The following is a 57,309-nucleotide window of genomic DNA, read 5'->3' as shown; positions in this document are numbered from 1 at the left end:
TACAGCGAGTCGACCACCACCAACAAGTGGACGAGCATGGTGGAGCAGACCAACAAGTACGAGGTCCCCGACGGCGTGAACGGCTGGGTCGAGGGGCGCGCCAACGGCGGTAGGTACAGGGGCCGGGCCGACGAGAAAGCGGCTCGCCCCGCTCTGGCTGCGTGATGGGCTTTTGCGCAGCCTGTGAGCGCCTTCTGTTACGAATCCGCCGAACTGCCGAGATCCAGCGCACATAGCTTCATCCACACCTTGACCGTCAAGAGCGGGCAAGGCGCGTCAATCGGACAAGTGCAAAGGACTCCTCCAGTGGCCATCCTTCACCGACGTAACCTCGCACGTACCACCGCGACGGCGGCCCTTCTCGGCTCCGCGCTGCTCCTGCCCACGGCGGCTGCCTTCGCCGACAGCCCGGTCGCGCCGGTGACCGGCTCGTCCGATGCCCCCTCTTACCCGGCGGACAAGCCCGCTCCGAGCGTGCCGGACAAGCCCGAGTCGGGTGCGCCCTCTTACCCGGCGGACAAGCCCGCTCCGAGCGTGCCGGACAAGCCCGAGTCGGGTGCGCCCTCTTACCCGGCGGACAAGCCCGTCGAGAAGCCGGCACCGTCGGTGTCGCCGCAGAAGCCGGAGAAGAAGCCCGGCAAGCCTGCGGAGGCCCTGAAGATCATGAAGAAGGAGGCCGGCAACGGCAGCATCACCTACACGCTGAGCTCCGGCGACAAGGCCATACTGTCCTGGGTCAACGGCTCCCCCAGCGCCAAGCTGACGGGCGGCGGGGCCGAAGGCCACCTCAGCTTCCCCAACGGCGAGAAGGAGCTGGTCTCGAAGACCGGCGTGACGTTCTCCCTGTTCATCCCCGCCACCGGCAAGGAGCAGCCGCGAGTGGAGGCCAAGAAGGGCAAGGACACGGTCTCGCTGGCGTTCCCGGCCGAGTCCGCCTCCGGCAAGGCTGACAAGGGCAAGGGCGCCGGCAGCAAGGGCCAGGGCAAGACCGTCCCGAAGGGCGGGGTCAAGGCCGGTGCCGAGGGCGTTCAGCAGGGTGACGGCACCCTGCTGATGGCAGGTGGTGGCGCTGCCGCCGCGACTGCCGCGGGGCTGGGCTTCGCCGCGCTGCGCCGCCGCACGGCCGACTCCCGCATCTGACCGGTCTGACCCAGCGTCAATGGTCTGACCAGCGTCAGGCGTTTCCGGTGCCGGGGCCGAGCCGGGTCTCCGCTCGACCGCGGCTGCCCCGGCACCGGAACGTCCTGCTACCCGCTGCGTCACCTCTCCTTTTCTTCCAGCCAACTTCTTCTCTTTCCAGGCAACTTCTTCTTCCAGGCATCCCCTTCACGTCTCTCCCAGGCGCCCCTTCTACGTCGTTGGAGTCCTCGTGCGTCCCTCCGCCCCACCTCGTCTCGGCCGCCTCGCTGCCGCCGGCTCCCTCGCGCTCGCTCTCAGCGGTGGCCTGGCGGCCTGCAGCAGCGGTGATCAGCCCGCCCCCGATGTGAAGGTCGCCAACAGCGCCGCGCCGGGCCCGGACCGGGCGGGAACGCCGATGAAGCCCTCCAAGCCCACCCGCCTCCAGATCCCCTCCGCAGGCGTCGACGCCGGTCCGGTGCTGCCGCTGAACGTGGACAGCACGGGCGAACTGGGCGTCCCCCCGGTCGACAAGGCGGACCAGGCCGGCTGGTACGCCGGGGGTGTCACACCAGGCGAGAAGGGCCCGGCGGTGCTGGTCGCCCACTACGACACCGCCAAGGGCCCGGCCCTGATGAAAAACATCAAGAACGTCAAGGTCGGCGACACCATCAAGGTCGGCCGCGCGGACGGCACCACCGCCACCTTCAAGATCCGCGAGATCCAGCAGGTCGACAAGAAGAAGTTCCCCACCGGCAAGGTGTACGGCGACACAGGCGGTCCCGAGCTGCGCCTGCTCACCTGCGGCGGCCCGATCGTGAACGGCCACCGCGCCGACAACATCATCCTCTACGCCAATCTCGCCCAGTAGCCTCGGCAGCCTCGGCCCACAGCCGGCCCGAGCCCCGCAGCACCGCTCGGCCGAAGGCTACCGACGGGTCACTTTGTGCTTGTTAGGCTCCTTATTGGCGCGCTCACGCCTCAGCCCTCCCGTACCGCTCCCGTGCCCCTTCCCCTTCCGCTTCCCTTTCGACGTTGTTCGACGTTGCACGAGCGTTACGGAACGTCCGGCCAGCTGTGACGTGAGAGCGGCCCCAGTGCCGAGTGGGGGAACGAAGGTAAAGGCCGTCCCATTCGCGCAGAACACGGCAAGGAATCACCGCATGCGCCTCTCAAAGCTCTCCGTGGCGGTCGGGGCAGCACTCGCTGCTGCTGTCCTGGCCGGGTGCGGGGACACCACCTCGGTGGTGGATGCCGGAGCGACCGCCGGCGCACCGCCGCTGCCGGTGACGCTGTGGGACGTGACCCCCAAGCCGCCCGCCTCCCCACCGCCCTCGGTTGCTCCGTACCGGCCCGACCCCCTGCCGGGTCTCATGCTGCCGCCAGGCGGCGACCTGCGGAGCGTGAGTGCGCGGGACGTGATCGCGAAGGACCCGAGCGTGGGCCGGGAGATGAAGCAGTCCGTGGAGCGCTGCAAGCCGGGCTCCGGGTGCGGACTGCGCCACCCCGAACTGCGGGACCTCACCGGGGACGGCAGACCGGAACTCCTCGTGCTCATCGACCCCGACCCACGCCTCCAGCCGACCGACGGGATCAGCCCGGAGCTCACCACCGATCTCTACGTCTACTGGTCGGACGGAAGCCGCGTCTATCCGATCCTCGCGCTGGGCATGCAGGGGAAGAACCAAGTGGATCTCCAGGAGCGGGACCTCGTCATCCGCCAGACCCGCGACCCGGACTGGCCCGGCGGCCTCCGGCAGGTCACCACCGACCGCTACCGCTGGAACCCCGAACTGCGCCAGCTGGAGCTGCACTCCACAGTGACCACCCCCATGTCCAGCACGCCACCCCCGAAGAAACCCTCGCCCTCGCCCTCGTCCGCAAAGCAGCCGTCACCGAAGCAGCCGTCCTCCCACACCGTGAAAGCAGCGCCCGACACGCCATGAGCACACCCCCGGCACACCCCCCGGAATCCGCCCCGCGCGTCCTGGTCGTCGAGGACGACGACGTGATCCGCGAGGCCACCACGGTCTCCCTCAACCGCCTCGGCTTCGACGTCACCTCCGTCGCCGACGGCGCCTCGGCCCTGGCCCGTTTCAAAGCCGAGGCACCGGACGCGGTGGTCACCGATGTGATGCTGCCGGAGCTGGACGGGGTGAGCCTGACCCGCTCGATCCGCGAGCAGAGCACCGTCCCGGTGCTGATGATCTCGGCGCGGGGCGACGACATCGACGTCATCGCGGGCCTTGAGGCCGGTGCCGATGACTACGTCACCAAGCCGTTCCGTGCCAATGTGCTCGCGGCCCGGCTGCGCGCGCTGATGCGGCGGGCCGCCCTGCCTCCGTCCGCGGACGCAGGACGGGCCCCGGAACCGGTGGCGCCCGCCCCGCCACGCGACATCCGCCGCGTCGGCGACCTGGAGCTGGACGCCGAGACGATGGAGGTGCGGGTCGCCGGGGAACTGCTGCCGATCACCCCGACGGAGCTGCGCGTACTCCTTGAGCTGACCTCGGCCCCGGGCAGGGTGCTCAGCCGGGAGACCCTCCTGAAGGAGGTCTGGGACTACGCCTGGGGTGGCGACACCCGGGTGGTCGACGTCCACATCCAGCGGCTCCGCGCCAAGATCGGGCACGAGCGCATCGTGACGGTCCGGGGCTTCGGCTACAAGATCGTCGGCTGACCCGGTATGCCTGGCAGCCTGCCCCGTCCCGGCGTGCCCGCCGGCTCCACCGGTGCGACGAGCCGCCGCCGCGAGAAGCCCGGCGGCAGGAAAGCCGGCGACGGCGCGAAGTCCGACGGCGGTGTGAAGTCCGGCGGCAGCCTCCACTGGCGGGTCGCCGCCCTCATCGCCGCCGTGGCCTGCGTGCTGGCCGCCGCACTGGGCGCGCTCACCACCGTGACCGCCTCCGACCAGCGCCTGGACCTCAACCGCAGCATCGTTCTCGGCCGTCTGGAACAGGCACTCAACACCTACGCGCAGACCTCCGCCGTCACCGGCGACAACGTCGCACTCGACGCCCCGGGACTGCCACCCGAACTCGCCCGGCGCGTCTCCGACGGCCGTCTGGCCACCCAACTCGTCAACGGTCCCAACGGTCCCGTCCTGTGGGCGGCAGCGGGCATCGGCTCGCGCACCCTGTCCGTACGCAGCGACTACAGCCTGGAACGCAACGCCGACGACCGCTTCGCCCGCACCACCATCGCGCTGGCCGCCGGCAGCGCCACCGTCATCTCCCTCGTCGGCCTCCTGCTCGCCAAACCGCTCAGCGCCCGGGTACGCAGGGTCTCGGCGACCGCCCGCACGATCGCCGACGGCCGCCTCGACGCCCGTATCGGACGCATCCGCGGCTCCCGCGAACTCACCGAACTCGCCACATCCGTCGACCAGATGGCCGCCGCCCTCCAGGACCGGCTCCGCGCCGAGCAGCGGTTCGCCGCCGACGTCACCCACGAACTGCGCACCCCCGCTGCCGGCCTGCTCGCCGCCGCCGAGATCCTGCCCGACTCCCACGAGGCCGACCTCGTACGCGACCGGGCCGAGGCGCTGTGCGGCCTGATCGAGGACCTGCTCGAAGTCTCCCGGCTCGACGCAGACGTCGACACCGCCCACCTCGAACCCCACCACCTCACCGAAGTACTCCAGCGGGCCATCGCCTCCACCGCCCTCCCCGCCCGCCTCGACGTGGTGGACGACACCGCCGTACTGACCGAGCCGCGCCGCCTGGAACGCATCGTCGCCAACCTCCTTGCCAACGCCCACCGGCACGGACACCCCCCGGTCACCGTCACCCTCCAACGGGGCACGGTCACCGTCCGGGACCACGGCCCCGGCTACCCGCCCGGCCTGCTCGCCGAAGGGCCCCGCCCCTTTCGTACCGGCGCCCCCGAACGCGGCAAGGGCAGCGGCCTCGGCCTCACCATCGCCCTGGGCCACGCCCACCTCATCAAAGCCCGGCTGACCTTCACCAACGCCCCCGACGGCGGAGCCCAGGCCGTCCTCACACTCCCGCTCGACGCCGAGGGTTGACGGGACCGTCTCCCCGCGCGGTCGCCCCTGCCGAGTCGCTGACCGTGCAACAGCCCCGGCCTGCGCAGACGCGTTGGGCGTTCCGGGATCACCCGCGACGTCGTATCGCCGAACCGGCTGCGACAGTCCGCCTCTTCCCGCTCTCTGAGGTCATCGAAATCCTCGACCTGCTGCGCGCCCTCGGCGTCAGCGAGCGGATGGTGCGCGTCGAACGCACTCCTGGACCAGACTGGTGGCCCTGATATCGAAATCGGTGCAGGAATGGGAAGCGGGCAAGGGAATAGCGCTCGCCGACCCGGAGTTCGGGCGTCTCGCGATTCGAGGTGACGGACGATCAGGCTACCCGGCCGTGACTTGCGAGCGCCCAACTCGGCGCATTAATCGGTCCGTTGTGGCACTCGAATGGCACGCGACCCCAAAAGGGCGAGGCAGCAAACGAACAAGGCCCAGAGTGTCGATCTGGCCTTTGCTCTGGAGCGGGTGACGGGAATCGAACCCGCACTCTGAGCTTGGGAATCAGGGGGCCTTCCGCCGCCCAATGACTTCCTGACCTGAGAAGACGCCCCCTTGCTCCATCTGGGACGAGAGTGGCGCGGCGGCCGGATTTGCCACCGAACAGGCTTGCGCTGCAGCTGAGGGCTCTGCTCGGCGGGTGCGTGCAAGGACGGTTCGAAGTCGGCATTGCTGCCGCAAGTGGTGTGTTGTCCTGCAAGGCTGGGCGGCGTGACGTACGCAGCGACAGTGGATACACAGATCGCGAGCGGCGCTCCGGAGATGGACAAGCTGCAGCGGGTCGGTGCCGGGGCGCTTCTGGAGCAGGGTGTCGACTCGGTCGAGTCGATCGACGGTCCGGACGGTGTGGAAGTGGAGATCGCCGACACGTGGGTGGGCGTCCATCCCGGCGGTGTATCAGTGAAGGTGTTCGTGGACGCGCCGGCGCTGAAGTTCGCCGAGGAGGCGGTCCATGCCCTGGTGGAGGAGCTGCTGGAACGCTCGGAGCTGCTCGCCGACTGGACGGTCGAGCGGTGCGAGGTCGAGCTGCACCCCGACCTCGCGAAGGAGAGCCTGGAGGCGGCCGACGGCCCGGATACCCCGCCGGACCAGATCCTTCGGCCCTGCCTGTGCCGGCGTGGCTCGCTTTTCGGTATGCATGGCAATTGCTGGAGCGCAGGAAAGCGGTCGCGTGTGGCCGACCGTCTACTGCTGCGGCAGTGGCGCGGGGCGGGGGTACCGGAGTCCGGCACCCCCGCCCCGCGGTTCAGCCGGCGGCTGTGCGTCGGTCTGCGCGCAGTGCGCGGCGCCGCACGGCCTGGAGCTGTCGCTGGTGTTCCTCGGCGGTGACCGGTCGCAGCTCGGGTACGGGCCGGGGTGCGCCGTGCTCGTCGATGGCGACGAACGTCAGGTGGGCGGTGGCTACTTCGGCGGTGGGCCCGGAGGCGTTCCACCGCTCGGCGGTGGCGCGCACGCCGACGTCCATGGAGGTGCGTCCCGCGTATTCGACGCTTGCGTGGACGCTCAGCAGGTCGCCTGCATGGACGGGAGTGAGGAAGGTCATCCGGTCGACGGAGACGGTCACGGCGGGTGCGCCGGCGTGCCGTCCGGCGGCGGCCGCGGCGGCGTCGTCGATGAGTTTCATGATGACGCCGCCGTGGATGGTGCCGTACAGGTTGGTGTCGTGCTCGCTCATGATGTGGGCGAGGGTCACCTGTGAGTCGGCCGGGGCCTTGTGGGCCGGGCCGGTGGTGATGCGGTCCATGGTTCGACGGCTTTCAGTTCTTGGTGGAGAGCTGGTGGGGGACGTGCCGGGCTGCCGCGGTCATCCGTTCCATGGCCGGGCGGACCTCGGCCCAGGAGCGGCTCTTCAGACCGCAGTCCGGATTGATCCACAGCCGGTCGCCGGTCGGTCCCTCGCCCGCACCGGCCTCGGCGGGCTGCTGGCAGTTGGTGCTGCGCGGCACGGGCGCGGTCCGATGGAGTTCGGCGGCGCCGACGCGGTCCTGCCAGTAGCCCTCGATCGCGTTCCTCAACTCCCGGCGCGGGCCCTGGCGGGGGTAGCCGTACACGGTGGCGCGTGTCGCCGCGGCCGCGGACTTGGCTGTCACAAGACTCTCCTGCGCGAGCTCTTGGTGGAGCGACCCCGGGACGTGACGAAGGCGCGAAGGACGGCAGGCCGGGCGGGGCACGCCGCCTGTGCCACCGCACACGCTGGTGCCCGCCTGACGACTACGCCGACCCGCCCTCGAAGGTCACCGGGATCTCCGCGTACGCATGGGCGCACGCGGGCAGCGGGCAGGTCTTCGGACTCGCGGGCACGTCCGCCGGTCTCCCGGCGGGCACCTACTGGCCGTCGCTTCCCGGACCCCGTACCTCGGGTCCAGTGCGTATGACGGCGGTCGTTCCCACTCACCGCTGCGGGGCAGTTCCGGATTCCCACCGGGTTCCCTCTTACGACGCGCCTGCCTGGCGGGCAGGGCGCACCAGCTGCACTCGCCACCTTATGGCGAGGTATGACCCGGTTACCACCTTCGGCGTCACGGAGGGCAAATCCCGTTCTGCTGAGGCCACTTGTACGAGGCGCGGGACGACTCCAACCGTCGCCCCGCGCCTCGTCCCACCGCAGCGCGGGTCCTTTGGCCCGGGCGGCACCCCGGGGTCCCTCAACCCCGGTCGTAGGTGTGGAACCCCCGGCCGGTCTTCCGGCCGAGCAGCCCGGCCTCGACCATCCGCTGCAGCAGCGGCGGCGGGGCGTACAGGGGTTCCTTGAACTCTTCGTACAGCGAGCGGGCGATGGAGGCCACGGTGTCCAGTCCGATCAGATCGGCGAGCCGGAGCGGTCCCATCGGGTGGGCGCAGCCCAGCTCCATGCCCTTGTCCACGTCGGCGGCGGTGGCGAAGCCGGACTCCGCCATCCGGACGGCGGACAGGAGGTAGGGGACGAGGAGGGCGTTGACGACGAAGCCGGCCCGGTCCTGAGAGCGGATCACGGTCTTGCCGAGCGCGTCGCGGGCGAACGTCTCCGCCGTCGTGGCCGCTTCGGTGCTGGTGTGCAGCGAGGTGACGATCTCCACCAGTGGCATGACCGGCACGGGGTTGAAGAAGTGCAGGCCGAGGACGCGGTCGGCCCGGCCGGTGGCCATGCCCAGACGCATCACCGGGAGGGAGGAGGTGTTGGTGGCCAGGATGGCCCCCGGGTCTTCGACGATCTTGTCGAGGGCGGTGAAGATCTCTGTCTTGACGTCCGGGTTCTCCACGACGGCTTCGACGACCAGGTGCCGGTCGGCGAGGTCGTCGAGGCTTGTGGTGAACACGAGCCGGGCCAGGGCGTCTTCGGCGGCCTCCCGGTCCGTCTTGCCGCGATGGACGGCGCGTCCCAGCGAGGCGGCGATGCGCTCGCGAGCTTTTCGAGCGGCGGCGGTGTCGACCTCGCACACGACGGTGTCGAGCCCGGCGCGGGCGCAGACCTCGGCGATGCCGGCGCCCATCTGACCGCCGCCGATGACGCCGACGCGCTGGATGCCCGTGGTCATGACTGCTCCGTTCCGTGCCGCACGAGGTGGCGGGTGTAGGCGTCGGTGGTGAAGAAGCCGGGCAGCTCTTGGCCGAGGGCGGTGCGGACGAAGATGTCGCGGGCCTCGTCCGCGTACGCCGCCGGCTTCTCCTTGGCCAGGGCGGCCGTCTCGTCGTCGAGCAGTCGCAGCACCGTGGCGCGGTCGAGGACGCGGTGCCGCAGCCACTGCCAGACCTGGGTCCGGGCGATCTCCGCGGTGGCGGCGTCTTCCATCAGCCCGTGCAGTGCGACCGCGCCGTGGCCGTGCAGCCAGGCGTCGAAGTAGCGCAGTGCGACCGCGATGTTGGTGCGGACGCCGTCCGGGGTGGGCGATCCGCTGATGCGGCGCACGGACAGCAGGTCGGTCGGGGTGACCTCCACGTCGTCACGGGTGCGCTCGATCTGGTGCGGCCGGTCGCCGAGGACACCGTCGAAGACCTCGCGGCAGAGGGGGACAAGTCCGGGGTGGGCAACCCAGGAGCCGTCGAAGCCGTCCTCGGCCTCGCGCTCCTTGTCCAGCCGGACCTTCGCAAGGGCTGCCTCGTTGGCCGCCGTGTCCCGGCTCGGGACATGGGCGGCCATGCCGCCGACGGCGTGGGCACCGCGCTTGTGGCAGGTGTGCACCAGCAGTTCGGTGTAGGCGCGCAGGAACGTGGCGGTCATGGTGACCTTGGCGCGGTCCGGCAGGAGGAAGTCGGTCCGGTGCCCGAAGGTCTTGATCAGGCTGAAGAGGTAGTCCCAGCGGCCCGCGTTGAGTCCGGCGCTGTGCTCGCGGAGTTCGTAGAGGATCTCCTCCATCTCGAAGGCGGCGGTGATCGTCTCGATGAGCACGGTGGCGCGGACGGTGCCGCGAGGGATGCCGAGGAGTTCCTGGGCGAGGACGAAGACGTCGTTCCACAGGCGGGCTTCGTACCGGTTCTCCAGCTTGGGCAGGTAGAAGTACGGGCCCGAGCCTGCGTCGATCTGCCGTTGGGCGCAGTGGAAGAAGTACAGGCCGAAGTCGACCAGGGAGGCCGGGGCCGGCCGGCCGTCGAGGTAGAGGTGTTCCTCGGTGAGGTGCCATCCGCGGGGCCGGACGACGATGGTCGCCAGGTCGCCGCCGAGCCGGTACCGCTTGCCCTCCGGTGTGGTGAAGTCGATCCTGCGCTCGACTGCATCGAGCAGGTTGAGCTGGCCGTCGATGACGTTGTCCCATGTGGGGGAGGTGGCGTCCTCGAAGTCGGCCATCCAGATCCTGGCACCGGAGTTGAGGGCGTTGACCGTCATCCGGCGGTCCGGAGGGCCGGTGATCTCCACCCGTCTGTCCGTCAGTCCCGGCGCAGGCGGTGCGACCCGCCAGTCGGGGTCGGTGCGGACAGCGGAGGTGACGAGGGGGAAGTCGAGCGGGGATCCGGAGGCCAGCCGGGCGGCCTGACGCCTGCGCTCCCTGAGGAGATCCAGACGGCGATCCGCGAAGGCGGCGACGAGCCGGCCGACGAACTCCAGGGCCTCCGGTGTGAGGATCTCCTGATGACGGTCCCGTGGTGCTGCCGCGCGGACCTGGACGCGGTGCGTCGGTGCATGGGTGGGCATAGGGGTCTCCTCGGTGGGAGCGGAGGGAGCGGTGGGAGCGGTGGGGGCCGGGCGAAGCGGAGTCGGCCGGCCCCCAAGCCTGTCTGTGGACTGCCTGGCACACGGAGGGCACGCAGGCGGCCAGAAGCGCTCTAGTGGAACTGCTCTTCCTCGGTGGAGCCGGTCAGCGCGGTGGTCGAGGAGGCGGGATTGACGGCGGTGGAGACCAGGTCGAAGTAGCCGGTGCCGACCTCGCGCTGGTGCTTCACCGCGGTGAAGCCGTGCTGCTGGGCGGCGAACTCGCGCTCCTGCAGGTCGACATAGGCGGTCATGCCGTGATCGGCGTAGCCGCGGGCAAGGTCGAACATGCCGTGGTTGAGGGAGTGGAAGCCGGCCAGGGTGATGAACTGGAAGCGGTAGCCCATCGCGCCCAACTCACGCTGGAACTTGGCGATCTGGTCGTCGTCCAGCGCGGCCTTCCAGTTGAAGGACGGCGAACAGTTGTAGGCCAGCAGCTGGTCCGGGTACTCGGCGTGGACGGCCTCGGCGAACTCCCGTGCCTGGGCGAGATCCGGGGTGCCGGTCTCCATCCACAGCAGGTCGGCGTACGGGGCGTAAGCGAGTCCGCGGGCGATGACCGGGGCCATGCCGTGGTGCACCCGGTAGAAGCCCTCCGCGGTGCGCTCGCCGGTGCAGAAGCGGGCGTCTCGCTCGTCGACGTCGCTGGTCAGCAGGTTCGCGGCCAGCGCGTCCGTACGGGCGACGATGACGGTCGGGACGTCGGCGATGTCCGCGGCGAGGCGGGCCGCGTTGAGAGTGCGGATGTGCTGCGCGGTGGGGACGAGGACCTTGCCGCCCAGGTGACCGCACTTCTTCTCCGAGGCCAGCTGGTCCTCGTAGTGGATGCCGGCCGCACCCGCCGCGATCATCGCCTTCGTCAGCTCGAAGGCGTTGAGCGGGCCGCCGAATCCCGCCTCCGCGTCCGCGACGATCGGGGCGAGCCAGTCGGTGGTGTCGCCGTCGTCCTCGGCGGTGGCGATCTGGTCGGCGCGCAGCAGCGCGTTGTTGATCCGGCGCACCACCTGCGGTACGGAGTTGGCCGGGTACAGGCTCTGGTCGGGGTAGGTGTGCCCGGCCTGGTTGGCGTCGGCGGCGACCTGCCAGCCGGAGAGGTAGATCGCCTGCAGCCCGGCCTTCACCTGCTGCACGGCCTGACCGCCGGTGAGCGCGCCCAGGGCGTGGACGTAGTCGCGCTCGTGCAGCTGCCGCCACAGCCGCTCGGCGCCGCGCCGGGCCAGCGTGTGCTCTTCGCGGACGCTGCCGGAGAGCCGCACCACGTCCTCGGCGCGGTAGGTGCGCTCCACGCCCTTCCAGCGCGGATCATCGGCCCACCGCCGCGCAAGCTCCCCCGCCGCCGTCGTCTGTGCCTGCGTCATGACCGTCTCCCGGTTCGCATGTCTGTCAAGGATGTGAAAGGCGACGTTCCCGCCTCTGGGATGCGGCCCGCCGTGCCCTCACTCGTGCGCGAGCAATGCGATACGTGGACGGAAGACCGACCGGAACTGCCGGGATCTCCGACATCAGGGCGTGAATCGTGCCCGGTCACCGGTCCGGTCGCCGTGGACTCCGGCGGGCCGCACAACGACTCTCGCAGTGGCACCGAGTGCCATCAACCGTGGCCTCGTGCCAACTTCTGCCAATCTTCGACGGCGCGATTGCCAAGGTTGCGAAGATCCACAGGCCCCTGCCGTCTCCTAGGATGCGGATGGCGGCGGAAGGAGGCCAGAGGTGAGCAAGACCTACGCAGGGGCGCGGCTGCGGCGGCTGCGCGAGGACCGGCGGATGAGTCAGGCTCAGCTGGCCCGCGTCCTGGCGATCTCCCCCAGTTACCTCAACCAGATGGAACACGACTCCAGGCCGCTGACCGTGCCCGTGCTGCTGCGGCTGACCGAGGCGTTCGGCGTCGATCCCGGCTTCTTCTCCGAGCGGGACACCAGCCGCCTCGTGGCCGACCTGCGCGAGGCCCTGGCCGACGAGGTCACCGACGCCCGCCTCTCCGCCTCCGACCTTTCCGAACTCGCCCACCGGCTGCCCGGCGTCGGCGAGGTGCTGCTCCGGCTGAGCCGCCGCAACCAGGAGCTGAGCGAGCAGCTCGCCCAGGCCGCCGACGGCCGCGGCGCGGGCACCGGCCCGGCCGCCGCCCGCACGCCGCACGAGGAGATCCGCGAGTTCTTCTACCGTCGTCGGAACTACCTGCACGACGCGGACACCTCCGCCGAGGAGCTGGCCCAGCGCATCGGCATCCGGCCCGGCGAAGTCCGCCAGGCACTCGCCGCCCGCCTCGCCGACCGGCATGGCGTACGCATCGCAATCGACGGAGACCGGCCGCACCACTACGACCCACAGACCCGCACACTGCACCTCTCACCCCGGCTGCGCCCCGGCCAGCAAGCCTTCCGCATGGCCACCCAACTGGCCCTGCTCGCCTACGGCGACGAACTCTCCCGGCAGGCCGGAGAGGACTTCGACGAGACCTCCCCGACCTGGAAACTGGCGCGGATCGGAGTCGCCAACTACTTCGCCGCCGCGCTGGTCCTCCCGTACCGCGACTTCCACGCCACCGCCGAGGAAGCGCGCTACGACATCGAGCGCCTCACCGACCGGTTCGGCCTCGGCCACGAGACCGTCTGCCACCGCCTCAGCACCCTCCAACGCCCCCGCCTGCGCGGTGTGCCGTTCTCCTTCGTCCGCGTCGACCGCGCCGGCAACATGTCCAAACGGCAGTCCGCCACCGGCTTCCACTTCTCCCGCGCCGGCGGCACCTGCCCGCTGTGGAACATCTACGAGGCGTTCGCCGCACCCGGCCGCATCCACGTCCAGATCGCCGCCATGCCCGACGGACAGCGATACCTGTGGACCGCCCGCACGGTCACCCGCAGCCGCGGCGGCTGGGGCGAACCCGGCAAGACATTCGCCATCGGCCTGGGCTGCGAGATCCGCCACGCTCACCGGCTCGTCTACTCCGACGGACTCGACCTGGCCAACGCCTCCGCCGCCACCCCGATCGGCATGGGCTGCCGGATCTGCGAACGCCTGGACTGCCCCCAGCGCGCCGTCCCTCCACTCGGACAGTCGCTCGCCGTCGACGAGAACACCAGCACCTTCATCCCGTACCCGGTGTCCGAAGCCGCGCCCCGCTGACCCGGCCTCCTGCCGGCCGGCGGAGCCCTCGACTTGCAGGACGCCTCGTCCCTTGCCGAAGCCTGGCGGGGGCACGCGCGGCCAGAAGGCGCGGCAACGGAGCGGGGTTCTGTCGCGGTCACCTCGTCCAGCGTCCGGCCTCGCCACTTCCCCACGTCCAGGTCCCGCGGGTCGGCTGCCGGGAGCGCGTCCAGCCCGAGAGCGGAAGCCGTTTCGCGGCAGCGCGGGGCCGGGGCGCACAGATACCGGTCGGCCATCGGCGGCGAGTTCACCGCGGCGCGTGCCTGCCGCAGTCCGCTGGAGTCCAGGGAACCCCCCTCGTCGAACCGCGGTTGCCTTACGGCCGGGTTCATCGCCGCGCTACGAGCATCACGCGCACCGTCATGGTCTTCTCGCCCTTCGGGCCCGTCGGCCGGTGTGCCGCGGGACCATACTGTTCAGGGCAGGGGGCGTGCGGGGTATGCCGTGCGCCGTAGTCACACCGGTCGGTTTGCGCTACGGTCGCGTGGACATGACGACGAGGGGCGGAAGCCGGTGAGAATCCGGCACGGTCGCGCCACTGTATATCCGGCCACTCCACGCCAACGCGCGGTGCGAGCACGGAAGTCAGACCCGCCCCGCGTCGTCCAGAACCCGAGGACCGGGACGCGTGTTTCCCCAGGAGGTTTCGCCATGGCGCAGTCCGCTGCCCCCGCAACCAGCTCTTCCGCCGTACCGGCAATCACCCCGATCTCCCTGAAGACCATTGCCCCCTGGGCAGTGTTCTTCGGCGTCCTGATGCTGGTCCTGCTCTACTTCGTCGGCGCCGAGCAGGGCGCCACCTCCCTCCTGTCCGGCTCGGGCGTACACGAGTGGGTCCACGACGGACGCCATCTGCTCGGCTTCCCCTGCCACTGACGACGGCGGGGAGAGACGTCTCGTGAATCCCGCTTCCGTACGGGCGTTGCTCGTACGCGGCATGCTCGCCGGCCTGGCCGCGGGGTTCCTCGCCCTGGCGGTGGCGTATCTGGTGGGCGAGCCCCACGTGGATGCGGCCATCGCCTTCGAGGAGGCCCACACCCACGAGCACGGCATGGAAGTGGTCAGCCGCACCCTGCAGTCCACCGCCGGGCTCGCAACCGGTGTTCTCGTCTACGGCGTGGCGCTGGGCGGCATCGTCGCCCTGGCGTTCTGCGTGGCGCTGGGCCGGATCGGCCGGTTCGGTCCCCGGGCCACCGCCGCCCTGGTGTCCACGGGCGCCCTGGTGGCCGTCTACGTCGTACCGTTCCTCAAGTACCCGGCCAACCCGCCGTCCGTCGGAGAGCCCGACACCATCGGCAAGCGGACCACGCTCTACTTCCTGATGATCGCGCTCAGCGTGCTGCTGAGCGTCGCCGCGATCATCCTCGGGAGGAGACTGGCCCCGCGCCTGGGCAACTGGTACGCAACCGTCGTGACTTCGGCCGCCTTCGTCCTCGCGGTGGGTCTGGCGTACGCGTTCCTGCCCGCGATCAACGAGGTGCCGCAGGACTTCCCGGCCACCGTGCTGTGGCAGTTCCGACTCGGGGCGCTCGCCATCCAGTGCAGCCTCTGGGCAGGCTTCGGCCTGCTCTTCGGCCATCTCGCCGAGCGGCTTCTGCTGCCCGGGGCAGATACGGAGCGGCCATCCGACGCCGGAGTCCAGGCCGCTCCGGCGAGTTGATCCGGCAAACGCCATGGCCCGTCGGTACGACGACCGGTGGGCCATGGCATCAGACGGCGCCTGGCCGCCAGTTCGTGGGTGCATGTTCGCCCCAGGACGAACAGGACGTTGCGGCTCAGGGCGCTTCCGCGACCGGTCGAGTGGACTACAGGTCGCCATCCTGATCACCTCTATGGGCCGTTGCCCGGGGAGCGCTCAAGACGCTTCCCATTGGACGGATCGCCCGCCGCAACCTGCGCCCGTCGGCTCAGGCGACAGGGGCACGAACGCGTTCTCTCTTGCTCGCCGGTCGGCCGTAGTTGTGCGGACGGGAGCGGCCGGAGCCGTACCAGACGTGGTTGGCCCGGCCGGTGGTGATCTCGCGGGCGCTGGGCGGGACGCGGCCGGATCCGCCTGTCCGGGGCAAGTTCCTGGCAAAGGCCCGCCGCGAAGCGGTTCCTGCGCTCCATGTTCTCGTACGGCTCGGCCTTCTCGACGGACCACTGCGGCACTACGAATATCGGCGGATCGCAGCTTTCGGTGTCTTCCACCCTTGCTCCCTCACTTCCGGAGGTCCGCCGCCCTCCGGGGAAGTCCATCGAGGGAACCTGGCCACGGACAGCGGCACGCAAGTGACCAACTCCGTATGAATCTTGCCCGGACGATGCTCACGTAAGGCGAATCTCAATTGACTCGACGTCACCCTAATGTGCTGGAGCCAATCCCACGCGGAAGTTTCGACCACATCGGGGAGTGGGGAGTTGAGAACGCGAACGCCCCGCTTGGCTCCGGCTGTTCACCCGTGCGTCTTCGTTCGGTTTCTCGACTTCACGGCCCACGGCGATCGTCTCGACGTGCTTCTCAGGCACTCGCAGGTCCCCTTTTCGAACTGCGGGAACTTCCCTGCGCGGCTGGCCACTTGTCGCTGTGGGTATGGCGGCGGTGCGGCTCTTGCGAAGCGGCGTGACAAGTGCAGCGTGAGGGCGTCGGCTCCCTCCTCGGAAGGGGGCTGGACTCGGTTGAGGTGATCCAGGGGCACGACGGCACGGAAGTCGAGCTGCTCGTTCCGCCATTGCCGTCTATCCGGGAGGCGCTCTGCTGGAGATCTTCGTGGACGCTCCTGCCTTGGAGTTCGCAGAGGACGCCGTCCGCGAGGTCATCGGCGAGCTACTGGAGCGCTCCGAACTCCTCGCCGAGTGGCGGGGGGAAAAGTGCGAGGTCGAACTCCATCCTCAGCTGACGCAGCAGAGCTTCGACGCCGCTGAGGGCCCGGATGCCCCACCCGCTGACCCCATGGAACGCACGGCCCGGCACGCCGAGGCGGCGTCAGCGACTGTGTCTGCCGGCCTCAGTGGAGCCGAGGTGGAGAAAAGGCGGTTCCAGATACGGCCACTGGCGCCTGGCTCGAAGCATTCGGGCTCGAATCCTTCGGCTACTGCGTTGATGACGAAGAAGGGCCCTAAGCTGAGCTGTGTCGCGGAGGAACTCGTCCTCAGGCTGCTCTTGGCCGAGGCCGAAGTGGCACTCGATACGTACGGACTCCTGGACGATGGGGTCAAGGCCGCTTGGGAGGCTTTCGTCCACGAGGTTTATGAGGATTCCGACCACGAATGGCAGTAGCAGCCGGCCCCCGACGGCATCGACGAGGATCCCGACCACGCCCACCTCGGTATCGCGCCCATGGGCGTCCAAGAGTGGTTCTCCTCCTTCAGCGAGCACGGGTACGTCCATCCGTATGCAGAGGTCCACCCGTATGCAGAGGAGGGTAGGGGTTTGCGGAGTGAGGACAGTGCGTAACCAACGTCTGCCCAATGGGCTGTGCCTGTTCCGCTGCGGCCTGCCAGTCCACGGAGTTGACGATGTGCGGCCGGGCGGTGGACCGGCGGCGACCGGCCTGCCACGTGCTGATCAGCCGTCTTGGGAGGATGCCCTCCTCAGGGTGTCAACGCCGGTTCGGCGTGGGCGTGTTATGGCAAGCAGGAGCAGGGCGGCGGCCTGTACGGCGGCGGTGACGGTGATCAGGGCGGGGATGGAGACCTCGTACAGTGTGCCGGCTAGTGCTCCGCCGGCTGCGGCTGCGGCGCCCATGATGGCGGCGAACAGGCCGTAGGCGGTGGCGCGTCGTCCGGGGGCGACCAGGTCGGCGACGGTGGCGCGGAGAGTGGATTCCTGTACGCCGGTGGCGGCGCCCCAGGCCAGGGCGCCGAGGACCGTCAGGGTGAGGGTGTTGGTGAAGGCCAGGGCGGGCACGGCGGCGGCCAGCAGCGGTAGCGCGATGAGCACTTTCGTGCCGTCGTGGTCGTAGGCCCAGCCGGTGGCCAGCGCGGCGAGTGCGGCGGCGGCCATTGCGGCGGCGTAGACCAGCGGTACGGCGGCCGGGGTCAGCAGGTGCCGTGTGACCAGGTGGAAGGAGAGTACGCCGAAGGTGGCGAAGCCGGTGAGGGTGGCGGCGGTGAACGTCGCGTAGATCCAGTACGCCCTCGGCAGGCGGGCGCGGCGTGCCTTCGGGACGTGAGCGGCAGTGGGTGGCTCCGGGGTGGGGGTGCCGAGCGGGGTGGTCTCGTAGGCGGTGGGGTCGGGCACCCGCCACCGCAGCCATACCACCAGGCCCAGGACGAGGACGCCGGGCGCCGCGAGCACGCCGAGTGCCGGGCCGTAGTGGTTGCCGGTGGTCGCGAGCACGGCGGCCACGACGAGTGGACCGATCACCGCGCCGATCTGGTCCATGGCCTCGTGGGCGGCGAACCCTCGGCCGCGTCCGGTGGCGGCGGTGACGTGGGAGAGCAGGCTGTCCTTGGCCGGCGAACGCACCGCCTTGCCCACCCGTTCGGCCAGCACCAGGGCGCAGGCCACCCACAGCACCGACGCCAGGCCCAGTACCGGTACGGCCGTCACGGTCAGGGCGTATCCGGCGATCGTCCAGGCCCAGAACCGGCGGGTGCGGTCGGCCAGTGGGCCGGAGGCCAGCCGCAGGACCAAGGCGGCGGCTTCGCCGATGCCGGTGATCACCCCGATGACGGTGGCGGTCGCGCCGAGGTGGGCGAGCAGCGGGCCGGTGATGGAGCGGGCGCCTTCGTAGACGAAGTCCGCCAGCAGGCTGACGGTTCCGAAAGCCAACACGAACCGCCACGGCCGCATCCCGGGCGCCGTCACAGCGTTCCCGGCGGGCCGGGCGGCACCTCGGGGTGTTCTGCTGGTCGTCATCGCGGCCCTTCTTCCTGCCTGGGTGCGTGTCGGTGCCGGTAGTAGGTGTTGTTGGGCGCGCTTGCCTTCGGTGCCGCCGGCTGGCTGCGGCGCCGGGCCGGAGAACCACCCGGCGCCCCAGGTCTCTGCCCCGCGCCGTCCGTTCAAGGATGTGCGCGGGAACGTATCGGTGTTCGCTCGGTGTCCGCGAGGAGCGGCGCAAGTCCGTTGCCGGTTGGGGCGCAGCCCCACAGTGTCTGGGCGAAGGCCCCGCCGATGAAAGCCGCTCCCAGTCCGGCGACCACGCTGGCCGCGGCGAAGAAGCCGGCGCCGGCCTCGGCGAGGCGCAGGGTCTCGTAGGAGAAGGTCGAGTAGGTGGTCAGGGCACCGCACATGCCGGTGCCGACCAGCAGTTGGGTGTGCGGGGAGGCGGCGCCGGCAGTGGCCGCGCCGGTGAGCAGCCCGAGGATCAGGCTGCCGACGACGTTAACGGTGAAGGTGCCCCAGGGGAAGACGGTGTCGTGCCGGGACTGTACGGCGCGGTCGGTGAGGTAGCGCAGCGGGGCGCCGGCCATGGCGCCGGCCATGACGAGCAGCCAGTTCACTGTGCTTCCTTGCCCTTGCTCTTGTCCTTGTGCTTGCCCTTGTCCTTGTTGCGTCCGACGTAGCGGATGACTTCGCAGTCGTCGAGGATGACCAGCCCCTCGTGGACTATCTCGTCGAGTTGGGGGAGGAAGGCGCGGATGCGTTCTTCGGTGTCGACGATGGTGATCGCCACGGGCAGGTCTTCGCTGAGGGAGAGGAGCCGGGCGGTGTGAGTGAGGGAGGAGGCGCCGTAGCGATGAAGTTGGTCAGGTGTAGTGCGGTGCCGGTCAGTCTCATCGCTGACTCCGCTTCCGCCACCGGCGCGTCCTCCGGCTTCATCTCGGCCAGCACCTCGGCGACCGTCTCCCGTGCGATCCGTCACCTCACCGCTCCAGACTGCCCCGGGCGTGATCCAGGCGGCCGTTCAACTCGGCTAGCTCGGCCTCAAGTTCCTCCACCCGCCCGCACCCGGGCAGTCGCCTCGTGGGCCTCCAGTTCCTCGAACAACGAGCCCATCCGACACCTCTTCTCCACTGCCGCGGTAAAGACGAGCCGCCCCGATCAGAGCGCCCTTCAGGTAAGGCCGCCGCCTGCGATACTCCGGAATTTTCCCGTCAAGGGTGACGTCGACTGACGGCCTGTCATCTCATCTGTCAGCGCAGGGCGACCGCCGCGCCCGTTCGTTCGGTGGCGATCCTGACGGCGAAGCCCGCCAGCGCGGTGCCCATCACATAGCGGTGCAGGCGCTGCCAGAGCGGGTGTCGGGCGAAGAACCCGGCGACGGAGCCGGCCGTCACGATGAAGAACGCGTTGCCGGCGACCCCCACCGCGATCTGGGTCAGCCCCAACAGCAGCCCCTGCAGCCCGACATGGCCGCGCGCCGGGTCGACGAACTGCGGCAGCAGCGAGATGTAGAGGATGGCCACCTTGGGATTGAGCAGGCAGGTGAGGAAGCCCGTCAGGAAGAGCTTGCGGGCTCCGTCCGGCGTCAGCTCCTGGGGCGCAACAACGGATCGGCCGTCCGGCCGGACGGCCTTCCAGGCCAGCCAGAGCAGGTAGCCCGCTCCGGCCAGTTTGATCGTCAGGTAGATCTCCGGCACCAGCGCAAAGACGGTGGCGATTCCGGCGGACGCCGCGCAGAGGTAGACCAGGAAGCCGAGGAAGACCCCGGCCAGCGAGATCAGCCCCGCACGGCGCCCCTGGGTGATCGAGCGGGAGACCAGGTAGATCATGTTCGGCCCCGGCGTCAGCACCATGCCGAGCTCCACCAGCGCGATCCCCGCTATTGCTCCCGGCCCGATCACAGCACAACCTCCGTACGCACGTTCGCCCAGACGCAACCTAGCAGCCCACGGTCATGTGCGGCTCAGTGTGCCGAGCCGAGACAGTTGCCCCTCACACAGTGGACAGTGGAAGACATAGCCATGGGAACGCCGGCTGCGAGCAGGAGGTGCCCATGTCCGTTTGTTCCGCGGCTTGTTGAGGAGGCCGTGGGGATGGGACCGTCGTGGCTTGTGTCGGACGTTGTGTGGGGCTGGGGTGTGGGGCTGGGGTATGGGGTATGGGGACCGGTTGTACCAGGTGCTGCGAATCGATTCGCAACGTGCCCGGGAACTGGAATGGTCGCGGGTGGTCAGCGGCGGCTCGCACCGCCAGGCTCGTCACGGCGGCTCCGGGGGCGGCCGCACCACCGGCCCCCGCAGCTGTTCGTGACTGCGGCTACGACTTCGACAAGTACCACTGCGTGCTGGGGAAGCGGGGCATCAAGCCGGTGATCTGATCACCTACCGACGCGCGCGTCCGAACGTTGCGTCAGCTCCTCTGAACCGTCCGAGGCTCGGAACGGTCTTCGCGCTCAATCGCCGCCGCAGCCCCCTCCACAGCCGTGTCCCCCGCAGCCATGCCCGTGCCCTCCGCAGCTATGACTGCTTCCGCTTCCGCAGCCGTCCCCGCCACTGCCCCCGCCGCCAAAGCTGTCGGGCCTGCCGTCGCGCTGCCCTGGCTTCCAGGCGTTCGACTTGCCGTGCGTCCTCGGGCCGCCCGGGCGCCGTGCTGTTCGCCGCGCCTGGTCGGCACGTTGCTGCTGGCGTAGGCGCGCTTCCCACTGCTTGTCCCGCTCGCGTTTTTCCTGCTCCTCCTTGCGGATCCTTTCGCGCCGGGCGGCGTCCCGGGCCGCACCGTCGGCCGGCTGCCACGGGCCGAGGCCGTGGCGGCGTCGCGGCAGCAGCGGGGCGACCGTGACGCCGGCATAGGTGCGTTCCGATGCTTGGTACGCGTTGCGCTTGATGACGGCGTACTCCAGGGCGACCTCGGCGCCTTCCCAGGGCGCGCCGTACAGGACCGCCTCGAAGGGTTCGCTGCGGGGGTCAATGTCGTAGTGCCCTTCGTCAGGCCGGTAGGTGGAGCTGGTGCCCACAAGGCGCGCCGTGCGGTCGGTGTCCCGGTCCTTGGGGAAGTACGCGATCAGGGGCCGCCCCGAGGTGGTGCGGGCGTCCGGATACAGCCAGTGGTAACCGTCCGGCGCGATCCGTACGCCCACCATCAGAGCCGGCTGGGGCTCCTCGTGCAGGCGGCGCGCCGCCCGGAAGGCGACGTGGCCACGCCCGTACACGGTGGTGCCGGGGACGAGGAACAGCAGGGCGGCGATCTGCTGCCCGACGGCGTCGTATGGTGCGCGGTCCGGTGCCGTCAGGCCCTCGACGAGGCCGTCAATGAGGATGGCGCCCGCGATGAGGCAGAGGGCGAGCCCGAAGTAGACCTGTCGGTACCCGCGGTAGTCGTCCGTCTCGGGCGCCCCGTCCGGGAGTTCGTGGCGGCGCCGACCGGCCGCGGCGAGCGCCAGCGCCCGCTGCCTGCGACGAGCCCGAAGGCGCAGGCACGCACCGGTCAATGCCCAGGCGGAGACAGCCAGGGCCAGGATGTATCCGCTTGTGGCCAGGCGGTTGTCGGTCTCGGGTGAGGCCAGTGACACGGCCGCGTCCACCGCGACCACAACCGCGGCCGGCACGGTCGGGATCGGCAGATAGCGATACCACCACGGCAGTGCGGGCAGCAGGACCGCCGCGGGATATCCGAGCCAGTCGGTGCCGCCGGGCGCGGGCCCGCCACCGCTCCACCGCGAGGCCGAGAACCCACAGGTCAGGACGTACGACACGGCGACCAGGACGAGCAGGACCCAACTGCCTGCGACTGGGGCGAAGACCGCCGGGAGGCGAGCTTTCCACCAGCGCTCGGCATCGGCGCCAGACCAGGACCTAACGCCACCCTCAGGCAGTGCCCCGGGGGGCAGACGCTTGACGTAGTCACTCACAACGCACTCGCACTCCTTCCGCAGCACGCCGGACAGTTGAGGTTGCGCACTGCTGCCTCGCCGACTTCGGACGGAGCATGGTCTTGGGCTGAGGGCGGTCATCACCAGACCTCCAGGCAAGTGCCGTCCCGGCGCAGCAACGTCCCAACGCCGGTGAAGGAGAGCCGCGGCCTGGTCGAGCAGCTCCCCCGAAGGGCGTGCCCGCCCGAGGATCCATAGGTTAGGAGCAGCCGATGAAATCGCCGTGAAGCAGCGAAGAGCCTGACTGGCGCGATGATGCCTTGGCCGGCAGTGGGGTTCGTATGGTTCCCGGCATGGATTCGTTGCTCACGGCCCTCCGCGAGCATCTGCCTGGGCGCGAATGACCGGTACTCGTACCCATACGCGGCACGCCACCGCTTCGCGAGAAGCTTGCCAGCCCATTGGCCGGCCAAGGCAAAGGGAGGCCAGCCAAAGGCAAAGGCAAGGAGAGCGCTCTCCTTGCCACTCTCAACGTATAGCGCACTGGGGGGCTTGCCGCAAGGCCCGGGGCATGGCGCAGAATCGTCGGCCGATGCCACAACAGGCGGGGATGGGGGCACGACGTGCGTGTGTTGTTGTCGACGTATGGGGGACGTGGTGACGTCGAACCAGTGGTGGGACTGGCAGTGCGGTTGCGGGGGCTCGGAGCGGAGGTGTGGGGGCGCGCCGACCGGGAGAGCGGAGCGGCCGGCCGACTCGTCGATGGAAAGGCAGCCGGAGATGCAGCCGGAGATGAGGACGTGCCCGACGAGAGATTCGGCAGATCTGAAGGCGCTGGTGATTCGATCTGCCACCGCAGTGCAACGGCGGAGAACAGCTGCAGTGCAGCGGCGGAGCACGGCTGCGTCGGAGGGATCGTGATGACTGGGATGGATGACTGAGATGATTGAGCAGTACGTCTTGGATCTTCGAGAGATCGACGAGATGCAGGTCGCGGTCGTTGGCGGCAAGGGCGCACACCTGGGCGAGCTGTCGCGGATCGAAGGCATCCGCGTGCCACGGGGCTTTTGCGTGACGACGGGCGCCTTCCGGCGGATCATGACGGAAGCGCCGGCGATCGACGATCAGCTCGATCAGTTGTCGCGCCTGACTCGCTGTGACACAGAGGGGGACGACCGGGAGGCGATCCGCACGCTCAGCGCGCGCATTCGCCGGATCATCGAAGGGATTGCCATCCCGGGCGATCTCGCGTCGGCGATCACCCGCGCGGTCGTCCAACTCGGCGAGCACACCGCCTATGCCGTCCGATCCAGCGCGACGGCGGAGGACCTGCCGACGGCCTCCTTCGCCGGCCAGCAGGACACGTACCTGAACGTCGTGGGGCCGGCGGCGATCCTCCATCACGTCCGCCGGTGCTGGGCCTCGCTGTTCACCGAACGGGCCGTGACCTACCGTCAGCGGAACGGCATCGACCACCGTACGGTCCACATGGCCGTGGCCGTGCAGCAGATGGTCTTCCCGCACGCGTCCGGCATCCTCTTCACGGCCGACCCCGTCACGGGCAACCGGAAGGTCGCCACCGTGGACGCCGGCTTCGGCCTCGGCGAGGCCCTGGTCTCCGGCCTGGTGAACCCGGATGTCTTCAAGGTGCGAGACGGCGAAGTCATCGCCAGGACAGTCGCCGCAAAACAGCGTGCCGTTCTTGCCTCGCCGGCCGGGGGTACGCAGGAAGTGACCATCGACCCGCAGCGGCAGCAGCAGCCGGCGCTGACGGACGCACAGGTCGTGCGACTCGTGCAGCTCGGGCGGCGGATCGAAGCCCACTTCGGCCGCCCGCAGGACATCGAATGGTGTCTGGACGATGAGGACTTCCAGATCGTTCAGAGCCGGCCGATCACCACGCTGTTCCCCATCCCCGAGGCCGGGGACCAGGAGAATCACGTCTACCTCTCCGTCGGCCACCAGCAGATGATGACCGACCCCATGAAGCCCCTGGGGATCTCCGTCTGGCAGCTGACGGCCATGGTGCCGATGCACGAGGCCGGCGGAAGGCTGTTTGTCGACGTCACCCGACGCCTGGCCTCGCCCGAGAGCCGAGCCGCCCTCCTGGACGTCGTGGGGAGAGGCGACCCGCTGATCAGGGACGCTCTGGAGACCGTTCTCGACCGCGACGACTTCGTCCCGTCGCTCCCGAACACCGGCCCCGCCGGACCGCTGGTCACCGGCGCGTCCGCCCCGATCGAGACCGATCCGGCCCTCGTCGCCGAACTGATCGAGCGCAGCCGGGCGTCCATCGCCGCCCTGGAGCGCGACATCCGGACGAAGACCGGACCGGCGCTCTTCGACTTCCTGCTGGAGGCCTTCGAGGAGCACAAGCGAGTCCTCAGTGATCCGCTGAGCCTGCAGGCGATCATGGCGGGGATCGAGGCCACGTGGTGGCTCAACGACAAGCTGCAGGAGTGGCTGGGCGAGAAGAACGCGGCGGACACGCTCACGCTGTCCGCCCCGGACAATGTCACGTCGGAGATGGGACTGGCGCTGCTCGACGTCGCGGACGTGATCCGCCCGCGGTCGGAGGTGGTGGCCTTCCTGCAGGGCGTCGATGGCATCGAGGACGCAGCCTTCCTGGACGAGCTGGCGAAGCTCGCGGGCGGGACCGAAGCGCGCGCCGCCATCGAGACCTACCTCGACCGCTACGGCATGCGCTGCGTCGGCGAGATCGACATCACGAGACCGCGTTGGCGCGAGCGCCCCACCACGCTCGTGCCCGTGATCCTCGACAACGTCCGGAACTTCGAACCGGGCGCCGCCGAGCGGCGCTTCGAGCAAGGGCGGCGGAAGGCGCAGCAGAAGGAACAGGACGTGCTAGCACGCTTGCGGGCCCTGCCGGACGGGGAGCAGAAGGCCGACGAGGCCAAGCGGATGATCGACCGGGTCCGAACCTTCATCGGGTACCGGGAATACCCGAAGTACGGCATCATCAGCCGCTACTTCGTCTACAAGCAGGCGCTGTTGGAGGAGGCCGAGCGCCTCGTACAGGCAGGCGTGCTTGCCGAGAAGGAGGACATCTACTACCTCACATTCCAGGAACTCCACGACGTCGTGCGCTCGAACCAAGTGGACGACCAACTCATCCAGCAGCGCAAGGACGCCTTCCAGTCGCACCAGGCGCTCACGCCGCCCCGGGTGCTCACCTCGGATGGCGAGGCCGTCACCGGGACGTACCGGCGCGACGGCGTGCCGGCCGACGCCCTGGTCGGCCTGCCGGTTTCCACCGGGACCATCGAGGGAAGGGCCCGCGTCATCCTCGACATGGCCGATGCCGACCTCGAAGCGGGCGACATCCTGGTCACGACCTTCACCGACCCCAGCTGGTCGCCGCTGTTCGTCGGCATCGCGGGTCTGGTGACGGAGGTGGGCGGCCTGATGACCCATGGCGCAGTGATCGCCCGGGAGTACGGCTTGCCGGCCGTCGTGGGCGTCGAGCAGGCCACCCGACTGATCCAGGACGGGCAGCGGATCCGCGTCCACGGAACCGACGGGTATGTCAAGATCCTGCCCTGACCGACCGCGCCGAGAAGCCTCATCAAAGCCCCATCGCCCCCACCCGATCCGGGTGACACCGGTCGCGCAGGACAGAACGTAGGCGGCGGATCTGCACCTCGTCGAATGAGTCTGGCGGATCTGGTCATCTTGGAGCATAAGGCGTGGTCAGCGGCCTGGAGGGGGCGGGCAGCCGGGTGCCTGGTGCCGTAATATCCCGTGGGAACGACCATGCATATGACAGGACGCGAACGCGGCTGGCGCCTGGTGCCTGGTGCCTGGCCGATGAGCCGGTACGCGCCGGCCGAGGTGTTCGCGCGGCAGGGGGACCCCGGTGAGTGATGTACAGGTAGATACGGCGAAGGTGCGCGGCACCGGCGAGGACATGAAGGCGCTGTCGAGCGACACCCAGCGGCGGATGCGGCACGCGCTGGACAGTACTGACGATGTCTACCGCGACCACATGTTCTGGGAGTGCGGAAACCACCTGTTGGTGTGCCGGGACACCTGGGTGGACCACATGGTCGGACTTGCCAAGAAGATGGGGGACTTGGGGGAACGATTGCAGGACTCCGCCGACAGTTATGACGCCGCCGACCAGGAAGCGGTCTCACGGCTGAGGGCCGCCATGACGGACCTGGGGAGGCACTGACCGTGGTCACGTACGCGGAACTGATCAGTGCCCACCCCCAGAAGTGGAAGGACGCCGCGGACGACTGGGCGGCGCTGGCCAAGTACGCCTTGAATGCCGCACACGATGTGCGCGAGCAGGGCGCCAAGCCCCTCGCCGACAACTGGGCCGACGAAGTCGGCGCGGCGGCGGCCGACGACTTCGTGGAGCTGGCGAACCAGTTGGAGTCGGCGTACGACCTGCTGCTCAGCGTCAAGATGGTCATGGAGGGCATGCACACCAGCCTGGAACTGGCGATGAGCACCGCCCGCCAGCTCACCGACATCGCCCGCCTCCACGACCTCCCGCTCGACGACGACGGGGTACCGCTGGAATGTCCCGGCCCGAACGCGGGCGAGGACAAGCAGCAGGCATACTCCGAAGTCGTCGCCCTGCGCGAGCAAGCCCTTCGGCAGGCGACCGAGGCGGACCAGCGGACGAAGGGCGAGTTGTCGCGTCTGACGGCTGCGGTCGGGATCGATGACCCGGAGAAGGCGCTCAAGGAGCAGAACGCCGCGTCTCATGTCGAGATGGACATGCTCGCCGCGGACATCCCTCCGCAGGACACCAACCCGGCAGCCGTACGTGCCTGGTGGGACGGGCTGAGTGAGAAGCAGCAGTACGACCTGATGCGGGCCGAGCCGGTGAGACTCGCGCAGCTCGACGGAATTCCGGAGAACACCAAACGCGAGATGCGCGGCACGGACGGTAAATTCGACCGGGTCAAGATGGTGGAATACGCGCTGGACAACTGGAACAAGGAGGACCCGGTCCAGTTCGACAACAACTGCACCAACTTCGTCTCCCAGGCGCTAGATCACGCCGGTATGCAGAAGAAGCTCGATCCGTGGGAGGGTGCCCGCGGCGACGACACCTGGGGGCATGAGAGCGGCATCGGCATCGACTGGTGGGACACCAGCATGTACTACTCCAAGTCCTGGGCCGGCGCCGAGAACCAACAGAACTTCATGCTCAAGCACGGCGGGGAGGAAGTCCCGCCTTCCCAGGCACGGCCCGGCGACATCATCTACTACGAGCAACAGGGCCCCAACGACCATATCGAGCACGGCAATACGCATCACGCCGCCGTGGTCACGGCCGTCATGCCGGACGGCGAAATCAAGTACACCCAGCACCAGGACTCATACCAGAACGTAAGCCTGCAGGGCCGACTGCCGGCAACGGAAAAGGCCGAGGGCCAGCAGCACATCCGCATCGTCCGCCCGCACCCGGATTGGTACTGACAGGCAGATGACCGAAACCGTGACACAGCCCGGCGCGGGGCCGCACCGACCCGCGCGGTCCTGGCGGGTCCGAGCGCTCGCGGTACCGCTGCTCTCGCTGGCTGCCATCGGCTGTCTGATCACCACAGTTGCGCTGTCCACCGCCCACGTCCACCACCAGTCGGCTGCCTGTCGCTACATGGCGGTGCCGTGGACGCACTTCGCGTCCGCCTACGCAGCCCTGCTCGCAGCCGCCTCGGCACTCCTCGTACACCTCGTGCTCTCCCGCGCCGCGCGACGCGACGGGCTCCAGCCCACCTCCGGCTGGCAGAGCTGGCTCCCCACACTCTTCGTCGTCATCGCCGGCTTGATGCTTCCCCTGACGGCCGTGATCATCGCCCTGACCCACAAAGACGCGGCAGAAACAGCCAGACACCTCGGACAGCCACTGTGTGAAGGGTAGGGCCTGTGAGGACATCAGACGAACGAAGTCCCAGCGCCCATCGCCGCGAAGGCAGCATCCACTCTGTCGATCGTGCGGAGACCACCGTCGCACATTGATCCGAAACGGTTGGTGTTCTGACTTGCCGTCAGGGTGAGTGTGCCCTGCCTCGGTGGCCGCCGCTCTTTACGTTGCGGTCTTGGTCGGGGCGGGGGCGCTGCTTACCGGGGAGGGCGCGGTGGGTTTGCTGCGGACCGCAAGTCGCGACAGGAACGCTGCTGCGAATCCGACAGCACCCAGCATGAGGGTGATCACCATGAAGCCGTGCATCGCTGCCGCGTGTCCGCCGTTCGGAGCAAGGTCCAGATACACGGTGCCGAAGAGCGCGACGCCCAGTACGCCGCCCACTTGAAGGGTCGTGTTGAACAGCCCGCTCATGTCTGGCGCGTGCTTGTCCTCCACCGTGCTGGTCAGATGGGTGAGGGTGCTGCTGAACGCGGCTCCGTACCCCAGTCCGCCGAGGCCGAGGAGGGTCGTCAGGAGTACGCCGCTGGTCGTGCCGGCCCACGCCCCCGTGCCGATGCCGGCGAGGGCGAGAGCGAGCAGCAGGGTGCCGAGGGGGGCCACCCGGTGCTTGATGGCGGCGGGCATGCGGTCGAGCAGCGGGCCTGAGACGCCGAAGGCAGCCACCCAGGACACCAGGACAAGGCCCAAGTAGGTGGCGCTCTTGTGGAGTCCTGCTTGCAGGTACTGCGCCAGCACGAAAAGCAGAGCGAAGTACGTGGCTCGGGTGGTGGCCTGAGAGATCAGGGCGTACACCACCGGCTTGCGTGTGAGAAGAGACAGGGTGATCAGTGGTTGCCCGCCTCGTCGGCCCACACGGCGCTCAATCCCGACGAACCATGCGAAGGCGAGCAGGCTCGCGGCGAAGCACACCCACGTCCACGCGGGCCATCCCGCATCACGGCCCAGCACCATGGGGAGTACGAGCAGCAGCAGCGCCGCGGACAGGACGGCCACACCCGCCAGATCCATACGCTGCGTGCCGCGCTGTCCGTCTGCCGGAAGGAAGCGCCGGCCGACGACGATCAGGCAGAGTCCAATGGGAACGTTGATCAGGAAGATCGGACGCCAGGCGGTCCCGAACAGATCCGCCGATATCAGAACACCGCCGATGACCTGGCCGAACACCGCACTGCCCGACAGCACCGCCGTGTACAACCCCAGGACCCGACTGCGTGCAGGTCCCTGGAAGTTGAGCTGGATGCCGGTCAGCACCTGCGAAGTGAGCAGCGCGGCACCGGCGCCCTGCACTACCCGGGCGACCACCAGGAGGACAGGCGTAGGCGCCAGGCCACACGCCAGCGATGCGAGGGTGAAGATCGCGAGACCGAGCTGGAACATCCGCCGGTAGCCTCGCGCACCGCCCAGCCGCGCGCTGGTGATGAGCAGCACGGCGTAAGTGAGGGTGTAGCCGGAGACGATCAGCTCCAGTTCGGCGCCGGAGGCGTGCAGATGGAGCTGGATCGAGGGGGTGGCGATGTTGACGATGGCGATGTCCACGTTGCCTAGGAACATTCCGTGGCGGCGGTAGAAGACCATCTCCCGGCGATGCCCCTCCACCAGCGCGGCCACCGCTGGGATCCGCAACACCATCAATATGAGTACTTCTACCCATGGCCAGCGACGACAGCGATGGCAGGATGACTTCGTGACTGAGCAGGAACACAATCCCCAAGTCCCTACACGAGCCGCCCCCGCCCGTCGGGCCGTAGAGAGTGTGATGAAGGCCGTCCTACTCGTAGCAGCCGTTGCCGGAGGGCTCCTGCTGCTCTACATGGCCCTCATGATCGGCCCCTACGTCCTGTCCAATTGATCCAGGCACCAGCCGCCTCCGCACCCGCCTTGGGGGGGGGCGGACGGCACGGTGGGTGATTCGGGCCGGTTCTGGCGCGGGGTTCCAGCGTCTAGGCCCCGGCCGATAACGCAATCTTCGTGCGGAAAGCGTGTAAGTGGTGGTGTAGGTGGGAGTCAGCACCATCGCTGCAAACATAGTGCGCTACGGGGAGCTGCGATCATAGTTCGCTATGGGGATCGGACTCGCGCTCGCGTACATAGCCGTTGGCATCGTCGTGCTCACCGACTGCGGAGGCTTCATCCGGCGCCGGTGCGCCCAGGTACAGCGCAAGGCGGCTGAGCGACACCGCGACATGCTGTGGCGAAACGGCCGTATGGAAACACCGTATGTGCCGACACCCAGCGCCCGGCCGGGTTGCCTGCGCGCCATGGGAGCACCGCTCGTGGTTCTGGGCTGCCTGCTGCTGGTGTTGAAACTTGCGTAAGCCAGAGATGTCGCTGGGTGCTGCCCTACGCGTCGCCCACCGCCGGCTTCCCCGGCGGTCGCGCCGGCCCCGGTAACCTCTCGCAGGAGGCCGGGGCTGGGCATCTGGGTACCTCGCTATCCCCCAGCGAGCGGCCGAGACAGCCGCCGGGATTCTTGCGCTGAGCATCAACTGACCGACAGCGAGGCGCTGGAGATGCTGGCGGATTCAGTCGTCGCAGTGGCGTTCCCTGTCTGCAGGCCCGACTTGGGCCTGCGCAAGCAGTGAGCGTCCAAGGAGCAGCCGGTCGGGCGATCACGGGTGAGACGAAGAGCGCTTGTCACGGCCGAGGCCGACGATCCGTGTATCCCCGCTGTCGAGCTCGAGCTCAACCGGACGGCGTGACCGAGGACCACACGCCCTTCCATTGTTCGGCACCCCATGCCTCGAACCGCTCTACCTCGGTGAACCCCAGCTTCGCCGCGAGGCGCATCGAGCGGTCGTTGGCGGTCTGGGTGCAGAGCACCACCGGCTCGCCGGGAAGCGCGTCGGCGAACCAGTCGAGCGCCGCCGCGCACGCCTCGGCGGCGTACCCGCGTCCCCACGCCTCCGGCAGGAACAAGTAGCCGAGTTCGGCCTCCGCGGCATCCGGACGGACACGGCTCCGACGCTCCGCGTCGCGCCGGTTGAGCTCGACGGTGCCGATCATCTCTCCGTCGAGCTCGATGACGAAAAGGCCGGGGCGCCTCTCGGGTGTCTCAGGCAACGCACGCTCGCACTCATCACGCGGTCGAGGGCCGCCTATGTAAGCGCCCACCTCCGGCGAGGTGAACAACTCGATGAACGCCGCACGGTCCCGGGCCTCGGACTCGCGGAGCACGAGCCGCTCGGTCCTGATCGGGGCAGGTGGCCAGGCAACGGGCCCAAGCTGAGTCATGGCGGGCAACCTATCGCACGCCGATCGGGCAGGAGCCTCGGACGACCGACAGCGGTAGCAGCTTCTGATCCGTTGGCCAGATTGGGTGCTGTGACCGCGTAGGTTCGCCGGGTTGGCGGTCGTGGCGGTCGTGGCAGTTGGATGTGCGGTGACGTCCGATCCGACTGCTACAGGCACGGTGGCCGAGCCTGTCCGTCTGTGCAGACAGCATCGGCCGTGAGGCGTTACGCGGTCTGCTCGCCCGCCGCGGTGTCACCTTCCAGCGCACCAAGATATGACGTACCACCGCGCCCCCGGGGTGCGCTACTTTCACGGCTGCTAATCGGTCGGCGACGACCGCCTGTGGGGTGTCAGCCGCCGAAAAGGGTGCCGGTCCGGTGCCGCGAACACCCTGGCTGCGCTGAGGTCGATCCGCGCTGCCCGGCCCGATGGCGAACCCGAACCCGATCGAGGCTCACTTCGGGTGGCTGAGGCAGTTCACCATCGCCAACTCCAACCAGCCCAACCAACCCGTATAGACCCGGGGTTGCACGCCTGCCTGCGCTGGCGCAATGCCCACGCCCGCCACCGCGAGGTCCTGGCCGCGCCGAGCGCACGGAACGCGCCGCCCGCATCCGCAGCGAGAAAGGCATCCGCTGGGACGGACGCCCCCTCAAAGTCGTCGCCTGACTACCAGCCCGACGAACCCATGCCGCCACAGCACCAGCACCAGCACCAGTCGGCAGTCGGCAGTCGGCAGTCGGCAGTCGGCAGTCGGCAGTGATGAAAGTGCCGGACGTGTGATCGGTCCCGGTGCCGGATGGAGCCTCAACGCCGGGCGTGGCGGATCTTCAATCGTCCGAATCCCATGGTCCCAGAGATTCGGATCGTAGGCCCGCCGGGGCGGGAACGCCGAGGGGCCTGGTAGCGCAGGTCCTTCCACCCAGCGAGCAAACCCTCGACGTCAACGACCGCGTCCCGAGGCACCGTGATTCTGGCCCCGCCGGTTCCGAGTTGCAGCTCGATGTCGACGACCGGATGCTCGATGATCGCCCGGGACAGATCCAGGCGCACCCTTCCGTATGCGGACCCGACCTTGAGAATCCGAGGTACCCGCCATGCGCCGCGCCGCTGGATCCGTCCGCCGGCGACGGCGATCGTTGACGTGGTGCCCGGGTGCTCCTCAGGGAGTGAGGACAGAGCCGACACGAGCTCACTGTGCGCCTTGGCGGTGAACACCTGGTGGAGGCGTTCGTCCAACTCCTCGTGCGAGATGAGCCCTTCGGTGTACGCCTCTTGCAGGCGCTGCACGGCCGCATCGCGGTCGTCTTCGCCGATCAACGGCGGCGAGTCTTCCGGTAAGGGGGTCACTGTTTCACCCTACTGCCGTGCTGGCGATGCGAACGCGCCATGGTCCGCAGCGGGCAAGGCATCCGATGGAAAGGGCGACCGCTCGTCATCATGGCCTTGATCATCCAACCCGGTGCTCTCCTATGCGGTCAAAGCACAACATGTCGGTGTCCGTCAGCTGGACCATCGACTTCGGCGACCGCCCCGGCCCGACGTCGCACACAGCACAACCAGGAGTTTCAAGCAAGTACCAATGCGCTCTCCCAACTCACGGACAAAACCAGGCTGTCCGCCGTTCAGGCTGTCCCCCCGTTCGCCGCCGCTCGGATGCCGGCGTGGCCGCTGCTGCGGAGGTTGGCGGACGCCGCCACTCTGATGCAGAAACCGGCGCACATGGTGTATCGGCCCCCCGAGCGGCCGCGCGATCGAGCTGAACGACTGCCCCTCGCGCCAGCGTCGCCGAATCTCGGCCTGCTGCGCCGGCGAAAACCCGTAATCACGCACCTGTGCCACGCGGCGCTCCGTGCCAGCGCCACTCCTTCCGGCGAGGACGCGCGGGTGTTTCGAGGCGTCCGGTAGCCCACAAGAGCGTGGCCGAGGCGCTCTCCGTGAGGGGTACGTCTGGAAAGAGTCGGGTGAGAACGCGCTTGCTCAAGTCCTCCGGTGGGGCTCCGTCGCGCTGGAGTCCCCGAGCGATGTCGTAGGTGTGGACGAGGGTTTCGACCACGCCCATGGCCGCGAACCCTTCCGGATCGGAGGCACCGAAGACATGCGGGGCGAGTACGGTCGGAGCGGTGCTGTCCACGACAGCAGCGAGCAGTCCGCCGCACGCCTCCACGACGGTCAACAGGCCCTCCGGTCCCGCCGCCTTGTCGCCGAAGATGACGTTGGCCGGCCCTTGGGGTCGATCGGTGGAGATGCGCAGAGGTACACGTGGGACGCCGCTGGGGTGCGCGAGCCCGAAGCGGAGGGCATAGGTGAGCAGGTCGTCCGCGAGGTGTTCCAGGGTCTCCCAGCATGTCCACTCCAGTTGGCCGGCGGCTGCGTGCCATGGGGCGGAGGCAGCACCGCCAAGGGTGGCGACGCAGTGCGCAACGGCCTCGCGAACATGCTTGCCGCTTACCAAGATCTGCGGGTACGTGTGTGCGGAATGCGTCATCCAGGCAGGTTACTGGTGGCCGGCACATGCCTGGCCGGTCAGACGGCCGAGCAGCAACCGATCGACGACGGGCCAGGCGGCAGCCCGCAGCGGTGCCGCGGCAGCTGGGCCGAAGCCGCTCGGCGCCGGAACTCAGGGTGGCACGGCGTCCCGCACGCTGGTGTAGACGATGACGAGGAAGGACACGCCATCATTCGTTTCGCGCCTTCCTGCGTACCGTTCCGGCCAGGTACTGGCCGATGACCGCGCGAACGGCTACCAATGCGCGCGCCGCCCGTTGCACTTCTTGTCATGGGTCGTACCGAGCCCCTGGGCAGCCGGCGTGCTCGGTACGACAGCCGTAGCGATACGGCCCCAGCCCCGCAGAGAGGAACCCGCGCACTGATGACTCACCACCCCACCAGCCGCAGAATCACCCGGGCCGCACTGGCAACCGCCCTCGCCGCCGCGCTCGGGACGGGCGCAGTGCAGACCGCCACCGCGGCCCCGGCCGCCCCATCCCGTGCCGCCGCGCCCACCCCGTCCGTGCCGACCCACTCCCCCGCCCCCGGCGGCGGCTGGAGTCAGGACGGGCTGCACCTGAACGCCGATGACAACAAGAAAGTCGACGCCTACCTGGCCCGGGCACGGCGCGCGGAGCGGTCCATCAGTCCACAGGTCCGCACCGCTGCACTGCTCAGCCACGCGCAGCTCGTCGGCTTCGACCAGCGGCTGAAGTCACCGGACTCGCTCAAGCGGAAGATCGCCACCAAGATGAAGGAGACCCCCGGGCAGAGCGTGGAGATCTCACTCGCCAAGCTCAACGACGCTGTCCGCTACACGCTCCAGTGGCCCACCGGGCAGTACACGCATGGCGTCACCGTAGCCGCCGGGCTGCTCGCCTCCTGGGGCAACGACACCGCCCGCTGGTCCAACACCTGGGGCCACTCCAAGGGTTACAAGGCCGTCAACTCGGCCTGGCGCGCACCCCGTTCGGGCCAGCTCTTCGAGGTCCAGTTCCACACCCCGGAAAGCAAGGCCGCCCAGCTGGAGACCCACAAGATCTACGAGGAGCAGCGGCTGCCGAGCACCCCGCCCGAGCGTCGCCGCGAACTCCAGGCACAGCAGGACGCGATCTTCGCTGCCGTACCGGTGCCGGCCGGCGCCATGCATCTGACCGCCCCGAGCCGCCGGAACCCCGAACCGCTCCCCAGTCACGTGGCAACCACATGACGGGCTTCGCGTCTAACGTCGCAGGTCGCTCGACCTGCTGAGACCTGCAGGAATCGGCTGCACGTGACACGGCCGTTCTTCACGCTTCGAGATGTCGAGTAACGAAGCACGAAAGAACGGCCGCTGCCTGTGAGTCTCCCTGTCGACGCGCTCGGAGGCGAGGCATTGAGGGTGTTGCCCCGCTTTCAGCCGACGCGGTTGCGCCGCGGACGTTACCGGCGGCGGCCAGCACGTCGCGTGGTTTGCAGTGTCCAGGTCGGCTCCGCTTGATCCCGCAGTGACCGGTGTCGCGAGGGCGAAGAGTTGGAAGACGTAACGGTGCGGGCCATGCCCCTTGATCGGTGCCGGCCCGAGGTAGCCACGTCCCATGCCCGAACGCAATATGCGCACGCCCTTGGAAGGTTCGTCGGCGCCGAGCGCTCCTTGGGCAAGGCTGATCAGTGAGGGGTCGAGCACGGCGACGCAGTGGATGAACGGCGCTGAGGTCGGTGTGTCGGCGGCAAGGCCAACGGCTGGCGCGGCGTCAAGTTCCTGGTATCGACAGTACCAGGATCCGCCTGCCCCCGGTAGCCCAAGACCTGGTTAGGGACTCCAGCTTCAGCAGAATGGACACCAGCACAACGCTTCAACTGAGGGGAAACTTTCGTGCACAGCACAACGCTCGGACGTACCGGCATCACGGTCAGTCGCCTGGCTCTGGGGACGATGATGCTCGGCGCCTGGGGCAATCGTGATCACGAGGACGCGGCGCGGTTGATCCACACGGCGCTGGACGCAGGCATCAACTTCATCGACACGGCCGACATGTACTCCGCCGGTGAGTCCGAGGAGATCGTGGGCAAGGCGCTGAAGGGGCGCCGCGATGATGTCGTCCTCGCGACCAAGGTTCACTTCCCGATGGGTTCCGACCCGAACCGCCGTGGAAATTCCCGGCGTTGGATCCGACAGGCGGTCGAAGGCAGCCTGCGCAGGCTGGACACCGACCGCATCGACCTCTACCAGATCCACCGCCCCGACCCCACCACGGACATCGACGAGACGCTCTCGGTCCTTTCCGACCTGGTACGCGAGGGCAAGGTCATGGCAATCGGCTCCTCCGACTTCCCGGCAGAGGAGATCGTTGAAGCCCGCTGGACAGCCGAGCGCCGCGGTCATATCCCCTTCCGCACCGAGCAGCCGCCCTACTCCATATTCATGAGGGGCATCGAGCGCAGCGTGCTGCCGACGGCCCAGCGTTACGGCATGGGCGTGCTGACCTGGAGCCCTCTGGCCAGCGGCTGGCTGACCGGCAAGTACCGCAAGAGCAACCCGCTGGAGCTGAACGACTTCCGACGAGACTGGATCTCGCACAAATTCGACCAGTCCGAGCCGGGCAACGTCCGTAAGCTCCAGGTGGTCGAGGAGCTCATCAAACTCGCCGACGAGGCGCAGCTGCCCCTCTCGCACCTCGCCGTGGCTTTCGTGCTCAGTCATCCAGCGGTGAGCAGCGCCATCATCGGTCCACGGACGCTTGAGCAGCTCCAGGACCTGCTGCGGGCCGCGGACGTCGTCCTGGACAACGCGGTACTGGACCGCATCGACGAACTCGTTCCCCCGGGGACCGACCTCAACCCGGCGGACGCCGACTACACCCCGAATCACCTCGCCGACCCGCGCCTCCGGCGACGCCAGGGCTGACGACCAGACGGTCGCAGACATAGCCTGACAACCAGCACGGTCGCAGACACCTCGTGACCGCAGGATGTGCTCGTTGCCCTCATCGGACCACCCTGCGGTCGCCTCATCTCCTCATCCCCCGGGCCCGGACCACGGCCCCGAGACAGGCTCGGTCCGCACATTCCTGCGGATCAGGCCGGGACCGCGTCGAGCACGCGTCACATGGCGCCATCCGGGCCGGTGGCGCGATCTGGGCCGGGCTCACTCCGAGGGTTCACGCAGGCGCACTGCGAGGGCGGCGATGTCGTCGTCCAGGCGGCCTCTGCTGTAGGCGAGCAGTTCGTGGTGAAGAGCCGTCAGCAGCTCGTGGGGCGGCATCGGGGGCTGCCGGCGCATCCAGGCCGCCAGTGGGAAGAACTCGCCATCGCGGGCGCGGGCCTCGGCGATCCCATCGGTATAGAGAAGAAGCAGGTCACCGGGGGCGAAGTCGAAGGTGTCGACGGTGTAGTGATCGCCGATCAGCTCGGCGAGGTTGAGCAGTGGCGAGGGGGTGGTGGGCTCAAGGGCACGGAGTCCCCCGCGGTTCAGGAGCAGCGGCGGGGGGTGTCCGCAGTTGAGGATCTCGACACGCCTGCCCTCATGCGGGATCTCGACGAGAAGGGCGGTGGCGAAGCGCTCCATCGGCCCCTCGGGGGGAAAGGCCGCGTTGTAACGGGTGCTGCTGGCATCCAGCCGGCGCGCGACGCTGACCAGGTCGGCCTCGCTGTAAGCCGCCTCCCGGAAGGAGTTGACGATCGCCGCGGCCGCCCCCACTGCCGGCAGGCCCTTGCCCCGCACATCACCGATGAGCAGCCTGACCCCGTATCGCGTGTCGGCCACCTCGTAGAAGTCCCCACCGATACGGGCCTCCGCCTCGGCCGCGACGTACAGCGACTCGATCTCGACGCTCCCGTAGCGGCGCGGCATCGGACTCAGCACCACCTGCTGCGCCGCGTCGGCGACGAGCCGCACCTGGAAGAGGGTCCGCTCCCGCTGGAGCCGGACGTGGCTGCCGTATGCGGCCGCCACGGTGACCGCGATGATCCCAGCAGCCGTCCACCACGTCCCCAGGCCGGGGAACACGAGGCTGAGGCCGATCATCAGAAAGAGGCAGACCGTCCCCAGCAGGACGGTGGGCAGCACCGGCCACATCGCCGCGGCGAGGGCCGGTGCCGCGGGCAGGAGGCGGCTGAAGGCCATTTCCGGAGGAGTGGCATACGCCAGGCCGGCGATGACGACGGTCAGGACGACCGGCGACAGCCGCACAAACCTCCACCGGCTGTGGCGACGGAGCCGCGGCCGTCCAGACTCGATCACACCTCACAGAATATCTACACAAAGAGGGCAAAGCGCTCCGACGGCACAGCGCATCATCAGTCGCGATCGAGCGCCTTGAGGGCATTCCGTCCCTGAACGCCGGGGACTCCGTCACCACTCCCCGCACACCGGGCGCCGGGCCGGTGTGACCACGCAGAGAATCGGGCCGGTGTGACCGCACGGAGAAAACGCCCCGAAATCTCGCAGCGGGCGCCCATGCGATGCATCACCGCAGGTCCGAACGGGATGCAGATCACACAGTGCACCCCTGGGCCGCGACTCCGGATTCCTCTACCGTTATCGACATAGCACACAAAACGGACCATTTGCGTCTGGCGCGTCACAAAGAGTGGCGGACCAGGAGCAGGCGCGGGGGCAGGTGCGGCGTCACCGAAACCGTCGTCGCGGTCTCAAGTCCGCGGCGATCACCACGCAGCCCGCTCCCCACCCTGCCGTGTGCGACATACACCACCCGTTACCGCTGAACAGGCATGACAGGCATGCCCGCCGGGGTGCCGTTGGAGGACTTGCTGTGGCATTGGTCAGTGCGAAGAAGGCGGCAGCCGCCGTTGCGGTGGCGCTCACCGGAACCACCCTGGCTGCATACGGAGCGTATGCGGCGCAGACCTCGTCGGCGGCCGGGCCGCCGTCCCCCTCAGCTTCCCGGCCCATCGTCGCCACCAGCTCCGCCTCCCCTCTCGCTTCCCCGCCCCCGTCGCAGAGCGCGTCGCCCCCGTCGCCCGCCGCCCCCTCCTCCTCGGCCGCCGCCTGGCCGAGTGGTCCGGGCAGCGCCTCGGCCGGCTCGTCGAAGGGGTTCACGGTGAGCAACGCGCTCCAGTTCAACACCGAGGACGGCGGCAGATCGGTCGCGCTGACCTTCGACGACGGCCCGGACCCGCGCTGGACCCCGAAGGTACTGGCGCTGCTGGCCCAGCACCATGCCAAGGCCACGTTCTGCGAGATCGGTCCGAACGCGCAGCGCCACCCCGACCTCACCAAGGCGGTAGTCGCCGCCGGTCACCGGCTGTGCGACCACTCCGTACACCACAACGAGCGGCAGAGCAGCATGCCGCTGGACTACAACGTCCACGAGATAACCGACGCCCAGCGGGAGATATCCGACGCGGCCGGCCCCGGAGCCAAGCTCTGGTACTACCGCGCACCCGGCGGTGACTTCAAACCCGTCATCCGCGACATCGCCGCTCAGCACGGACTCCGGCCGATCGGCTGGAGCGACGACTCCGACGACTGGAAGCGACCGGGCGTCGCCGGCATCCTGCAGAACATCAACCGCAACCTGCACCCGGGGTCGATCGTCCTGATGCACGACGGCGGTGGCGACCGCTCGCAGAGCATCGCCGCGCTCGCCAAGCTGCTCGATCAGCTCGACGCCCAGGGCTATACCTACAGCTTCCCGGCCCGCTGAGCTCCACCCCGACCCTCTGCCCCAGCAGCCCCCAGCAGCGAGGAAAGCCTGCACCGTAAGCCCGCCCGTCGCATGAAGGTTCCGCCGGCAGGCGCTCCAGGCATGCGGTCGACCGTGTGCCCGCGAAGCGCGGGCGGTGCAGTCACTGAGATGCCTCTCGGCAACACGGGGATGGGAGAGGGGCGTGCGGAACAGACGTGTTCTGATCTCCGGAGCGAGTGTGGCGGGCCTGGCGCTGGCGCACTGGCTGCGGCGTGCGGGGCTTCCGGCACGGCCGTCCACGCCGCTTCGACCTCGTGATCGGCGCGGGCGAACTGCACTCCGGCGTGCGCCGGTTGGCCTTCGGAGCGGAGTCGGACGGTCACGTCCGCCGACCTCGCCCGCGCGGCCAACGCCATCGCGCTCGGCGGCCTGGGACCCTCGACGGCGGGTGGGGCGGGGAGGGTGGCCACCGGCCACGTGGTCATCCATCACGTGGTGATCCATCGCGTGATCATCGACGGTGCTTCACCCAGCGGCGCACTGCCCCTCCGATTACCCCCCTAAGCACCCTCGACCCCCCTAAGTTCCCCTTTACCCCCCTAACTTGAGCCGCCTGGCATACCGTGGGGCCTTGCAGATTCTAGGGTCGAACCTCTGTGCGTACGGCCCGCCTCGTTTCCGAACCCCGTGGAGAGCCTCCGATGGAGAACCAATGAGCGCCGCTCTGCCAGTCACCGGCATGGACCGGACGCAGCTGGTCGAAGTGGCCGCGGCCGACTTACCACGCCTTGTCTCTCTGTTCGCCCCCGACCATCCCAACCTGGCCTTCGTCCACGCGGTCATCGACGGAGCCATCCCAGGCAGGGCCTGGGCGCACTTCCAGAACGACGCGCCGGTGTCCTGTCTGGTCGCCACCACTGCGCCGTTCTGCCTGGCCGCCGGAGCCATGACGCCCGCCTTCTTCACCGAGGCCAAGAGGCTGCTCGCCGGGCACGGCGAGGTACAGCTCGTCTATCCACCGGGCCCAGGCACCGGTGCCTGGGCGAAGCAGGCCGGCTTCGCCGCGGGGCGGCGGCTCCACTTCACCCGCACCCATTTCGGCTTCATCGCCCCCACGCCGGCCGTCCCCGACGGCTACGCGCTGGAGCGGATCGACGCGGAGACATTCTCCGGCCTCGATTCGCCGATGGCGCGGAGCATTTTCGGTACGAGTGCCCAGTACGGCGCACATGCGGTCGGCTTCGCGCTGGTCAAGGACGGCCAGGTGGCGGCAGACGCACACGGCGTCATCGGCGGCGGGCTGATCGAGCTCGGTGCCAACACTCATCCCGACCATCGCCGCAAGGGCCTGGCGTTCGTGGCCCTCGCCGCGGTCAGCCGATGGGGCAGCGGGCAGGGCCTGCGCTCCATCATCACGTGTCACGCGGACAAGACGCCGAGTATCACGCTGGCCCGGAAGCTCGGCCTGACCGAGGAATTATCCTACCCGATAGCGAAAGCCACATGCTGAAACCCCATTTATCCGAGGCCATTTCCCACGCCTCGGTACGGCGCATGCGCGAACTCATCGACCCGCATATTCGCCGTACGCCGCTGCTGCAGGCGAAGGCACCGAACCCGGTGGACATTCACCTGAAGTGCGAGAACCTTCAGATCACCAATTCGTTCAAGGCCCGAGGCGCACTCAGTGCGCTGCACGCGTACCGGCGGTTCCGCCCGGAGATATGGGCCCGGATCGTCCGCGAAGGCGTCGTGACAGGCAGCTCGGGCAATTTCGCGCAGGGCCTGGCGCACGTGACGTCGGAGCTGGATCTGGCGTACACGGTGGTGGTGCCGGATGCGATTCCGGAGGCGAAGCGGTCACAGATCCTGGCGTACAACCCCAGGGCACGGATCGTTGCCGTGCCGTACCCGGTCTGGCGCCGCACCATGGTCTCCTCCTCCTTCCCCGACCTGCCGGGTTTCTTCCTCTCCTCGGAGAGCGATCCGTACGTCTCGCTGGGCATCGCCACGATCGGGATGGAAATCCTGGACGATCTACCGGACGTGGACGCGGTGTTGGCGCCGTACGGCGGCGGAAACCTCGCCTACAGCCTCGCGACCTACTTGAAGGTCCCCGTCTACGCCGTGGAGATCAGCACCGGAGCCCCGCTGTCCGCATCGCTGCGCGCGGGCCGCCCCACGGAAGTGAAGTATGAGCGCTCATTCGTGGACGGCATCGGTGCGAGTTTCGTGATTCCAGCTCAATTCGAGCGGCTCAAAGACAAGTTGGCCGGGGTGTTCACGGTGACTCCGCAGGAGGTCGCGGAGGCGCTGTCGTCGCTGGCGTTCGCCGACAAGATCGTCTGTGAGGGCGCAGGAGCCGCGGCGTACGCGGCCGCGCTGAAGCATTCCTCCTCGTACGGCTGGCGCAGTCCCGTAGCCGTCGTCAGCGGCGGCGTCATCGATCCCGACGTTCTGCTGCACACCCTGTCCACCGCCGGTCAGTCGCTGACCATGCCCATTTCGCAGTGAGGAGCAGTATCAACATGAGCACAACCCTGCCCGTCGTCGAGCCGGTAAGCCCCGCTATCGGGGCTCGGGTCACGGGTCTCGATTTGTCGCAGGAGCTTTCGGACGAGGCGTGGAAGACGGTCCAGGACGCCTTCCACCAGTACAACATGCTGGTCTTTCCGGGACAGGACATCTCCGTCGAGCAGCAGAAGGCGTTCACCGCGCGCTTCGGGCCGCTGCTGACGCACAGTCACTTGCTGCCGATGACCGTTGAGGGCCATCCCGAGGTGATGGTGCTCCACAACAACGAGCAGAAGCCGCCGGGGCTGAACGACTGGCACACCGACAACAGCGGCTGGGTCGAGCCCCCGCTCGGCACCGCCCTCTACGCCAAGATCACGCCCAAGGTCGGCGGGGACACCCTCTACGGCAACATGTACCTGGCGTACGAGACGCTGTCGGCGCCCATGCAGGAGCTGCTGCTCCAGCTGACCGCGACGCACGACGTGCGCAAGGCGTTCGGCCCGGACTACGGCAATCTTCAGAAGTCGCTGCGCAAGAAGGGCATCGACCCGGACCAGCAGTTCGGGGACCAGGACCCTGTGGAGCACCCGCTGATCCGTACGCACCCCGCGACCGGGCGCCGGGCGCTGTACATCTCCAACCCGTACGTGACGCGGATCAACGGCGTGACCGAGTCCGAGAGCCGGGCGCTGCTGGCCTTCCTCTGCCGCCACATCGAGACCAACGAGCTGATCTACCGGCACCGTTGGACCCAGGGCGACCTGGTGATCTGGGACAACCGCTGCACCCAACACCTCGCGGTCGCGGACTACTTCCCGCACGAGCGCCTGATGCACCGCATCAACATCGCGGGAGAGAAGCCCTTCCTGAAGCTCTGACCGCATCTCCCCCCTCCCATACGTCACGTCGCGCCCCCACACCCCCACGCCAAGCAGGGGCGCGACGTGACCCGGGCTACGCGAGAGCCTTGGAAGTGCGTTCTCCCCCGGCATTTCACCGGCACACCCGCGCCGTTCTGCCGGCGGTGAACACCTGCCCGACCAAGGCTCAACGATCACTACAGTCAAGTCACATGACGACGGTTACCACGCGCACGGTCGAGTACCCGGCCGACGGCCTGACGATGATCGGGCACCTCGCACTCCCCGAAGGTACCGACCGCCGGCCCGCGGTCCTGGTCGGGCCCGAGGGGACGGGCCTGAACGACTTCCAACGCCGCCGGGCCGACGCCCTCGCCGAACTGGGTTACGTGGCGCTGGCCTTCGACATCAACGGCGGGCGCTGGTTCACCGACCCCCAGGAGATGCTGGCGCACGTGACCCCGCTGCTCGCCGACCCCGACCGGATGCGGGACATCGGCCACGCGGCGCTCGATGTGCTGCGCGCCGAACCACGGACCGACCCGGACCGGATCGCCGCCATCGGCTACGGCACCGGGGGCGCCATCGCGCTGGAACTCGGACGCGACGGCGTCGACCTGCGCGCGATCGGGACCATCAACGCACTGACCACAGGCCGACCGGGCGAAGCGAAGCACATCCGCTGCCCCGTGTGGGCCGGCGTCGGATCGGAAGACCCGATCATGCCGCCCGCACAACGGGACGCCTTCGCTGCCGAGATGCAGGCCGCGGGCGTCGACTGGCGCCTCATGGTCTACGGCGGGGCCCTGCATGCCTTTCACCACCCGATGACGGGCGAACAGACCGTGCTCCCCGGCGTCGGCCACCACCCACTGCACGCGCAGCGAGCCTGGCGCGACATCGTCGGCCTGCTCACCGAGTGCCTGCCCGTCACGGAGTGATCCGGGTGGCGGGCCTTCTCTCTCGGTCTACGAGGGCGTCTCGCCGGGCCGTCCGGCCGCGAAGTCGTCGCCGATCTGCTCGCGGAGCCACTCGTCGTCGTACACCTTGCTCAGGTAGTTGCGGCCGGAGTCCGGAAGCACCACGACCACCAGGTCGTCCGGACCGAGCCCGGCGGCGACCCGGAGGGCCGCGGCCACCGCGGTTCCGGCCGACGCGCCCACCAGCAGCCCCTCTTCACGGGCCAGCCGGCGGGCGGTCAGCAGCGAGTCGCGGTCGCTGACCCGCTCGAACCGGTCCACCACATCGGTGTGGAACGACTCCGGCCAGGAGTCGTCCACGGTCTCGGGATGACGGAACAGACCGATGCTCTCCACTGCGTACGCGGTGCCGGGTCCGCCCGAGTAGACGGACGCCTCCGGGTCGGCGCCGATCACCCGGACCCGGCCGCCGCTGACCTCCTTGAGGTAGCCGCCGGAGCCGCTGATCGTGCCGCCGGTGCCGATGCCCGCCACCAGATGTGTGATCCGGCCCTCGGTCTGCCGCCACAGCTCCGGGCCCGTACCGCCATGGTGCGCCTGGGGGTTGGCGGGATTGTTGTACTGGTCGGCCAGCCACGCACCGGGAGTGGTCCGGGCGATCCGCTCGCCCGCCGACCTGGGGTGGTCGGGGTGTTCGCGGGGCACGTCGCCGGGGCAGACCACCACCTCGGCACCGTAGGCACGCAACACCGCCACCTTCTCGGCGCTGCTCTTGTCCGGCAGGGTGAACACACAGCGGTAGCCGCGCTGCGCCGCCACCATGGCCAGCCCCACGCCGGTGTTGCCCGAAGTGGTCTCCACGATGGTGCCGCCCGGCCGCAGCAGCCCGGCGTCCTCGGCGGCCCGCACCATGGACAGCGCGATGCGGTCCTTGACGCTCCCGCCCGGGTTGACGTACTCCAACTTCGCGTAGACGGGGGCGGGAAGGCCCGCGGTGATCCGGTTGAGCCGTACCAACGGGGTGTTGCCGACCGCGTCGACAAGGGATTCGTAGACGTCCATCGCAGCAGTCTGCCGGAAGGGCCGTGACGGCGTCGAAGACGGCTCGGTCGGGCCGATGGCTCGTCACGAAGCCGCTAAGCAGACGGTAGATGTCAGCGGCGTCCGCGGGGGTGGCGTCGGTCGCGAGATCACCGCGCGTGGGCGGGAGTTGATCCCGCCGCCCGGGACCGCGACACCGCCACACCGGCGAGGCACAGCACGCCACCAGCCAGGGTCAGCACCCCGGGCACCTCGCCGAGCAGCAGCCATGACATCAGCACCACCAGCGCGGGCACGGCGTACGTCGTCGCGCCCATCCGGCTCGCGGTCGTACGGGAGAGGGCGTAAGCCCAGGTGGTGAAGGCGAGAGCGGTCGGGAAGACGCCCAGGTAGACCATGTCGAGGGTGGCCGACACCGGCGCGCGGGCGGCCTCGCGCACCAGTTGCCCGGCGAACGGCAGGCAGGTCACGGCGCCGATCAGACACCCGAACGTCGTCACCTGCAGGGCACTCGCCCGCTCCAGGGCGGGCTTCTGCGCGACGGCCCCGGAGGCGTAGACGACGGCCGCGAGGAAACACAGGGCGACGCCGAGCACCGAGGAACCGCCGCCGAGCAGGGCTATGAGCAGCGGGCCGACGTTCACGACGAGCGCGGCGGTGCCCGCGTCCACCCGTTGTTCGCCCCAGTTCAGCGCGACCATGTAGACCCCGAACCACAGCAGGCCGGACAGCAGGATCCCGCGCCAGGCGGCCCTGGGCGGCAGCCCTTCCCGGCGCACGAGCGAGATGGCCCCCAGAGCCAGAGCCCCCGACGCGAGCCGCCCCAGCGCGAGAGCGCCCGGCGAGTACGCGTTTCCCGCGCTACGGATCGCCACGAAGGCAGAGGCCCAGAGCACGACGGTGACAGCGGCGGCGCCGGTGGCGAGGATCTGCGGACGGGTCCTGGTGATCGTCATGACGTCGGCGTCGCTTCTGGGGACAGCGGCGCCGCGGTGGCTCCCGTCGGCGGCCAGGTGGGTACGAAGCGGAGGATGTCGGCGGTGGCGGCGCCCTGGGTGATGAACGGGTCGGAAGCGACGGCGGCCTCGATCTCCGACGGCTCGCCGTCCGCGATGATCAACCCGCCGGTGCGGGGCTCCAGCGGGCCCGCACAGCGCACCATCCCCTTGGCGAACACGCCGTCGGGGTTGGCGTAGTGGGCGTCCTTGAGCGCGTCGATGGTGTCCAGGGGCGCGTGGTACTTGAGCACGATCACATACATGCCTGAAGTGAAAGCCAGGAGGTCCCCGCAGCGCCAAGACCGGATTCGTGACGCGCCTATAGGCTGGTGCCTATAGGCAATGATCAGGGTGTGTGGGTGGGGAGGTGGGCTGGGCATGGACGAGCTTTCCGGTGTGGAGTTGCGGCACCTGCGGTACTTCGCCGCCGTCGCCGAGGCCGGCACCGTCACCGAGGCGGCCCGGCGCCTGCGCATCGCCCAGCCCAGCCTCAGCCAGCAGATCCGACTGCTGGAGCGACGCATCGGCACGCAGCTCTTCCGGCGTCTGCCGCAGGGGATGGAGCTGACCGAAGCGGGACGGCTCGTGCTGGGCGGCGTCAACCGCGCGTTCGGCGAGCTGAGTTCGTCGATCGCCGCGGCGCGGGCCACGGCCCGGACGGTGTCCGTCGGTGTGTGCCGGGGCGTACCGCAGTCCGTGCTGGCCGCAGCGGAGCAGGTCATCACGCCCGGCCGGCAGTTGCGGCTCGCCTACGAGCAGGTCGACTCCCAGCTCCACGGCGATCTGCTGCGCGCGGGCACCCTGGCCTTCGGCATCCTGCGCATGCCCGTGGACACCTCGGGCCTCCGGCTGCGCACGGTCAACGACGAGCCGCTCGGCGTCGTGCTGCACGGCCGCCATCCCCTCGCCGACCGACCGGCACTGACCTGGACCGACCTGCGCGGTCAGCGACTGCTGTGGTTTCCGTCGGAACGCGCGCCCGGCTACGCGGCCGCCGTCCTCACCCGCCTGAGCGAGCACGGCTGGACCCCGGACACGGTTCCCGACGACCACGGCAGCCATACGCTGTTCCGCCACCGGCTCATCGGCGAGGACGATCTGGTCGCTCTTCGGCCCCGGAGCGGTTCGTCCGGTGATCCGGAGCTCGTCTGGCGCCCGGTCGGCCCGGAACCGCCGCATGAACGTCTGGTGTTGGCCGCGGCTGCCGACACCCCCTGGGGACGGCAACTTGCGGCGGAGAGCGCGGGGGCTCCGCCCACGCGGTAGCACGAACCGACGGCGGGTGCCGGGGCTCCGGACATCAGACCCCGCCTGTGGCGACTGTGCCGTCCGTGCCCTTGGTGCCATAGGCGACGCGCCAGGCAACGGGAGGCATGTTGGCCTGGCGTCGGAAAAAGGTGGTGAAGTTGCTGACGTCGCGGAAACCCAGGCGCCGGGCGCAGTTGCTGACCGGCTGGTCGGTGTGGGCGAGCAGTCTCTTGGCTTCCAGCAGGATGCGCTGGTCGAGGAAGGCTTTGGCGCCTGTGCCGGTGGTGGCGCGGGTGGCCCGGGTGAGGGTGCGCACGTCGTAGCCCAGTGTCCGTGCGTAGTCGGCCACGTGGTGCCAGTGGGTGAAGTGCTCTTCGACAGCGGCCCGATAGGCGCGGAACACCTCGGTGTGCCGGCTACCGGTGCCTGTCGGGCTGGTTGAAGCCGTTGTGTCGGGGAGTGTGCGCAGGATCAGTGCCGCCAGCAGGTGGGAGAGGAGTGCGGGGGATGCCAGGCGCGGCACTTGTGCGGCTGCGCGGTGCTCACGGTCGAGATGTTCGGCTGCGAGCAGGGCGAGGGAGAGACGGTGCCGGTCCAGATGCCAGCACGCGGGTGTGGTGGCCTCCGGCGCTGTGAGACCGGAGAGGAAACCGGGCCGGAACAGGACCAGGGGGCCGTCACAGGCGTCGATGTCGCTCCAGCGGTGCACCGTGCCTGGCCGGATCCACACGGTGCTGCCTTGCTGGAGGCGGTAGTTGTGGAAGTCCGCTTCGTGGGTGCCGGTTCCGGATCCGACCAGGGCGAACACGTGGAAGTCGGGGCGTTGCGGCTGCGTGCGGCGACGGTGGACGTCCATCGAACGCAGCGCGGCGAACGAGAGGACCTCCACCCCGTACGCCGACCCGACGGCAGGAAGGTAGTGCAGTTGCCGTACCGTGCCGTGTCCGTTTTCCACAAGGATCGTGTTCCTTTCCGCCAGGGGGCGGCCACTCCCCCGCCTATCGTCGGGACTGGGCCTGACAGGCAGTTCAGGCTACGTGTTCGAAGCTGTGGCAGCGTGCCGGGAGCCGCCTGCCGCAAGCCGACTGGGAAGGCGCGATGATGGCGGAAACGACAACGGCAGTTGCCGTGGCGGGCGGGGCCCTCGATGTGCGAGCAGGGGGACGGACCGGGCCGGCGCTGGTGTTCGTCCATTACTGGGGCGGCTCCGCCGACACCTGGAACGGGGTACTCGGCCACCTGCCGCCCGGGCAGGCGACGGTGCGTTTCGACCAGCGCGGCTGGGGCACCTCACGGGCGTTGCCCGGGCCCTATCACCTCGACCAGCTCGCCGACGATCTCACCGCGGTGGTCGCCGCCCGCGTGACGGGGCCGTACGTCCTCGTCGGCCACTCGATGGGCGGCAAGGCGAGCCAACTCGTCGCGGCCCGCAGGCCGGCCGGACTGGCCGGGCTGATGCTCGTCGCGCCCGCACCACCGCAACCACCCGCCACGGTGACCCAGGAGTACCGGCAGGGCCTGTCCCACGCCTACGACTCGCCCGCCACGGTGCAGCACGCCCTCGACCAGGTCCTGACCGCCACGCCCCTGCCTGCGGCGGTGCGCGCCACCGCGGTGCGCGACAGTCTCGCCGCCCGGCCCGCGGCCCGGCGCGAGTGGCCCCTGCGCGGAATCGCACAGGACATCAGCCGCGCCGTCCGCGACATCGATGTCCCCGTGGCCGTACTCGCCGCCGAGCACGACATGGTGGAACCACCGCAGGTTCTGCGCGACCATCTCCTGTCCCACATTCCGCACGCGACCCTGACGACTGTCCCTGACGCAGGTCACCTGCTGCCGGCAGAAGCACCCCGCACCGTGGCCAGGGCCCTCGCGGATTTCCTGACGACCCTTCACCCCTGACCCGGGCCGGCTCGCACGGTGTGCCGTCGCCCGGCTGCTTCCACCCATGGGGAGTGCGTGCCTGCGGCGTCCACGGTCATACCGTGCTGGTCAACGCTCGGGCGGCCGAGGGTCTCCCAGCGGTCGTATGCCACCGTGATCTCGTCCCACAGTCGCCGTGGGCCGGACTGGGCGACGCTGAATCTGTCGCCACGATGGCCGTCGTAGTCGACGGTGGCCCAGGACGGGCCGGTGTTGTCGGCCACCTCCAGGCGCACCGGGGCGTGGTCACCTGTGGTGTTCCATGAGAAGGAGGCGCCCGGAACGGCGAGTCCGAGGTGGAATTCGGCGTCCAGGTCGCCGCCGGCGACCGCCCATGGGGAGAGCCTGCTCGTACCGGCCACGGGAGAGGAGTGGTCGGCAGGGGCCGGCCCCGGGGTGATCACCAGGCCGGGGTGGGGGCGGCGCATGGGCATGTAGGCCGCGAAGGGGTGGAAGCGGCCTGTTGCGCTGCCGTCGTGGTGACTGGTCAGTGCGAGGGTGCCGTAGCAGCACCAGGCCGAATTCCATGGGGTGATGATGCGCCCGCCGGGTGCGGACTGCGCTTGCCAGGCAGGGGGAAGCCGGTCGACGGAGAACGTTGCGAGAATCAGGTCGTAGGGCGCGTTGGGCTGCCATCCCTGTGCGGCGTCGCCACGGACGACCTTGGGGGTGTATCCGGCTGCCTGGAGATTTCGTTCTCCCAGCTCGGCCAGTGCCGTGTCCAGCTCGATGGTGGTGACTGCCCGGTCGCCGAGGAGGGCGCACAGCAGGGCCGCGTTGAAGCCGGTGGCCGTGCCCATTTCCGCGACGCGGAGCGGGCGGGAGAGGGCGTGGAGGCCGGCGAGTTGCAGCGTGCGCAGCACCATGGACGGCATCGAGGCCGCGGACGTGGGCAGGCCGTCGGTGAACTGCGTGACCAGGGAGACGTCGGTGTACGCCGCCTCCAGCCAGCGTCCGGGATCCGCTGTGCGCTCGCAGAGGTGGTATCCGCCCTGGCCGTCTCCGCGCCAGATGCGGTCGGGAAGGAACAGGTGCCGCGGCACCGTGTGCAACGCTCGCTCAAGAGCGGGCGGCACGGGGTGCTGGAGGAACTGGCTTACCTGGCCCAGCAGTTGCCGGGCGTGGACGGCGGTCGCCGCGGGCGCGTGCACGGCTGGCTACTTCTGGTCCGGGGCCGGCGGCGGGGGTGGGGGCGGAGGAACGGGACGGTTGGGCTGGTGTCCGTCGTCCCCGATGGGGCTGCGGTGCTTGGACTGAGGTGCCGGTAAGACGTCCACAGGCCCTCCCTGTGTCGTGGGTGGAAGTCGTGGCTGGAAGCGGTGTCACCGTAAACAAAATCAGTGACCGTGTGTAGGGCGCACGGCGCCGCCGGCGCGCCCCTGGCCGGCCTCGCGCCTGACCTCCTCGATCCGTAGGTCGATCGCCTGGGCCCGGGGGTCGGGGGCTTCTGCAGAGTTCGCTCCTGGTGGTGTGCCGCCAGCAGGGCGAACCGCATGGTCGTACCGGCGCTGACTGGTCCGCCGCCGCCTCGGCGGTCGCTCACGGGAGTCGGAGTCGCCTTCGTATCAGACCCCATGACGACTCCCCCGTGGCCCGTAGTTCCGCACCGTCACCGTACTGCGGAGGCTCGGATTCCGAACGGGCCTGGCGGGAGGATTCGGGGGCTGCGGGTCACTTCACCAGGTCGGCGTAGAAGATGATGTTGGCTGAGCGATGGCCGTCGACGATCTCGCCACCGCAGGTGAGCAGGCGCAGCTCCGGGCGGTCGGTGTCGCCGTAGACCTTCTGGGTGGGGAAGGCGTCCTTCTTGACCTGCTGGCGCTCGCGGATCTTGAAGGTGGCGGTGGAGCCGTCTTCGCGCAGCACCTTGATCTCGTCGCCGACCTTGATGTTCTTGACGTTGCGCATCAGGGCGGGACCGTTCTTGGTGTCGTAGTGGGCGACGATGATGGCGGCGCCCTTCTCGCCCGGGGTGGGGCTCTTGGTCCACCAGCCTGGCTGTTCGGCCTTGTCCACCGGCGGTACGCCCAACTCTCCGTCGCTGCCCACCTCCAGTGGAACGAACGGTCCGGCGTTCACGCCTGCGGAAGGGATCTGCAGGCGCTTGGGCTTGGACGGCGCCATGGGCGGGGCGGTCTCCTTGGCCGGGGTCGTCGCGGCGTTGTTGATGTTGACATCGGGACCGGGGATGTCGCCCCTGCCACAGGCCGTCAATCCGCCGGTGATGGCGAGGGCGAGCGCGGCGCAGACGGCGGTGTGACGGAGACGGCGGTCGAGAGGAGTGGTCACGGCGACTCCAGGTGCAGGGCGGGGGCGACGGTACGGCAGGGGGCAGCAGGAAGTGGGCGGCCCGCTCCGGTGAGGGAAGAGCCGGCCGCCTCAACTCCTGTGAGGGGTAAGGGTGATTCAGATTCAGGCGTTGTCGCCGGACTGACGGGCCCGGCGGCGGTGCAGTGCGGTGAAGCTGAGGCCCGCGGCGGCCGTGGCCGCGCCGCCGCCGGCGAGCAGCATGGTGTGGTCACCCGACTCGACGCCTTCGGCACCGGCCTTGACGCCGCCCTTGGGGATGACCTTGCCCTGGCCCTGCTTGCTCTGGCCCTGGCTCTGGCTGCTCTTGGCGTCCTTGTTGCCGGGCTTGTGGTTGTCCTGCTTCTTGTTGTCCGGCGTCTTCTTGTCCGGTGTCTTCTTGCCGCCCTCGGCCCAGGAGGTCATGGTGCCGTCGGGCTGCAGGACGAAGTGGGCACCGTTGTGCTGACCGTAGGCGGGCTTGCCGTCGCTGGTTTCCAACGTGTCGTACTTGACGAGCTTGCCGGTGTCGGGGGCCTTGGCGTACATGTCGGCCTGGTAGTGGTTCTGGCCGAGCTTGTAGACCTTCGCGGTGAACCCACCGGCCAGGCTCTGGGCGCGGACGAATTTCCGCTCACCCTTCTTGCCCTTGTCCTGGACCCGGTCGCCGTCCTGCTTCTTGCCCTGTTCGGCATTCGAGGTCTCAGAGCTCGAAGGAGCCGGGCTGTCGGCAAACGCGGCGGCAGCCGGAAGCAGCAGCGCCGAGCCCGCGATGGCGGATATCGCGGAGGTGCGTACGAGGTTGCGGCGGCGCGTTGCCGTGCGGTGGGAAGAAGTCATCGGGAGTTCCTTTGAAGGTCCGAGTCGTTGTCGTCATCCGCCCCGTTCGGCGGCGACGTCAGGAAAGTTATTCATCCCACATCACGGCAATCCCTCGGATTTGTAACAGTGAGCCGAAGGCGAGAACGCGGTGACAGAACTGGGACAATTCCCGGGACTTTGGTCCCGAGGAGTCCCGAGCCGCCTTTGCATTCCCTCGGCCGAAAGACGGAGAGACGGAGAAACGAAGATGCGCAGGCGTGTCATGGGTTCCGGTTGGTCCCCTTGGTGAGCTGGTCGAGGCCGCGGTCCAGGGCGGCGTCGGGCAGCAGCCGGGACAGCAGCGCGGCTGTCCGGGCGTCGTTGCCGACGCAGTAGCGGGTGCGGGGCCGGGCGGCGGTCAGTGCGCGGAAGACGGTGCGCGCGAAGTCCTCCGGTTGCGTGTTGCTGGTTTGTGCCCGCTGTTCGTTCATCCGCAGGAATTCTTCGAAGGGCGCTCGGTAGAGTTCGGCGATCTCCCGGGGAGTCTCGTCCAGGATCTTCCGGCCGGTCTCCCGCACCTTGTCCCATATCGGGGTCGCGATCGCGCCCGGCTTCACGACGGAGACGGAGATGCCGAAGGGGCGCAGTTCACGGCGGAGCGCGTCGCTCATTGCCTCCTTCGCGAACTGCCCGGTCGCGTAGGCACCGAGGTAGGGAGTGGCTACGCTCCCCAGCCCCGAGGAAATGTTGACGATGCGCCCGCGACTCCGGCGCAGTTGTGGGAGGAATGCCTGGGTGACGGCGACGGCGCCGACGACATTGGTGTCGAGCTGTTGCTGCAGCCATGCGGGCCGCACGCATTCCAGTGGAGCGGAAATACACGTTCCGGCGTTGTTCACCAGGCCCCACAGGCCGCCTTCGCCTACGGACTCGGCGACTTCGGCGGCGGCGGTACGAATGGAGTCCTCGTCGGTCACATCGAGGAGGACGGGGCGCAGGCGTGCGGAGGATGCCTCAGCGCGCAGCTTTTCGGCATCGTCGGCCTTGCGGACACCGGCGAAGACGCGGAAGCCGCGCTGTTCCAGCTGGAGCGCGCAGTGTTTGCCGAGCCCGGTGGAGGCTCCGGTGATGACGACGGCGCGTCCGGCGGGGGGCAGGGGCTTGGTTTTGTGGTGCAGCATGTGGACTTCCCTCCGTGGTGGGTGTGTGGTTGCCGGTCTGCTTGCGGGTCTGTTTGCTGGTCTGCTGGCGGGGCCTGTCGGGCCTGGTGTGCGGGCAGTCCTAGTGACCGGCGTCGGGGGTGTCTGGGGTCTCGGCCGAGATCGCGGAGCGCAGGATGTGCAGGGAAGCGTCGGCGATCCGGTGGGCTCGGGAGGTGGGGATGATGTCGTCGATGTAGCTGAAGTTCCAGGCGAGTTGGCCGTGGGCGGTGAGGGCGGTGGCCACCATGGCGCCGGTGACGGAGATGCCTGCGACGAGTTGGGTGTGGGAGATGCGCCAGGGGCCCATGTGGTCGGGGAAGTCGTGTCGGCCCAGGTTGGAGAGGGTCAGGTTGAGCGGGCCGTGTTCGTCCATGGAGCGCATGAACGCCTCGCCGTCGGCTGACGTCTTGGGACCTGCGTGGTCCAGGAGGTTGACCAGGGTCAGGTGTTCCTCGCGCTTCCTGCGGTCCACGAGGTCCTGGTTGATGGCGCGGGCCATGGGCCACAGAGGCGCCCCGGGCCGGTACAGGACGTGGCTGGGCAGGGTGGCCGCGTAGGTGCCGGCCTCGTCGTGGGAGACGGCCGGGTCCAGGTCGGAGCGGAAGTCGAGCGGTGAGCCGATGGAGAAGTGGGCCGGTTGGCGGGTGTCCGTCTCCTGGGCGACGGCGGTGACCATGGCGGCGGCGAGGGCTCCGTGGACGGTGGACTCGTGCCGTTTGCAGGCGCTCAGCAGGAGGTTCAGTTCGTCGGCGGTCAGGAACCTGTGCACCATGCGGGTGCGCCGCAGGTGGAAGGGGACCGGTTTGCCGGGGGTGAGGCGCCGTGGGCGCAGTCGGCGCCGTTGCTCTTCGTCTCGCTGCAGGAGAGCGGTGAGGCGGGTCTTCCCCGCCTGGCCCCGGAGGTGGCGCGGAAGCAGGTCTTCGGCGGCGGGCAGTGCCCGGCGTGACGTGGCCGCCGGTTCCGCTCCGGTGGTGAGCTGGGCGGCGATGTCGAGCAGTTCCCCGAGCAGGGACAGTCCCGTCATGCCGTCGGCTATGCAGTGCGATGACGTCATGAGCAGGTCGTGGATGTCCTGGTCGCGTTCGGCGCCCGGTCGCGTGATCAGTACGGCGCGCAGCAGCGGACCGGTGTGCCAGTCGATGCCTTCGGTGAGTTCGTGTGCGTTGACCTCACGTTCCCATCGTGTGTCGGCGTCGGGGTCGTCGGCCGGCACCTGGATGTGCCGCAGCGGTATCGGCTGCCCGGCCAGGGGCCGGAACGCGGCGGGCGCTCCCCCGTCATCGCCACTGATCGCGGCGCGCAGCAAGGGGTGCCGGGCCTGCAGGATGTCCAGGGCGCGGCGCAGGAGGGGGAGTTCCAGGGAGCCGTGGAGTCGGGTCCGGATGATGCCGTTGAGCGGTGAGGTGCGGTCGGCGATCCAGTACCAGCGTTCCAGGGGGCTGAGGTTGCGTCGGATGCGGGGTTGGGGGGCGGGGATGCCTGGGAAGGTGAGGGCCTGGGCGTTCTGGCGGGCGAGCTCTTGACGGGGTGTCAGGCGGAAGAAGTCGTCCCGGGCTTGACGTGTCTCGGGGGTGTCGGCCTGTTCCATGTCGCTCATCGCCCGGGAGGTGGTGACCATGGCGCGGGTGCGGTCGCGGCGGCGTTCTTCGTAGGTGCGCAGGGCGAGCGGCAGGTCGTCACGGGCCCCTGGCTCGGCCAGGGTGTGGGCCAGGACCACGGCGTCTTCGATGGCCATGGCGGAGCCCTGGCCGAGGGCGGTCAGCATGGGGTGGGCCGCGTCGCCGAGCAGGGTGACGGGGCCTTCTCCCCAGCGTTCACGGAAGGCGCGGTCCCGGGAGGGCACGGCGAGGATGGCGGTGGACGGGGTGGCTTCGATGACCGCTTGTACTTCGTCGGCCCAGCCGGTGAATGCCTGGGCGATCTCGTCTTTGGTGCCGTCCCAGGCATGGGAGCGGGCGGTGGGCATGTTCTTGGTGCCCCACCAGTAGACGCGGCCGTGGCCGATGTCGATGAGTCCGAAGCGCTGTCCGCTGCCCCAGTAGTGGCGTACGCAGCCGGGGGTGAGGCGGGGGTGCTGGAAGGGAATGATGCCCAGCCAGCAGATGTAGCCGCTGTCCTGGGAGGTTTCGGGGCCGACGAGTTGGGCGCGGATGGCCGAGTGGAATCCGTCGGCGCCGATGAGGAGGTCGCCGTGTGCCGAGCGCCCGTCGGCGAAGCGGACGGTGACGCCGGTGTCGTCGGTGTGGAAGCCGGTTGCGGTGGCGCCGAGGTGGAGGGGGCTGTCCGCGGCCGCGTCGAGCAGGGCGTCCTGGAGGTCGGAGCGGCTCAGGCAGACGGTGGGTGCGCCGGCCTGGTCGCAGACCTCCTTGAAGGGCAGGTCCCGGATGGTCCGGCCGCGGTGGTCCATGATCGTGAAGGACTCCACGACCTGGCCGCGCTTGTCCAGTCCGAGGTCGATGCCGAGCGTGGCGAGTGCGGTGAGGGCGTTGCTGGTGACCGAGAGGCCGGAGCCGGCGGCGCGCAGTTCGGTGGCGCGCTCGTACACCGCCACGTCGATGCCGACCTTCCGGAGTGCGGCGGCGCAGGTCAGTCCGCCGATTCCGGCCCCGGTGATGAGGGCCTTGAGGGGCTGTTGCCTGGGCATGGTCAGTTCTCCTGGTGGGGTCGGACGGGTTCGGTGCGGATCAGGTCGGCGACCGATTTCGCCACGTGGCGGACGTGCGGCTCTTCCATGATCGTGAGGTGGTCGCCCGGTACGTCGATGACGTGGAGCGGGCCGTCGGTCATGTCGCGCCAGCCGTTGGTCGCGTCGGCGTGGCGGCTGCCGGCCGCGCCGTGCATCGCGGCGAGGACGTCGGGCAGGGGTTGCCTGGCGCGGATCAGGGTGAGTTCCTGGTCCGTTGCCTGGGGGCGGTAGTCGAGTGCTGCCTGCCAGTTCGCCTGGTAGACGCGGAAGAGTCGGCGGATGACGGCCCCGGAGCTGCCGGCCGGAAGTACCCCGGCCTCGGTGGCGAGGTGGGCGATGAAGTCGAACTTCTCCTCCAGCGAGGGCAGTTCTTCCGGTATGGCCTCCAGGGGCGCGTCTCCGCCGCGTTCCAGCCAGAGCAGTTCCCAGAAGAACCAGCCCAGCAGCGCGTCGTCGTCGTGGTGCCGGCGTGGTCCCCGGCTGAGTGCCGTGGTGTCCAGGAGTACCAGGTGGTCCACTGTCTGGCCTGCTGCCCGCAGTTGGCGGGCCATTTCGAAGGCGACGAAGCCGCCGAAGGACCAGCCGCCGATGGTGTAGGGGCCGTGCGGTTGTGCCTTGCGCAGCGCGGCGAGATAGCTGCCGGCGATGTCTTCGACGGTGCGCAGGGGCGTGGTGCCGGGATCGGCGCCGGCCGCCTGGAGGGCATGGAGCGGCTGGTCGTCCGGGAGGTGCCGGGCGAAGCCCAGATAGCACAGCACGTTGCCGCCCATGGGGTGGACCATGAACAGCGGCGGGCGGGCGCCGTGCGGGCGGATGGGCACCAGGGGGTTGTAGGTGGCGCTCGCGTTGCCTGCGCGCAGGCGTGCGGCGAGCCCGGCGACGGTGGGGGTGGCGATGAACTCGGACAGGGGGATGTTCACTCCGTAGCGCTGCTCGATCTGGACGACCAGTCGCATCGCGGTGAGCGAGGTGCCGCCGAGGTCGAAGAGGCTGTCGTGTACGCCGAGGGTGCGCTGGTGCAGCAGGTCCGCCAGCATCTGCGCCAGGGTCTGTTCGTAGGCGTCGCGGGGCTCGGCCGTGGGAGCCTGGTCGGTGGCGGCCAGGGGGAGGCGGCGCAGGGCGGCGTCGTCCCGTTTTCCGCTGGGGGTCAGCGGGAGGTCGGGTATCCACTGCAGGTGGGCGGGCATCATGTGGTCGGGCAGGACCGTGCGCAGGTGGCGACGGATGGCGGTGAGGTCGGCACCGGTGCCCTCGCCGACGAGGAAGGCCACGAGGAGGCAGTCGCCGTTGTCGTGCTGCCGTGCCACCACCGCGGTGTCCCGCAGGCCCCGGTACTGTGCGGCGAGGCCGTTGAGGGCCAGTTCGACTTCGGCGAGTTCGACGCGGTGGCCGCGCACCTTGACCTGGGTGTCGGCCCGGCCGGCGTAGGC

Annotated in this window: 48 protein-coding genes, 4 pseudogenes and 1 riboswitch (2 of these 53 running past the window's edge); of the genes and pseudogenes, 25 read left to right on the top strand and 27 right to left on the bottom strand. The window is 69.2% G+C overall.

All coding sequences use genetic code 11. The features are described from left to right. The 7 genes from ACRAS8_RS35150 to ACRAS8_RS35120 all read left to right on the top strand — a co-directional run. Positions 1-165: the final stretch of a hypothetical protein gene (locus ACRAS8_RS35150; protein WP_438490087.1), read on the top strand. 711 nt of this gene lie to the left of the window's left edge; the window shows 165 of its 876 coding nt (coding positions 712-876); its start codon lies beyond the left edge, outside the window; its stop codon occupies positions 163-165. A 141-nt stretch (positions 166-306) separates the two neighbouring features. Next, positions 307-1,140: a hypothetical protein gene (locus ACRAS8_RS35145; protein ID WP_438490086.1), complete on the top strand. Its 834-nt coding sequence runs from the start codon at positions 307-309 to the stop codon at positions 1,138-1,140. Positions 1,141-1,369: 229 nt separating this feature from the next. Beyond that, positions 1,370-1,987, top strand: coding sequence for a class F sortase (locus ACRAS8_RS35140; RefSeq protein ID WP_438490085.1), 618 nt, complete (start codon positions 1,370-1,372; stop codon positions 1,985-1,987). Between the two features lie 292 nt (positions 1,988-2,279). Next, the gene (locus ACRAS8_RS35135) at positions 2,280-3,062 is read left to right on the top strand and encodes a hypothetical protein (RefSeq protein WP_438490084.1); all 783 of its coding nucleotides are present in this window, start codon (positions 2,280-2,282) and stop codon (positions 3,060-3,062) included. Beyond that, positions 3,059-3,796 carry a response regulator gene (locus ACRAS8_RS35130; protein ID WP_438490083.1) on the top strand — a complete coding sequence of 246 codons (738 nt, stop codon included), beginning with the start codon at positions 3,059-3,061 and terminating at the stop codon, positions 3,794-3,796. Before ACRAS8_RS35135 ends, ACRAS8_RS35130 begins: the two co-directional genes overlap by 4 nt. A gap of 6 nt (positions 3,797-3,802) precedes the next feature. After that, positions 3,803-5,143, top strand: a complete 1,341-nt coding sequence (locus ACRAS8_RS35125; protein ID WP_438490082.1) for an ATP-binding protein — start codon at positions 3,803-3,805, stop codon at positions 5,141-5,143. A 741-nt stretch (positions 5,144-5,884) separates the two neighbouring features. Next, positions 5,885-6,484 carry a hypothetical protein gene (locus ACRAS8_RS35120; protein WP_438490081.1) on the top strand — a complete coding sequence of 200 codons (600 nt, stop codon included), beginning with the start codon at positions 5,885-5,887 and terminating at the stop codon, positions 6,482-6,484. Here the strand turns inward: ACRAS8_RS35120 and ACRAS8_RS35115 are convergent. From ACRAS8_RS35115 to aceA, 5 genes are all read right to left on the bottom strand, one after another. Further along, positions 6,402-6,899 carry an acyl-CoA thioesterase gene (locus tag ACRAS8_RS35115; RefSeq protein WP_438490080.1) on the bottom strand — a complete coding sequence of 166 codons (498 nt, stop codon included), beginning with the start codon at positions 6,897-6,899 and terminating at the stop codon, positions 6,402-6,404. The two genes, ACRAS8_RS35120 and ACRAS8_RS35115, sit on opposite strands and share 83 nt — an antisense overlap. 13 nt (positions 6,900-6,912) lie before the next feature. Further along, positions 6,913-7,245 carry a hypothetical protein gene (locus ACRAS8_RS35110; protein WP_438490079.1) on the bottom strand — a complete coding sequence of 111 codons (333 nt, stop codon included), beginning with the start codon at positions 7,243-7,245 and terminating at the stop codon, positions 6,913-6,915. A 169-nt stretch (positions 7,246-7,414) separates the two neighbouring features. Continuing rightward, positions 7,415-7,640: riboswitch (cobalamin riboswitch) on the bottom strand. A 160-nt stretch (positions 7,641-7,800) separates the two neighbouring features. After that, entirely contained in the window at positions 7,801-8,670 is an 870-nt protein-coding gene (locus ACRAS8_RS35105; RefSeq protein ID WP_438490078.1) for a 3-hydroxybutyryl-CoA dehydrogenase, read from the bottom strand. Continuing rightward, the gene (gene aceB / locus ACRAS8_RS35100; protein ID WP_438490077.1) at positions 8,667-10,262 is read right to left on the bottom strand and encodes a malate synthase A; all 1,596 of its coding nucleotides are present in this window, start codon (positions 10,260-10,262) and stop codon (positions 8,667-8,669) included. The genes ACRAS8_RS35105 and aceB overlap by 4 nt, the downstream gene beginning before the upstream one ends. 131 nt (positions 10,263-10,393) lie before the next feature. After that, positions 10,394-11,677: an isocitrate lyase gene (aceA, locus tag ACRAS8_RS35095; RefSeq protein ID WP_438490076.1), complete on the bottom strand. Its 1,284-nt coding sequence runs from the start codon at positions 11,675-11,677 to the stop codon at positions 10,394-10,396. 352 nt (positions 11,678-12,029) lie between these two features. Between aceA and ACRAS8_RS35090 the strand changes: the two genes are divergently transcribed. Then, entirely contained in the window at positions 12,030-13,442 is a 1,413-nt protein-coding gene (locus ACRAS8_RS35090) for a short-chain fatty acyl-CoA regulator family protein (protein ID WP_438490075.1), read from the top strand. An 83-nt stretch (positions 13,443-13,525) separates the two neighbouring features. Here ACRAS8_RS35090 and ACRAS8_RS35085 read toward each other — a convergent pair. Further along, positions 13,526-13,795 (bottom strand): annotated as a pseudogene (locus tag ACRAS8_RS35085) (histidine phosphatase family protein); the annotation flags it as partial. A 319-nt stretch (positions 13,796-14,114) separates the two neighbouring features. On the opposite strand from ACRAS8_RS35085, the gene ACRAS8_RS35080 reads away from it, so the two are divergent. The 3 genes from ACRAS8_RS35080 (at position 14,115) to ACRAS8_RS35070 (ending at position 16,722) form a co-directional block, all read left to right on the top strand. Next, positions 14,115-14,339: a CbtB domain-containing protein gene (locus tag ACRAS8_RS35080; RefSeq protein ID WP_438490074.1), complete on the top strand. Its 225-nt coding sequence runs from the start codon at positions 14,115-14,117 to the stop codon at positions 14,337-14,339. 22 nt (positions 14,340-14,361) lie between these two features. Further along, the gene (locus ACRAS8_RS35075) at positions 14,362-15,123 is read left to right on the top strand and encodes a CbtA family protein (protein ID WP_438490073.1); all 762 of its coding nucleotides are present in this window, start codon (positions 14,362-14,364) and stop codon (positions 15,121-15,123) included. 1,089 nt (positions 15,124-16,212) lie between these two features. Continuing rightward, the gene (locus ACRAS8_RS35070) at positions 16,213-16,722 is read left to right on the top strand and encodes a hypothetical protein (RefSeq protein ID WP_438490072.1); all 510 of its coding nucleotides are present in this window, start codon (positions 16,213-16,215) and stop codon (positions 16,720-16,722) included. Positions 16,723-17,010: 288 nt separating this feature from the next. Here ACRAS8_RS35070 and ACRAS8_RS35065 read toward each other — a convergent pair whose 3' ends face one another. The 5 genes and pseudogenes from ACRAS8_RS35065 to ACRAS8_RS35045 form a co-directional block, all read right to left on the bottom strand. After that, a complete protein-coding gene (locus ACRAS8_RS35065; protein ID WP_438490071.1) occupies positions 17,011-18,306 on the bottom strand; it encodes an MFS transporter in 1,296 nt (431 codons plus the stop codon). A 224-nt stretch (positions 18,307-18,530) separates the two neighbouring features. Then, positions 18,531-18,890: pseudogene (gene crcB / locus ACRAS8_RS35060) on the bottom strand (fluoride efflux transporter CrcB); the annotation flags it as partial. Beyond that, positions 18,887-19,123 (bottom strand): annotated as a pseudogene (locus ACRAS8_RS35055) (DUF190 domain-containing protein); the annotation flags it as partial. The pseudogenes crcB and ACRAS8_RS35055, both read right to left, overlap by 4 nt. Positions 19,124-19,523: 400 nt before the next feature. Further along, positions 19,524-20,126 (bottom strand): LysE family translocator, encoded by a 603-nt coding sequence (locus ACRAS8_RS35050; protein ID WP_438490070.1) that lies wholly within the window; start codon positions 20,124-20,126, stop codon positions 19,524-19,526. Positions 20,127-20,725: 599 nt separating this feature from the next. Then, the gene (locus tag ACRAS8_RS35045; protein ID WP_438490069.1) at positions 20,726-22,180 is read right to left on the bottom strand and encodes a hypothetical protein; all 1,455 of its coding nucleotides are present in this window, start codon (positions 22,178-22,180) and stop codon (positions 20,726-20,728) included. A gap of 903 nt (positions 22,181-23,083) precedes the next feature. On the opposite strand from ACRAS8_RS35045, the gene rph reads away from it, so the two are divergent. From rph to ACRAS8_RS35025, 4 genes are all read left to right on the top strand, one after another. Then, positions 23,084-25,705 (top strand): rifamycin-inactivating phosphotransferase, encoded by a 2,622-nt coding sequence (gene rph / locus ACRAS8_RS35040; protein ID WP_438490068.1) that lies wholly within the window; start codon positions 23,084-23,086, stop codon positions 25,703-25,705. Positions 25,706-26,018: 313 nt separating this feature from the next. Continuing rightward, a complete protein-coding gene (locus tag ACRAS8_RS35035; RefSeq protein WP_438490067.1) occupies positions 26,019-26,336 on the top strand; it encodes a hypothetical protein in 318 nt (105 codons plus the stop codon). 2 nt (positions 26,337-26,338) lie between these two features. Then, positions 26,339-27,598 (top strand): amidase domain-containing protein, encoded by a 1,260-nt coding sequence (locus ACRAS8_RS35030; RefSeq protein WP_438490066.1) that lies wholly within the window; start codon positions 26,339-26,341, stop codon positions 27,596-27,598. A 7-nt stretch (positions 27,599-27,605) separates the two neighbouring features. Further along, on the top strand, positions 27,606-28,040 hold the full coding sequence (locus ACRAS8_RS35025; protein ID WP_438490065.1) for a hypothetical protein: 435 nt from the start codon (positions 27,606-27,608) through the stop codon (positions 28,038-28,040). A 165-nt stretch (positions 28,041-28,205) separates the two neighbouring features. Here the strand turns inward: ACRAS8_RS35025 and ACRAS8_RS35020 are convergent, their stop codons facing one another. Then, entirely contained in the window at positions 28,206-29,675 is a 1,470-nt protein-coding gene (locus tag ACRAS8_RS35020) for an MFS transporter (RefSeq protein WP_438490064.1), read from the bottom strand. Positions 29,676-30,106: 431 nt separating this feature from the next. On the opposite strand from ACRAS8_RS35020, the gene ACRAS8_RS35015 reads away from it, so the two are divergent. After that, the gene (locus tag ACRAS8_RS35015; RefSeq protein ID WP_438490063.1) at positions 30,107-30,361 is read left to right on the top strand and encodes a hypothetical protein; all 255 of its coding nucleotides are present in this window, start codon (positions 30,107-30,109) and stop codon (positions 30,359-30,361) included. A gap of 367 nt (positions 30,362-30,728) precedes the next feature. On the opposite strand, the gene ACRAS8_RS35010 is transcribed toward ACRAS8_RS35015, so the two are convergent. From ACRAS8_RS35010 to ACRAS8_RS35000, 3 genes are all read right to left on the bottom strand, one after another. Next, positions 30,729-31,277 carry a GNAT family N-acetyltransferase gene (locus ACRAS8_RS35010; RefSeq protein ID WP_438490062.1) on the bottom strand — a complete coding sequence of 183 codons (549 nt, stop codon included), beginning with the start codon at positions 31,275-31,277 and terminating at the stop codon, positions 30,729-30,731. 807 nt (positions 31,278-32,084) lie between these two features. Further along, a complete protein-coding gene (locus ACRAS8_RS35005; protein ID WP_438490061.1) occupies positions 32,085-32,627 on the bottom strand; it encodes a DUF1707 SHOCT-like domain-containing protein in 543 nt (180 codons plus the stop codon). Positions 32,628-33,102: 475 nt separating this feature from the next. Beyond that, entirely contained in the window at positions 33,103-33,765 is a 663-nt protein-coding gene (locus tag ACRAS8_RS35000; RefSeq protein ID WP_438490060.1) for a hypothetical protein, read from the bottom strand. A gap of 384 nt (positions 33,766-34,149) precedes the next feature. On the opposite strand from ACRAS8_RS35000, the gene ACRAS8_RS34995 reads away from it, so the two are divergent. Then, on the top strand, positions 34,150-34,977 hold the full coding sequence (locus ACRAS8_RS34995; protein WP_438490059.1) for an ATP nucleotide 3'-pyrophosphokinase: 828 nt from the start codon (positions 34,150-34,152) through the stop codon (positions 34,975-34,977). Between the two features lie 12 nt (positions 34,978-34,989). Here ACRAS8_RS34995 and ACRAS8_RS34990 read toward each other — a convergent pair. Next, a pseudogene (locus tag ACRAS8_RS34990) lies at positions 34,990-35,460 on the bottom strand (hypothetical protein); the annotation flags it as partial. Between the two features lie 162 nt (positions 35,461-35,622). Between ACRAS8_RS34990 and ACRAS8_RS34985 the strand changes: the two are divergent. Beyond that, entirely contained in the window at positions 35,623-36,654 is a 1,032-nt protein-coding gene (locus ACRAS8_RS34985; protein ID WP_438490058.1) for an aldo/keto reductase, read from the top strand. A gap of 240 nt (positions 36,655-36,894) precedes the next feature. Here the strand turns inward: ACRAS8_RS34985 and ACRAS8_RS34980 are convergent, their stop codons facing one another. After that, complete coding sequence (locus tag ACRAS8_RS34980) at positions 36,895-37,938, bottom strand: PP2C family protein-serine/threonine phosphatase (RefSeq protein ID WP_438490057.1); 1,044 nt, start codon at positions 37,936-37,938, stop codon at positions 36,895-36,897. 583 nt (positions 37,939-38,521) lie between these two features. Here ACRAS8_RS34980 and ACRAS8_RS34975 point away from each other — a divergent pair. From ACRAS8_RS34975 to ACRAS8_RS34955, 5 genes are all read left to right on the top strand, one after another. Then, on the top strand, positions 38,522-39,415 hold the full coding sequence (locus tag ACRAS8_RS34975; protein WP_438490056.1) for a polysaccharide deacetylase family protein: 894 nt from the start codon (positions 38,522-38,524) through the stop codon (positions 39,413-39,415). Between the two features lie 694 nt (positions 39,416-40,109). Next, positions 40,110-40,907 (top strand): GNAT family N-acetyltransferase, encoded by a 798-nt coding sequence (locus ACRAS8_RS34970; RefSeq protein ID WP_438490055.1) that lies wholly within the window; start codon positions 40,110-40,112, stop codon positions 40,905-40,907. Then, entirely contained in the window at positions 40,901-41,911 is a 1,011-nt protein-coding gene (locus ACRAS8_RS34965; protein WP_438490054.1) for a pyridoxal-phosphate dependent enzyme, read from the top strand. Before ACRAS8_RS34970 ends, ACRAS8_RS34965 begins: the two co-directional genes overlap by 7 nt. Positions 41,912-41,925: 14 nt before the next feature. Then, positions 41,926-42,792 carry a TauD/TfdA dioxygenase family protein gene (locus ACRAS8_RS34960; RefSeq protein ID WP_438490053.1) on the top strand — a complete coding sequence of 289 codons (867 nt, stop codon included), beginning with the start codon at positions 41,926-41,928 and terminating at the stop codon, positions 42,790-42,792. Between the two features lie 194 nt (positions 42,793-42,986). After that, positions 42,987-43,715 carry a dienelactone hydrolase family protein gene (locus ACRAS8_RS34955; RefSeq protein WP_438490052.1) on the top strand — a complete coding sequence of 243 codons (729 nt, stop codon included), beginning with the start codon at positions 42,987-42,989 and terminating at the stop codon, positions 43,713-43,715. Positions 43,716-43,742: 27 nt separating this feature from the next. Here the strand turns inward: ACRAS8_RS34955 and ACRAS8_RS34950 are convergent, their stop codons facing one another. The 3 genes from ACRAS8_RS34950 to ACRAS8_RS34940 form a co-directional block, all read right to left on the bottom strand. Further along, positions 43,743-44,756 (bottom strand): PLP-dependent cysteine synthase family protein, encoded by a 1,014-nt coding sequence (locus ACRAS8_RS34950; protein WP_438490051.1) that lies wholly within the window; start codon positions 44,754-44,756, stop codon positions 43,743-43,745. Between the two features lie 128 nt (positions 44,757-44,884). Beyond that, complete coding sequence (locus ACRAS8_RS34945) at positions 44,885-45,691, bottom strand: DMT family transporter (protein WP_438490050.1); 807 nt, start codon at positions 45,689-45,691, stop codon at positions 44,885-44,887. Next, complete coding sequence (locus ACRAS8_RS34940) at positions 45,688-45,996, bottom strand: YciI family protein (RefSeq protein WP_438490049.1); 309 nt, start codon at positions 45,994-45,996, stop codon at positions 45,688-45,690. The genes ACRAS8_RS34945 and ACRAS8_RS34940 overlap by 4 nt, the downstream gene beginning before the upstream one ends. A gap of 115 nt (positions 45,997-46,111) precedes the next feature. Here ACRAS8_RS34940 and ACRAS8_RS34935 point away from each other — a divergent pair, with 115 nt between their 5' ends. Further along, positions 46,112-46,999 carry a LysR family transcriptional regulator gene (locus tag ACRAS8_RS34935; protein ID WP_438490048.1) on the top strand — a complete coding sequence of 296 codons (888 nt, stop codon included), beginning with the start codon at positions 46,112-46,114 and terminating at the stop codon, positions 46,997-46,999. 34 nt (positions 47,000-47,033) lie between these two features. Here ACRAS8_RS34935 and ACRAS8_RS34930 read toward each other — a convergent pair whose 3' ends face one another. Beyond that, positions 47,034-47,936, bottom strand: a complete 903-nt coding sequence (locus ACRAS8_RS34930; RefSeq protein ID WP_438490047.1) for a helix-turn-helix domain-containing protein — start codon at positions 47,934-47,936, stop codon at positions 47,034-47,036. Positions 47,937-48,079: 143 nt separating this feature from the next. Here ACRAS8_RS34930 and ACRAS8_RS34925 point away from each other — a divergent pair, with 143 nt between their 5' ends. Further along, positions 48,080-48,883, top strand: a complete 804-nt coding sequence (locus ACRAS8_RS34925; RefSeq protein WP_438490046.1) for an alpha/beta fold hydrolase — start codon at positions 48,080-48,082, stop codon at positions 48,881-48,883. On the opposite strand, the gene ACRAS8_RS34920 is transcribed toward ACRAS8_RS34925, so the two are convergent. The 6 genes from ACRAS8_RS34920 to ACRAS8_RS34895 all read right to left on the bottom strand — a co-directional run. Further along, complete coding sequence (locus ACRAS8_RS34920) at positions 48,874-50,055, bottom strand: methyltransferase domain-containing protein (protein ID WP_438490045.1); 1,182 nt, start codon at positions 50,053-50,055, stop codon at positions 48,874-48,876. The two genes, ACRAS8_RS34925 and ACRAS8_RS34920, sit on opposite strands and share 10 nt — an antisense overlap. A gap of 520 nt (positions 50,056-50,575) precedes the next feature. Next, the gene (locus tag ACRAS8_RS34915) at positions 50,576-51,193 is read right to left on the bottom strand and encodes a class F sortase (protein WP_438490044.1); all 618 of its coding nucleotides are present in this window, start codon (positions 51,191-51,193) and stop codon (positions 50,576-50,578) included. Positions 51,194-51,316: 123 nt separating this feature from the next. Further along, complete coding sequence (locus tag ACRAS8_RS34910) at positions 51,317-52,030, bottom strand: hypothetical protein (RefSeq protein WP_438490043.1); 714 nt, start codon at positions 52,028-52,030, stop codon at positions 51,317-51,319. Positions 52,031-52,272: 242 nt separating this feature from the next. Continuing rightward, positions 52,273-53,172, bottom strand: coding sequence for an SDR family NAD(P)-dependent oxidoreductase (locus ACRAS8_RS34905; RefSeq protein WP_438490042.1), 900 nt, complete (start codon positions 53,170-53,172; stop codon positions 52,273-52,275). Positions 53,173-53,272: 100 nt separating this feature from the next. After that, positions 53,273-55,837 (bottom strand): FAD-dependent monooxygenase, encoded by a 2,565-nt coding sequence (locus ACRAS8_RS34900; protein WP_438490041.1) that lies wholly within the window; start codon positions 55,835-55,837, stop codon positions 53,273-53,275. 2 nt (positions 55,838-55,839) lie between these two features. Continuing rightward, on the bottom strand, positions 55,840-57,309 hold the 3' portion of the coding sequence (locus ACRAS8_RS34895; protein ID WP_438490040.1) for an amino acid adenylation domain-containing protein. It continues 5,721 nt past the right edge of the window; 1,470 of the gene's 7,191 nt are visible here — the last part of the coding sequence; its start codon lies beyond the right edge, outside the window — the gene reads right to left on this strand; it ends in the stop codon at positions 55,840-55,842.

Source organism: Streptomyces sp. S186 (genome assembly GCF_051603415.1).
GTDB lineage: Bacteria > Actinomycetota > Actinomycetes > Streptomycetales > Streptomycetaceae > Streptomyces.
Note: the sequence above shows the minus strand (reverse complement) of the source record. Positions and strands in the feature narration are given on the sequence as shown.

Coding starts and splice junctions, on each gene's coding strand:
- ACRAS8_RS34900 (WP_438490041.1), bottom strand. CDS start 55,837: ATGCCCAGGCAACAGCCCCTCAAGGCCCTCATCACCGGGGCCGGAATC.
- ACRAS8_RS35080 (WP_438490074.1), top strand. CDS start 14,115: ATGGCGCAGTCCGCTGCCCCCGCAACCAGCTCTTCCGCCGTACCGGCA.
- ACRAS8_RS34950 (WP_438490051.1), bottom strand. CDS start 44,756: ATGGACGTCTACGAATCCCTTGTCGACGCGGTCGGCAACACCCCGTTG.
- ACRAS8_RS34905 (WP_438490042.1), bottom strand. CDS start 53,172: ATGCTGCACCACAAAACCAAGCCCCTGCCCCCCGCCGGACGCGCCGTC.
- ACRAS8_RS34970 (WP_438490055.1), top strand. CDS start 40,110: ATGAGCGCCGCTCTGCCAGTCACCGGCATGGACCGGACGCAGCTGGTC.
- ACRAS8_RS34960 (WP_438490053.1), top strand. CDS start 41,926: ATGAGCACAACCCTGCCCGTCGTCGAGCCGGTAAGCCCCGCTATCGGG.
- ACRAS8_RS35015 (WP_438490063.1), top strand. CDS start 30,107: ATGGGGATCGGACTCGCGCTCGCGTACATAGCCGTTGGCATCGTCGTG.
- ACRAS8_RS34940 (WP_438490049.1), bottom strand. CDS start 45,996: ATGTATGTGATCGTGCTCAAGTACCACGCGCCCCTGGACACCATCGAC.
- ACRAS8_RS35115 (WP_438490080.1), bottom strand. CDS start 6,899: ATGGACCGCATCACCACCGGCCCGGCCCACAAGGCCCCGGCCGACTCA.
- aceA (WP_438490076.1), bottom strand. CDS start 11,677: ATGACGCAGGCACAGACGACGGCGGCGGGGGAGCTTGCGCGGCGGTGG.
- ACRAS8_RS35105 (WP_438490078.1), bottom strand. CDS start 8,670: ATGACCACGGGCATCCAGCGCGTCGGCGTCATCGGCGGCGGTCAGATG.
- ACRAS8_RS34935 (WP_438490048.1), top strand. CDS start 46,112: ATGGACGAGCTTTCCGGTGTGGAGTTGCGGCACCTGCGGTACTTCGCC.
- ACRAS8_RS34925 (WP_438490046.1), top strand. CDS start 48,080: ATGATGGCGGAAACGACAACGGCAGTTGCCGTGGCGGGCGGGGCCCTC.
- ACRAS8_RS34945 (WP_438490050.1), bottom strand. CDS start 45,691: ATGACGATCACCAGGACCCGTCCGCAGATCCTCGCCACCGGCGCCGCC.
- ACRAS8_RS35130 (WP_438490083.1), top strand. CDS start 3,059: ATGAGCACACCCCCGGCACACCCCCCGGAATCCGCCCCGCGCGTCCTG.
- ACRAS8_RS35125 (WP_438490082.1), top strand. CDS start 3,803: ATGCCTGGCAGCCTGCCCCGTCCCGGCGTGCCCGCCGGCTCCACCGGT.
- aceB (WP_438490077.1), bottom strand. CDS start 10,262: ATGCCCACCCATGCACCGACGCACCGCGTCCAGGTCCGCGCGGCAGCA.
- ACRAS8_RS35010 (WP_438490062.1), bottom strand. CDS start 31,277: ATGACTCAGCTTGGGCCCGTTGCCTGGCCACCTGCCCCGATCAGGACC.
- rph (WP_438490068.1), top strand. CDS start 23,084: ATGATTGAGCAGTACGTCTTGGATCTTCGAGAGATCGACGAGATGCAG.
- ACRAS8_RS35020 (WP_438490064.1), bottom strand. CDS start 29,675: ATGGTGTTGCGGATCCCAGCGGTGGCCGCGCTGGTGGAGGGGCATCGC.
- ACRAS8_RS35025 (WP_438490065.1), top strand. CDS start 27,606: ATGACCGAAACCGTGACACAGCCCGGCGCGGGGCCGCACCGACCCGCG.
- ACRAS8_RS35135 (WP_438490084.1), top strand. CDS start 2,280: ATGCGCCTCTCAAAGCTCTCCGTGGCGGTCGGGGCAGCACTCGCTGCT.
- ACRAS8_RS34955 (WP_438490052.1), top strand. CDS start 42,987: ATGACGACGGTTACCACGCGCACGGTCGAGTACCCGGCCGACGGCCTG.
- ACRAS8_RS35050 (WP_438490070.1), bottom strand. CDS start 20,126: ATGGTGCTGACGCCGGGGCCGAACATGATCTACCTGGTCTCCCGCTCG.
- ACRAS8_RS35065 (WP_438490071.1), bottom strand. CDS start 18,306: ATGACGACCAGCAGAACACCCCGAGGTGCCGCCCGGCCCGCCGGGAAC.
- ACRAS8_RS34910 (WP_438490043.1), bottom strand. CDS start 52,030: ATGACTTCTTCCCACCGCACGGCAACGCGCCGCCGCAACCTCGTACGC.
- ACRAS8_RS34965 (WP_438490054.1), top strand. CDS start 40,901: ATGCTGAAACCCCATTTATCCGAGGCCATTTCCCACGCCTCGGTACGG.
- ACRAS8_RS34995 (WP_438490059.1), top strand. CDS start 34,150: ATGACTCACCACCCCACCAGCCGCAGAATCACCCGGGCCGCACTGGCA.
- ACRAS8_RS35000 (WP_438490060.1), bottom strand. CDS start 33,765: ATGACGCATTCCGCACACACGTACCCGCAGATCTTGGTAAGCGGCAAG.